This is a genomic window from Brucella sp. IR073 (assembly GCF_049065735.1).
Taxonomy (GTDB): Bacteria; Pseudomonadota; Alphaproteobacteria; order Rhizobiales; family Rhizobiaceae; genus Paramesorhizobium.
This window is the reverse complement of the sequence record NZ_JBAKHD010000009.1, coordinates 57,672-114,260: the sequence shown is the minus strand read 5'-3', so window position 1 is coordinate 114,260 and position 56,589 is coordinate 57,672. Positions and strand designations below refer to the sequence as shown.

The window sequence follows — 56,589 nt, the reverse complement described above, 5'->3', positions numbered from 1 at the left end:
GGAGACCGCTGCGCCAGGGCGCGCACGGGTGGAATAGGGCGCAATCGCGGTGGAGCCGCGCTGGTTGCGCAAATAGTCGACCAGGATTTTCCCGCGCCGCTTGGATTTGGTGATGGTCGAGACGTAGCGCTCGGGGCTATCAGCCGCCATGGAGTCGGCGAGCGCCTTGGTAAAGGCCTTCACCACCGTCCAGTTGGCCTTGGGGGCGAGCGGCGCCACCACATGCAGCCCCTTGCCGCCCGAGGTCTTGAGAAAAGGGTTGAGCCCCGCCTGAATGAGCCGGTCCCGCACGTCTGCGGCAGCCTCGATGACAGCCTTCCACGGCACCCCCTCTCCCGGATCGAGGTCCATCACGATCATATCGGGATGGTCCCAATCCTCGACCGTCGAGCCCCAGGGGTGGATTTCCAGCGCCGCGCCCTGCACGAGGCCGATCAGCCCGTCGAGATCATCGATACTGATGAGCGCCTCGCCCGCTTTATCCTTGGGGTCCTTCACAAGCACGATGTTCGGGTCGAGGCCTTTCCATGCGTGTTTCTGGAAGAAGGAATGGCCGTCGATTCCCTCCGGGCAGCGCAGGAGCGCAAGCGGTCGCCCGACGACGAAAGGCTCCATATGCGGCCAAACCTCCGTGTAGTAATCCGCAAGGCCCTGCTTGGTGACACCCTCGGCAGGCCAATAAATACGGTCGGGATGGGTAAGCCGGACCTTGGCTTCTCTCTCTCCTGAGCGCATTTCTGCTGCCGGCCTCGGCATGGTCCCGAATGTTTCGCGCACGACGCTCTCCGCTGGTTTATCCTCACGCAGGCCCCGGAAAGAGGCGTGGCGAATATTGCCGGCGCCGGTCCAGCTGCGAAATTCCACCTCCGCGACGTCAACGGGCTTGACGTAACGAACACCCCTTGCCTCTTCCGCCGTCAGCTTCTCCGCAAAAGGGCTCGAGGGAATGCGTATCCGCTCCAGCCGGCGATAGAGATCTTCGGCGACTGAGGCGGTGAACCCTGTCCCCACCCGCCCGACATGGATGAGCTTGCCGTCCTCGTAATAACCCATCACCAGCGAGCCGATGGCCTTGCGCGAGGTGGTGGACGGGACATAGCCGCCGATGACGAATTCCTGCCGGTGGATGCATTTTGCCTTGGTCCAGTCCCGGCCGCGCCCTGACCGATAGGGCGCGTCCCGCCGCTTGGAGACGATGCCCTCCAGCCCCAGCTGGCAAGCGGACTTGAGCACGACATCGCCCTCTTCTGTAAAATGGGAGCTGTAGCGCACCTTGCCCCCCGGTCCAGCCAACGCTTCCAGCACTTGCTTGCGCTTGATGAGCGGCAGCGACCGCAGGTCATAGCCGTCGAGATAGAGGAGATCGAAGACATAGAAGACGAAACGGTCCGTGCGCCCCTCGCTCAGATCCGCCTGCAGCGCGGAGAAATCGGAAGCGCCGGTGTTCGTCTCCACCACCAGTTCGCCATCGATCAGCGCCGTGCCCACCGGCAGGTCGCCCAGCGCCTCGATGACCTCCTTGCCGAATTTCTTCGTCCAATCGAGACCGCCGCGGGTGATGAGCTTGACCCGCCCCGCTTCGATGCGGGCCTGCAGCCGGTATCCGTCGAACTTGATCTCGTGGATCCACCCTTCGCCCAAAGGCGGCTTAGGGACGAGCGTGGCAAGCGCCGGCTCGATGAATTTAGGCAGCGGCGCTTTCGTCGCGCCCTTGATCGTCGCGGGGTCAGGAAGCTGCTTCTCCGGCTCGTCGCGCTCGATCTTCCCCGTTTTCGACGACCAGCCCGGCGCCTCGCCCGCCACGTCCTCGACCACCCGGCCTGTTTTCACCGATTCCGGGCGCTCTTCCAGAATGTCAGGCGCGCTTTCGGGCCGCGCCGCCTCATCCTCGCCCTTGATCAGCAGCCAGTTGGTGCGTTTTTCGCCGCGCCGATGCGCCATGCGGATCAAATGCCAGCGCCCATGCAGCTTTTCGCCGTGGAGCTCGAATTCGAGATGCCCCTTGGCAAGGCCCTTCTCCGGATCACCAATGGGCGTCCACGTCCCGTGATCCCAAACGATGACCGTTCCGCCGCCATATTCACCCTTGGGGATGGTGCCTTCGAAATCGCCATATTCGAGCGGATGGTCTTCCACCTCGACCGCCAGCCGCTTCTCGCCGGGCACAAGGCTGGGCCCGCGCGTCACCGCCCAGCTTTTGAGAACACCGTCCAATTCCAGCCGCAGATCATAATGCAAGCGGCGCGCAGCGTGCTTCTGGATGACATAGGCGTTCCCCGCCGTCTCCGCCTCCTGCCCCTTGGGTTCCGGCGTCACACCGAAATTGCGCTTCGCCCGATAGGTTGCAAGACCGGCCATGGCTTATCCTGCCTTGCGCCTGGCTGCAGCCGCAGGCTTTTCGGGCTTGGCGCGCCGGGTACGCTTTTTGGCGGCGGGAGGCGCCTTTTTCTTTTCGTCCATGCCGGCGCTTTCGCGCAAGGCCTGCATGAGATCGACCACCTTGGCGGCTGGCTTCGCCTTCTTCGCCTCGACCGGTCTGCCCTCCATCTTGGCTTTCACCAGCTCGGAAAGCGCCGCTTCGTAGCGGTCCTCATATTCGGCGGGATTGAACTTGCCCATCTTGGTCTTGATGATGTGCTTGGCGAGGTCGAGCATCTCGCCCTTGATCTTCATGTCAGGCACGTCATCGAAGGCATCCTTGGCCGAGCGCACCTCATAATCGAAATTGAGCGTCGTGGCGATCAGCCCGTCGCCTTCAGCCCGGATCAGCAGAGAGCGGACCCGGCGGAAGAGCACGGCCTCCGCCAACGCCGCGACATTTTGCTCGCGCATTCCCTCGCGGATCAGTACGAAGGCTTCGGCGGCGCGGTTGTCCGAAGGGGCGAGATAATAGGGCTTGTCGAAATAGAGATCGTCGATTTCCTTGCAGGGGATGAAATCGGAGACCGCAAGCGTCTTGTCGCTTTCGGGGACGGCGGAGGCGATTTCTTCCGGCTCCAGCATCAAATATTCGTCCTTGGCGATCTCATATCCCTTGGCCTGCTCTTCCCGCTCCACCGGCTTGCCGGTCTGGCTGTCGACGAATTGCCGTCTCAGCCGGTGATGCGTTTCGCGGTTGAGCATATGCAGGCTAATGCGCTCGGATTTAGAGGCAGCCGTGTAAAGCGCCACCGGGCACACGAGCTCCCCGACCTTGAGATATCCCTTCCAGTTCGCCCTCGGCATCGGCTGCATCTTGGTTCTACCCGGCAAATTTGCATCCAATTTCGTTAACGCGCCTCCATTTCGCTGGTTCCGCCTATGGCTGGCTCAGCAGCGGCGTTAACTATATTTAAAGTAAAGTAAACAAATTACTTGACCTATAAAAGTTTAATTAAACAGAGTTGCATCATAAATTTCTAACCTATAAGGTTACAAAGATTGCTTTCGGTCGCTGGCTAATATCGTTGCGCATATAGGCAAGAAGAGGGGGATAGCATATGGCTGACATGAAGAAATCGAAGAGGAAACGTGCTTGGCTTTCCAATCGGTTTTATGGAAAATTACGGCAATCGAAACTTCAGATGATCCGCGCACGGACCGCACGAATAAGACAACGCAAACGTTCCTACCGCGCCGTTCTCATAGGGCCCGTCCCGGCCACCATCTACCGCACTCCTCCAATCCTAAATCTTCCCGATCTTTCAAAAATACCGGCGCTTTCCGATTTGGGATGGGATTAAATCTACAGCATAGATGTAAATTTAAAGCTAACAACCTATACTCATCAGCATCAAGAAATAAAAGTACTGAGCTAAATTATGGAAGTTTTCAACTTTATCACCATAGACTTCATAGTGCATGGGTCGATAGTTGAAAGGAACCGGGATGGCTCAAGGTATCTTTCCCAAATGCATCCAATATATCTTTGCAGAGGAAGGAGGATTTTCCAATAATCCGGCTGATCCCGGCGGCGCCACCAATATGGGTATCACCCAGGCGACGCTTTCGGCGTGGGAAGGCCATCCGGCCACGCTGGAAGACGTGGAGGATTTGAACCGCCAGGAAGCCCAGCAGATCTACAAGACCGAATATTGGAACAGGATCAGCGCAGACAGCCTGCCTGCCGGGCTCGATTACGCGATGTTCGACTTCGCCGTCAATTCCGGGGTGCCGCGGGCGTCGATGACCCTGCAGGCAATTGTCGGCGCCGATCCCGACGGGTTGATTGGTATTCATACAATCCAGGCCGTCAACAACCAAAGCGTGGATTATCTCATCAACACGCTCTGCGACAGACGCCTGGCCTGGCTCCAAACGCTATCGACCTTCAGCGTGTTCGGGAATGGCTGGACGAACCGGGTCGGGCGCGTCAGGACGCGCGCCCTGGCGCTCGCCACCGGCAACAGTGGCGGCCCCGCCATTGTCCCGGGGGAACCCGCGCCGGGCAAGGCCTGGCAAAGCAGCGCCTCCATCGGCTCGATTGTGGCGAAGCCGGAAACTCTGGGCCTGATCGGCACCGTCGCCTCGGGCATCGCGGCAATCACCACCGGCCAATATTCATTTATAGGCGCCATGCTTCTTTCCGCGGGGGTCAGCCTCTGGCATTTCATCCAGCGTGTTCGTAGCGAGCCGTAACTTACTTTTTCCCTTATTGACGCGTGCCGTGATACAAGCGCTCGCCTCTTCATCATCTCCGCAAATAAAAAAGGCCGGACTTTTCAGCCCGGCCAATGCTGAAGGTTATGACCTCCAGAGGGGAACAGTCGACGTGAAGAGTGGGAGGAGCGACCCGTCGACTGAAGTAACATAAAGGATGATTCTCGAAATTATTCAAGATGTAATTTGACTATTACAATAAAATTATAGGATTTTAGCAATGAATACATTCTAATTGATTAATAAAAGACGTACAAACCACAACAAACAGAAATTTAGTTTTCAATGAATGCACGGTATAACTTGTACACTACGCGCGCTGATATGCCCGTTAAATTCGTCCGCGTGCCGGCATTCAAACTGATGTCATAAGGCGGGATTATCAGGCAGCCTCGTTTAAAAGCATTTGCGCCGGGAATTCCTGCGCGGCAGCGCAAAACGCGAGGATCGAATGTCCACGCTCCAGCAAATCGCCATTCGCGCCGGATGCTCGGTTGCGACTGCCTATCGGGTGCTCAACAGGGCCGGTCCGGCGAGTGAGGCGATGGTGCGTCGCGTGCGCCGGGCGGCGGCGGAGCTCGGTTATCGCCCGGTGGGCCGCGCTTCGGGCTTCGGGCGAAAGCGCCCTGTCATCGGTGTGCTGATCCCGAGCATCACCAATCCCGTCTTCGCGGCCTCCCTGTCGAGCATTGAGCAGCGTATGCTCGTGGCCGGGCATAGCGTGCTGATTGCCCAGTCGAACTACGACCCGGCACAGGAGGCCGATGCGGTCGCTTCGCTCATCCGCGAACGCCCGACCGGGTTGATCCTGACCGTCTGCGACCCGCACCGCAGCCCGGCGCTGGCGATGCAATTGCCGCCGGCGGTGCTTCTCAACAACCGCCCGACCGCGCAATTTGCGGCGGCGGTGACGACGGATAATTTTCTCGCGGGCCGGGAGCTCACCGAGTTCCTGCTGAAACACGGACATAGCCGCATTCTATTCGTCTCGGGGCAGTTCGGGGCTTCCGACCGCGCGCTCGCGCGCTATCACGGATATTGCCGCGCGATGGAGACGGCGGGGTTGGCTCCGCTCGAGGCGCATGAAATCCCATTTCTCAACAGCTACGAACATCTCGACCTGACGGTGCCGATGGCGCAACTCGAGCCCACCGCCATCATCGCCTCGAACGATCTTCTCGCTTGTGGCGTCATTGGGGCGCTGCGCCGCCTAGGTCTTTCCATTCCGCGGGATGTATCCGTTGCGGGCTTCGACGGCATTGCCATCGGCCGGCTGATGGACCCGCCACTCACCACGGTCGAGATGCCGGACGCGACCATGGGCGCAGCGGCGGCTTCGCTGCTTCTCGACATGGCCGAGAACGCCGCTCCCGCGCGGCACCTGACGGTGCCATATCGCCTGCGGGCCGGGGGGACGGTGCGTGATCTTAACGCGGGCTAGAAAAGCGTCGCCCGGTGACGGGCGGCGAGATCGTTTTGCTCTTTCGGAAAATTACTTGCGCGGCAGCAAATCCTGCACATCCGCCGCGGCATCATCCAGCGCTTCCTGCGGCGTGGCCGACTGGTCTACGATGCGCGACAGATTGTCGACAATGGTCTGCGTGACCTTGACGCCGTTCGAGCCCGGGAAGGCATACCAGGGAACCATCAGCGGCATCTGATTGAGACTCGCCTGGAACAGCGGGTTCTTCATGTAGAAATCGCCGAGATATTCCGGGGATTTGGCGGCAAGCTCGTTGTTCGGCACATAGCCGGTGCCGGGAACCACGACCGACGCGCCGTAGGGACCGGCGGCGAATTTGGCGAATTTCCACGCGGCTTCCTGCTTCACCGGGTCCTTGGTCAGGATGACCACCGCATTGCCGCCGGTCGGCAGGCGGCCCTTTTCCGGGTCGATCAGTGGGATTTTCGCGGTGCGCAGGTCGAATTTGTCGCCGACATTCTTGATCGTATTGATAAGCGCGCCGGTAGTCTGGAAGGAGAAACCGACCTTGCCCGCCGCGAAAGCCTGCTCGCCCGCCGGCTTGGTGAAGACGGGCATGCCGCCTTCCTTGACCATGCGGTCGAGGATTTCGACGGCCTTCTGGCCTTCGGGACCGTTGAAGGCGACCTTGCTCTCGTCCTCGTTCAGCATCCTGCCGCCCGCGCCGAAGAGAAGCGCGGAGAACATCCAGTCGTCGCCCTGCCAGCGGAAGTCGATGCCATCGACGCCATTGCCGAGCGCCTTGATCTTGCCGCCGAGCGCGATGACTTCATCCCAGGTCTTCGGCGGATTGTCGGGATCGCCGCCTGCCGCCTTCACCAGATCGGCATTGTAATACATGATCGGGTTGGAGGTGGCGAAGGCGAGGCCGATCTGCTTGCCCTTCACTTGAGCGAGCTTCAGGATCGTGTCCGAGAAGCCCTGTTCGGCCATATCGCCGTCTTTGGCAATGAGCGGCCCGAGATCGACGGCGACATTGCGCTCGTCGATCATGCGCAGGCGATTGAGGCCGATAAAGGTGATATCCGGCTGCGCGTCGGTGCCCGCCTGGCGCAGGATTGTCTGGATGCCCTCCTCATAGGTGGCCGAGGGGCTGGCGAACTGGATCTTGATGTCAGGGTTCTCTTCCATGAACTTCTTCGAGATCGTGTCCATCACGTCCTTGAAGAAGCCAGGCATGGGATAATGCACCGTCAGCGTCGTTTCGGCTTTCGCCGGGGCCGACACCGCCATGGCGAGGGCGGCGGCGGCGATAAATTGCGGGATATGCTTCATCGCTTGGGTTTCCTTGGGGTTGAAAGCCGGCGCTCAGCCCTTGAGGCCGGTCATGGTGATGCCCTCGACGAAGCGCTTCTGTGCCGCGAGGAACGCGACGACGAGGGGAAGGGTGATGATGAGGGTCGCGGCCATCAGCGCGCCGTAATCGTCGCCGGCTTCGGCGGCGCGGAAATACATGAGGCCCAAAGGCGGGGTGGCGTATTCCTGCTTGGAGATAACGACCAGCGGCCAGTAGAGATCGTTCCAGTGCGCGACCACCGAGAAGATGGCGAAGGCAGTGACGGGGGGCCATGCGTTCGGGACGATCACGCGGGCAAGGATGCCAAGCTCCGACATGCCGTCGAGGCGGGCGGCTTGGATGAGATCGTCAGGCATGGCGCGGAAGAATTGCAGGAACATGAAGATCGCGAACACCGAGATAGTGAAGGGTGCGACGAGCGAGGTGTAGCTGTTGAGGAGCGACAGGCTGTCGAAAGCCACATAGAGAGGCAGCGCGGTCGCATGGATCGGCACCAGCAAGCCGAGCATGACCAGCACCATCATCGCCCTGGCGGCGCGGAACTTCAGCTGCGCCATGGCATAGGCACAGGGGATCGCCACCAGCACCTGGATGAAGAAGATGAGCCCGCAGACGACGACGCCGTTCCACAGGAGCGTACCCATGGGTACGCGGCTCAGCGCCTTCGCAAAGTTCTCGATATAATGGAACTCCGCCGGGATCAGCGACAGGGCCGAGGTGAAGATATCGCTCTGCGCCTTGCCTGATGTCGAGATCATGAAGACATAAGGCGCAAGGAAGAGGATCGCGCCTGACAAGAGCAGCGTCAGGCGGACGGCCCTGCCTAGGGTGAAGGCGTTTGTCATGTGTAATGCACCCGGCGGTCGAGGACGCGATACTGGAGGAACATCAGCACCACGAGAATGGCGAGGAAGACCACGGTCATGGCCGAGGCATAGCCAACGCGCAGGTAGACGAAGCCTTCCTGATAGATGGTGAAAAGCAGCACTTCGGAGGCCTTGTTCGGCCCGCCATCGGTCAGTGTCTTGACGGTCTCGAAGACCTTGACGGCATTGGTGATGCTGATGGTGAGGACGAAAAGCGTGGTCGGCCCCAGCATCGGCCAGGTGACGAGGCGGAAACGGTCGAAGGCCGACCGCGCCCCATCCATTTCAGCGGCGGCATAGAGCTCGCGAGGGATCGCGGTGAGCCCGGCAAGGAACAGCACCATGTTGAAGCCGGCGGACTGCCAGATGCCGATGATCGACAGGCTGTAGAGAACGGTACCGGAACTGCCGAGCCAGTTCGGCCCGGCGATGCCGGCAAGCGCCAGCAGCGCATTGATCGGACCGATGGTCGGATGAAACAGATATTGCCAGACGGTCGCCATGGCGACGATCAGCGAGGCGACGGGTAGGAAATAGGCGGTGCGGAAGAAGCTCTTCCCCCATGTCTCGCTCTCGATCAGCAGCGCTATGCCGAGCCCCAGCACCATCGAGACGGGCGCGACGATGGCCGTATAGACCGCCGTGTTCCACAGCGATTTGCGGAAGGTGCGGTCGGTGAGGAGATCGGCATAATTCTCGAAGCCGACGAACCGGAACGTGCCGTAGCCTAGTTCGAAATCGGTGAAGCCCAGGAAAATGACGGCGGCGACCGGCGCGAGCACGAAAACGATGATGAGGATGATGGCCGGCAGCGCCAGCAGCCATGCGGTGCGGGCCTCGCGGCGGTCAGGGCGCGCGAGCGTACCCGCTGGTACGTCAAGGGATGCAACGCTAGCCATGAACGAGCTCCCGGTGCGGCTGGGCGCTGATGACGGATGTGCGCAAGCGGCGGCCATCCTCGGCGAAGACCATGGCGCGATGGGCGTCGAGCGCCAGCGCCACCGGCTGGCCCGTGGCGAGCCCCCGCGTCTCGGCCGGCGTCAGCTTCGCCACAACCGTCCCGCCAATGGCATCGAGGCGGCAATGAAGGATCACTTCGGAGCCCAGAAACTCCATGCGCTCAATATGGGCGGAAAGCCCGTGTCCGCGCGCCGCGAGCTGGACGAATTCCAGGCGGATGCCGATCGTGACGGGATCACCGTCGAGGCCGGCTTCTTCAAGCGCAAGCCGCAGATCGCCGAACGCGACGGTGCCGTTTTCCACCCGCGCGGGCAAGAGGTTGATACGCGGCTGGCCGATGAAGCGAGCGACCTCGACATGGGCGGGGTCGTCATAGATCGCCTGCGGCGTGGCGAGCTGCAGGAGATTGCCGCCGATCATGACCGCCACGCGGTCGGCCATCGACAGCGCCTCGGCCTGATCGTGGGTGACATAGACGGTCGGCACGCCCGCGCGGTTATGAAGCTCTACAATCTCGCCGCGCGCATGGACGCGCAAATTTGCGTCGAGATTGGAGAGCGGCTCGTCCATGAGGAAGACGCTGGGCTCGCGGACCATGGCGCGGGCAAGCGCGACGCGCTGGCGCTGGCCGCCCGACATCTGGCCCGGCTTGCGGTCGAGCAGATGGTCGATCTTGAGCGAAGCCGCCATATCCCGCACGTCGCGGGCAATCTTCGCGCGGATGGCGCGCTGCCCCGGCATGAGCGAGCCGATCAGCGGCAGGCGTTGCGACCGTGTGAGGCGGCGCATGGCGAGCGGCACGGCGATATTCTCCGCCGCCGTCAGATGCGGATAGAGCGCATAGGACTGGAACACCATGGCGATGTTGCGGTCGGCTGCGGCCACGGCGGACATGTCCTTACCGCTGATCCGAATTTCACCGCTGTCGGCGTGGTCGAGCCCGGCAAGGATGCGCAACAGCGTGCTCTTGCCGCAACCGGACGGGCCAACCAGCGCAATGAATTCGCCCGGCTCGACATCGAGGCTGACGCTTTTCAGAATAGCGTTTCCGCCGAAGGATTTGGCGATGTTTTTCAGCGAAAGCGCGCTCATTCCGCCGGCTCCCTCTTCTGCACCTTATGGGCCTCATGCGGGTAGACTTCGGCGACCACATCATCGAGCACATGCGCGGTCATGCCGGGCACGGCGACGATTTCGCTCGCCACATCTTCTCCGAAACTGTGAACGACCGCGCCGACCAGACGCTCTCCCGGCATTTCGCGCTCCATTCCGTCGAGAATGAAGGCCGCAGACGGTCCCCAGACGAGCGAGGTCTGGCCGAATATGCCTTTCCACGCCCAGTGGAGATGTCCGCTGGCAAAGAGCGCGACGTCATGGAGGGCAATGAGATCGTAGAGGCGGCGGCGCTGGGCGGGACGGATGCCCCAATAGCCGGTGTCGCCTTCATTCGGCTCGTCGACGAAAAGCGGCTTATGGGTGAAGAGCGCGACGCGGCGGCTATTACGCTCGCTGAGCTGCTTCTGCAGCCATTCGAACTGCGCGTCCTCCTCTGCGTCCCCGAAGCCCATCAGCAGACTGTTGAGGCCAATGAGCCGCCAGTCGCCCGCATCCTCGGCCCAATAATCCGGCCCGGCCAGCCGCCGCCAGCGCTCGAGCCGCACGGCATCGACGGGCTGGTGCGAGCCGGGGAGATGGCCGACATCATGATTGCCCGGGACGATCAGAACAGGCGCGGAGACCTGCCGCATCAGGTCAAGGGAAAAGGCGATATCGTCTTCCCGGTCCGCGCCATCGACGGTCAAATCGCCGGTATGGATGACGAGGTCCGGCCGCTCCGCCTCGATCCACTCAGCCAGCGGCTCCCAATTGCCATTGAAATGCGGCTTGTTCGGGCTGAAATGCGTATCGGTGATCTGGACGATCTTCATGGGCGCGCCTTCTGTGTCGGAAGTGCGCCAGCCTGCCTTGCGGCCCCGCCAGCGCCTCTTAGGCGACCTCTTTAGAAGGCGTGAATGTCAGTTTGCTGACGGATGTTTTCAGCTGTTTTTCAGTTTTGTCACGGAAGCTTCAAGGAAGCGTTTTCCGAAGGATGATGATGCTCGGTTGGGGATATTATGTTTTGACGGAATCGCGAGGCACACCCCCCCTCTGCCCTGCCGGGCATCTCCCCCTCAAGGGGGGAGATTACACCTTCATCGATGTCGGCACCAACCGCAAACGTTGCAGAACGAGGTTGGAGCGTCGTGTCAGCCAATCTCCCCCCTTGAGGGGGGAGATGCCCGGCAGGGCAGAGGGGGGTTACTGTCCCACCCATGCTTCCGTCAAAAAGCTCTAATAGCTCAAAGACCTTCCCGAGCGATGCGACGCGGACGACCCCCGAAGACGCGCCTTGCCGCCGTTTGCCAGCCGGAAAGCCGACTAACGGCGGCAAGGCCAACGTCATTGGCCGGCCATCAGGCGCCGGCCAGATCCTCTGCCAGGATATCGGCTGGGATGTTCTGGTAGGAAACCGGACGCAGGAAGCGGCGGATGGACATGGTGCCGACGCTGGTTGCGCCGAAATTGGTGCTTGCCGGATACGGGCCGCCATGGACCATCGAGTCGACCACTTCTACGCCCGTGGGAAAACCGTTGGCGAGAATGCGCCCGGCCTTGCGCTCTAGAACCGGAAGCAGTTTGCGGGCGTCATCCGCGTCTGCGGCATCCAGATGCAATGTCACGGTCAGCTGGCCTTCAAGCCCTTTGGCGAGATGAACCATCTCGTCCACCGACCGCACGCGGACCACGACGCCGAGGGGGCCGAACACCTCTTCACCCAGCGTGTGATCTTCCAGGAACGCATCGCCCGTCGTTTCATAAAGATTGGGCGAGGCTTCCCGGCCTGTGCTTTGGGTGGTGAGAACCGGCTTGACGGAATTACGGCTGTCGAAGCGGGCCTTGCCATCCTGATAGGCTTTCGCAATACCGTCGGTCAGCATGGTTTGCGGCGCGACCTTTTCCAGCGCATCGCGGGTGGAGTTCACGAAATTATCCGCGTCCGGCCCATCGATGACGACGGCAATGCCCGGATTGGTGCAGAATTGCCCAGCACCCAGGGTAAGCGAGCCGGCCCAGCCCTCGCCAAGCGAGCTTGCGCGCGCCTTGACAGCCTGCGGCAGCATGAACATCGGGTTGACCGAGCCCAGCTCACCGAAGAACGGAATCGGCTCCGGCCGCTGCGCACAGAGATTGAAGAGGGCGCGCCCTCCTGCAAGCGATCCGGTGAAGCCAACAGCCTTGATCAGCGGATGCGTGACGAGCGCCTCGCCCACCTTGCGGTCGCCGCCCTGAATGAGGCTGAACACGCCCTTGGGCATGCCGGTCTTTTCAATCGCCGCAAGGATGGCCTCGGCTACGATCTCGCCGGTTCCGGGATGGGCCGAGTGACCTTTCACCACAACCGGGCAGCCCGCAGCAAGCGCTGCCGCCGTGTCGCCGCCGGCGGTAGAGAAGGCCAGCGGAAAGTTGGACGCGCCGAATACCGCGACCGGGCCGACCGGACGCTGCATCAGGCGAATTTCCGGACGCGGCAGAGGCTTGCGGTCAGGCAGCGCCTGATCGACGCGGCGGTCGAGATATTCGCCCTTGCGGATATGCTCGGCGAAAAGACGCAGTTGGCCCGTCGTGCGGCCACGCTCGCCTTCCAGACGGCCTGCGGGCAGGCCGGTTTCCTGCGTGCCGATCTCGGTGATGGCAGCGGCACGCGCCTCGATTTCATCGGCAATCGCGTCAAGAAATGCCGCGCGCTGCTCGCGCGAGGTATAGCCATACGTCCAGAACGCATCCTCGGCGGCCTCGCAGGCGCGGGCGACCAGTTCCGGCGTGCCGACGGCGAATTCATGTGACGGACCCGTCGCAGGCGCCGACTCGAAGGTCTTCTCGCCCGCTGTCCACGTCCCGGCAATCAGATGGCGTCCGTGGGGCTTCCAGCTCATTTCAATTCCTCTCCGCAATGCCTATCGCATCGCTATCCATATTTTCACATTCTCCGGATGGGCCGCATCACGCCCGTTCGGAGGCCTCGCACCGTCTAATAAAGGAATATGGCGAGGAAATCAGCGGCCTGACAGCAATTTTATCCTGCTCAAGTGCCTGACAATGGTGAGGTGCCTTCAGCCGGCGGCGGAACTCCCGCCGCCGGTGCATCATTGCGGTCAATGCGGTTGGCTGTTTCGCACCGCCGCCACGTCCGAGGCCTTGACGGCGCTGGCATTATTGCCCCATGCGGAACGAACGAAGCTTGCCAGTTCCGCGACTTCTTCGTCGCTCAGGCGGTCCGCATAGCCCTGCATCACCAGCCGCATCGGGCGCTTCTGCGTCGAAGGTACCTCGGCGCCGTTGAGGATGATCGAGATCAGCGGCTTCACCTCCGAACCGGTCACCAGATCATTGTCGGCAAGCTCGGGGAAGATGCCCGGCGCGCCTTTGCCCGTCACGAAATGACAAGCGGCGCAATTGTCGATGTAAAGCCGGGCGCCCAGGGGCATAGAGGGGGAAGCCTCCGTCAGCATGGTCGCCGTCTTTTCACCGGCGGAATCTGCTTCAGCAGCGGGAAGCGCCGTCGAGGCCTTCGTGGCAAAGCCCTGCGGCGTCTCGACCTCGCCGCCATCGATGCTCTTCAAGAAGGCTGCAATTGCCAGATTATCCGCATCGGTCAGGTGTTGCAGCGAGTCCCTGACGACGAACCCCATCTCACCATTGGCGGTCGAGTGCGCGTTGCGCCCCGTCGCGAGATAGGCCGCCATTTCCTCCATGGACCATTTCTGCGAAGCGGAGTTCGGTCCGCGCAGCGAGGGCGCGTTCCAGCCATCGACAACGCCGCCTGTGAGGAAGTCCTTGTCGCCGGCTTTAAGCCCGCTCTGCATCATCAGCGGATTGCGCGGGCTGTGGCAGGCCGCGCAGTGGGCCGGTCCTTCCACGAGATACTGACCGCGGTCCTGCATTTCGGACTTACCCGCCGGGGTGAAGCCTGCTTCATGCCTCAAAGCCAGCCAATTCCACGCGCGAATGCCGAAACGCATGTTGAACGGGAAACCGAGCTTTGTTTCCTGAACGGCGTTCTTCACCGGCGGGACCTGGTGCATGAAATAATCATAGAGCGCCCGGACATCCTCCTCGGTGAGCTTGCGGTAGTTCTCATAGGGCATCGCGGGATAGAGATGGGCCCCATCGGCGCGAATGCCGTCATAGAGGGCGGCGCGGAACTGATCGAGCGTCCAGTTGCCGATACCGGTTTCCGGGTCGGGGGTGATGTTGGTGGTCCAGATCGTGCCCATGGGGCTGGCGATCGGGCGTCCGCCGGCAAAGGGCTTGCCGCCCTCCGCCGTATGGCAGGCCATGCAGTCGGAGGCATACATCACATATTCGCCCTGTCCGGGGGCGGGTTTCCAGTCGGCGGCCAGTTCCTTCGTCGGCTTGGTCAGTTGCACAGGCACGAACAGGAAGGCCAGGAGTGCAGCAATTCCAATGATGACGAGAACGCCGATGATGCGCAGAAAAGTTTTCATCGCCATTCTCCTCAGATCAGCGGCCGCGGGTTGGACAGATATTGTGTGCGGATCGCATGCGCGGTGGAATAGGCAAGTCCGCCGAGAAGGCCGGTCGGGTTATACTGCGTGTTCTGAACGAAATTGCCCGCGCCGGTCATGAACACATTGTGCTTGTCCCATGCCTGCGAATAGCGGTTGACCACGCCCTCACGCGGATTGTCCGACATGATGTGGCCGCCTGTCGTGTGCGTCGTCTGATAGGGCCGCACATCGAACTGCGCGCCTTCCTTCTTGAACGACGATTGCAGCAGGTCCGGGTTCATGGTCTTGGCTAGTTCTTCCGCCTTGCGCTTCATGAACTGCGTCATGCGGATATCGTTGGGATTCCAGTTGAACGTCATCCGCATGAGCGGGCGGCCATGCCGATCCTTGTAGGTCGGGTCGAGGTCGAGATGGTTGGTCCGGTAGGACATGACGGAACCGTGGGTTCCGATATTCATGACATGGCCGTACCACTCGGCGATTGCTTTCTTCCAGCCCGCACCCCAGCTCGGCGTATTCGAGGGCAGCGCCATGCTGCGGATCGGCTGCCCGTTGGTCTGGCCGGCACGCCAGTAAGCGCCGCCGATAAAGCCTTCCCGTCCGAAATCGATCTGGTTGACGCCGAAATCATCGATGCACATGCCGTTCGCGCCGGTGCCGATGAACGGATTGAACTCTTCGTTCTTGTAGAAGAGCGACACGCCGCCGGTGAGCTGGTAGGCATAATTGCGGCCCGTCACGCCCTCGCCCGTCACCGGGTCGTAGGGCTGGCCGATGCCCGAAAGCAGCGCCAGATGGACATTGTTGAGCTGGAACGACGCCAGGACGACGATATCGGCGGGCTGGAAGACCTCTTCCTGGCTATTTTCGTCGAAATAGGTCACGCCGGTGGCCGTCTTGCCATCAGGCGCCATCTCAACGCGCAGCACCTCGGCCCCCGTGCGGTAGGAGAAATTCGGCATGCGCTTGAGTGCATCGAGAATCGCGGTTTGCGGCGAGGATTTCGAATATTGATAGCATCCGAAACGCTCGCAGAAGCCGCAATGATTGCACGGCCCCATCTGCATGCCATATTCGTTGACATAGGCCGTCGAAGCGATACCGCCGGGCGACGGGAACGGATGATATCCCATGGCCTTGGCCGCGTCCGCGAACTTCCTGCCGTCCCAGGTCGTGGGCATCGGCGGCATCGGATATTCACGCGAGCGCCATCCCTCGAACGGATTGCCGCCCTCGATGATCTGGCCCTTGATATTGCCGGCCTTGCCGGAAATGCCGGCGACGCGCTCGAACCGGTCGAAGAACGGCTCCAGTTCGTCATAGGTGATCGGATAATCGCCCAGCAACATGTCGTCGGGAATGATCTGCTCACCCCAGCGCTCGCGCACATAGGAGCGCAGCCGCAATTCCTCTGGCTGCGGACGCCAGTTGAGGCCGTTCCAGTGCGTGCCTGCGCCGCCGACGCCATTGCCCGGCAGGAAGGAGCCGAAGCTGCGATAGGGCAGCGCGACCTCATCCTGGTTGCGGCGCACCGTGACCGTTTGCTGGCTGGCGCGCTGCATCATCTTCAGCCGCACGCCATATTTCAGCTCGTCGATCATGTTGGGATACTTGAAGTCGGGGACCGTGTTCTGGTCGGGCCCGCGTTCGAGCGCCACGATTTCCAGCCCTTCCTGGGCGAGTTCCATGGAGAGGATGGCACCCGTCCAGCCGAGGCCGACGACGACCACGTCTTTCTTCTTTTCCTGGCGTGCCATTATGCCCTCTCCCCCTTGATCGAAACGGGACCCAGCGGGTAGCGGATATTGTGCCGCTCGACCCATTCCTTGTAGTTGGCGCGCGCGCCGGGGAAGCCGATATGGGTCCACGACTGCATGCCGTGATTGCCGCCATACATGGGATCGGCGAAATAACCTTCCTTGGTGTTCTGCAGGAGGACGGTGAAGAAATCGCGCAGCTCAGGCTGCAGGCCAACCTGGCCTTTCTGAAGAGCCGTCAGCGCCGCATCCTGCTGTTCCGCATTCAGCGCCGCGAATGCCGCGCCATATGTCTGCTCGCACCAGGCATTGAAGGCCGGGATAGCCTGCCGGTAAAGCTGCGCGGGGTTGAGCGGCGTCTGCCAGCCCAGCATCGGGTCAGCTGATGGATCATGCGGCCCGACCATATACCAATCATCCGCCCGGCCATAATCGCCGGCAAGCTGGAGATCGATGAAAACGGGCACCCGGGTTTCGATGGCGCCGGGACCGTCGCCCTCTGATGGGATCAACCGCGCCGTGGCGGCGAGGATGAAGGCCCATTCAACATCGTTGAAATATTGGCGCTCATATTGCTCGAGTGGAACGGGAGGCGTCTTCGGTTCCGCTTTGGCGGAGATGGGGAGCCCTGAAAGCACCGCGCTTGCGGCGGAAGCTTTCAAAAAGCTGCGCCGGCTCGGATATCCGGGAAGGTCGGTCATTTGCATTTCCTGCCGATTGGGTGGGTGGACGGTTCGATACGCTTTCCGAAAAAGCCACAATGCGAATCGTCCCGGCCATCATTCAGACAAATTCCGGCTCCGGAACCCCGCCCCCTGCGACAATCCGTCCATAAGACTATTTACGAGGCTGGCCTGCCAGCCCACCACGCCATCAAAACAAGCATACCGAGTGTAGACGCAGCTAACTTATTGTTGTTATTAGATAATATACGCAAAATCCGCCATGCGAAATCGGCCCATAGGCGAGATTTATGGGCGCTGCGCCAAATCGCAGCCATGTTGAGACAAATCAATGCAACTGGGAGATACATTCAGATCACGGATTGTTGTTCGTCCCGTGAACGGGGACGGTCTCCCAGGCAGCGCACTCGCTTCGGCTCCGTCAGGAAGCCACGTCAGCCTATTAACCACTCAGTTGGCAGAGACTCCCGACCCGGATGATCCCTGCAGGCGGGGCAGGATGAGCCGGGCCTGCAGTCCACCCTCCGGGCCGTTCGCCAGCACGATATCGCCGCCAGCGCGTCGTGCAATACCGCGAGCGATCGTCAGCCCTAAGCCGAAGCCGCCCGTCTTCCGGTTGCGCGAGCCCTCCAGCCGGCTGAATGGCTCGAACACCTCGTCGAGCTTTTCCTTTGGTATTCCGGGCCCCCTGTCGGCGATGGTCAGCACGATCTCCTGTTCGGTCTGGAACAGGTCGATGGTAACAGCCTTTCCGTAAGTGACGGCATTATCGATGAGGTTGGTGATGCACCGGCGCAGGGCGACCGGTTGCCCATAACATATCAGCCCGCGCGCATGCACGGTGTCCGGGCCGAATGAAATCTGCGGATATTCATCCGCGATGGAATCAATCAGCGACCAGAAATCGATCTTCTCCTTTTCTTCTTCGACAATTTCATAATTCGCAAAGTCGATGACGGATTTGACGATAGCGTCGATATCATTGAGGTCGTTTGCTAGGGCCTGGCGCAATTTGGCGTTTCGCAGCATCTCGAGCCGCAGCCGCGCGCGCGTCAGCGGTGTCCTGAGATCGTGGGCAAGAGCAGCGGCCAGATGCTCCCGCTCGGCGATGTAGCCTTTCAGCCGCTCCTGCATCGCATTGACGGCCCGGGCGGCGGATCTGTACTCGGCCGGGCCGATCTCCGGCAGGGGAGGATTTTTGACATCCGCGCCGATACGCTCTACGGCCTTTTCGAGCACCTGATAGGGCGCCGTCAGGCGGCGCATGGCCCAGATCGACATGATGATGACGAGCGCCGCAACGGTGCCGTAAAGCGGCAGCGTCTGTGGCGTCAGGATGGGATCCACCGGAGAGATCGGCGTCGAAAAATTCACCCACTGGCCGTCCCTGAATTGAATCGAGGCCATCAGTCTTTCGCTTTGGCTGAAGTCGGCGGCCAGATCCGACAACTCTTGCTCGACCACCCCCGCGCCCTGATCGGCCGGGTCGGGCAGGAATGCCGCAGCCTCCGTTTCGGGCATGTCGCGGCGAATACGGACATCCACAACCCCGAAGCTTGACATCCTCGCAACAAGAACATCCTCCAGCTCCGCCATTGTGTCATCGGATGCAATCGCGGATTTGACGACGGGAATATCAGAAAGGGACACCGGGCGGGAAGGAGTGGAAATGTTCGCCGCCAGCTTCTGCCGGCTTTCGGCCGGTGCCGCATAAAGGAGCTTCACCAGGGTATCGGCCCGCTCGCTTAGCCGGAAAAGCTCAAGGAAATTGTTGTTGTCGGCACGATCGCGCGAGACGATGGAGAGCGTCGCCGTCTGTGTCGCCACCAGGCCGGCAATCAAGATGAGCAGCAACCAGCTCGGCAAGGTCCGCGGCAAAAAGCGTTTCATTGCGCGACGACGTCGGGAACGAACTGATAACCGCCGCCCCTGATCGTCAGGATCAATTTCGGGGCTCTGGGATTGTCCTCCATCTTGCGGCGCAACCGGCTCACCAGAATGTCGATGCTGCGGTCATAACCGTATACGGCGTTGCTGCCGACGAGTTCGAGAAGCTGATCACGGCTGAGGACGCGCTGAGCGCTCTTGACCAGCGTTTCCAGTAGGTTGAACTCGGCGGTGGTCAGTTCCACCCGCACATCGTCAGGGGAAACCAGCCGCCGCCGGGAGCAGTCCAGTGTCCATCCGGCGAAACGGTATATCTGCGGCGCGATCCGCATGGCGGAAGCGGAAACGTCGAGCCGGCGCAGGACGGCCCTGATGCGGGCCAAAAGCTCGGCCGGCTCGAAGGGCTTGGAAACATAATCGTCCGCCCCCATTTCCAGCCCCACCACCCGGTCCGTCGTCTCATTGATGGCGGTGAGCATGATGATGGGAACGCGGGAGCGCATGCGGATATCCCGGCAAATCTCGATGCCGCTTCTGCCCGGAAGCATGACGTCAAGGATCAGAAGGTCTACGGGCATTCTCGTCAGAACGGCTTCCATCTCTTCGCCATCGGATGCGACCGACACCCGCAACCCGCGCTTCCTCAGAAAATCGTGGAGAAGCGTGCGGATATCCTGGTCATCGTCGACTATCAAAATGTGAGCATCGGTCTTCAAGCTGGTTTCCCGGATGGCATGAATGCAGATTTATTAAATTGCTCCTGCCGGACTGGCTAGAAGCCGATCATGCGTTTTCTGCGGTCGCAACAATCCAGAAACAAAAATCTACGAACGGGAAAAGCGGACGATATGCCGGGGTTCGATAAGAACATCGTTGATTCCGGTTGACTCAGCACGTTTCGGTTCGAATGGCACTCATGCGAATGACCTCGATCACTTCGGCAATCGCACTGGCAGGCGCGGTATTCATTGCAATGCCGGCCGAAAGGCTAGCGGCGGGGCCTTTGCTCACGCGGGTGGAAAGGTGCAACAGGCTGCAGCAACAGGTTCAACATGCCTTGGCACGACATACCGGAACAGCAAGGGCATCTGAAGCAAGAGCGCTGCAGAAGAAGGCAATCAAGTTCTGCGCAGGCAAAAAGCAGGCGCAGGGAATAAGGGCCTTTGCCGAGGCGCTGAAGTTGCTCGGCGAGCAGCCGGTCGATCAATAGCCGACATCCCAACCAAAAGGAAATACGTCAATGAAAAAGTCTCTTTTCACCGCTCTCGGCCTGGCTCTGGCGCTCGCCGTTTCCGCTCCCTTGGTGGCGACCAGCAATGCGGAAGCCGCCGGCGTCGCGGCGACGACGACCGCGAAGAAGCCGGTCAAGGCCGCTGCGCATCACGCCAAGAAAGCCAAAAAGACCCCCCATCACAAGAAACACAAGAAGGTCGTGGCGACCGCCAAGAAGCACTAATCGCCTCGATATGTTCAAAACGCCGGTCGGCAAGCGACCGGCGTTTTTGCTGGCGTGACGGCACGCCTGCCGGTCGCCGGTCTTTTCCTCATTCCGCCAGGCGATAGGTTCCGCTTCGGACAGCCTCGATGACCGCCGCAAGCGCCTCTTCCCTCGTATGCGCGTCTACCGGCAGGGCATGGTGTTCAAGCGGCCCCAGGGATGAGAGTTGCTTATGGAGTTCCGAAATCGGGCCCGGATCAGTCAACGTGTCCCCGCCACGCTCCTGGCAGCGCCGGATAGCCACATCGAGGGGCGGGCGAAGAACCACATAGTGAACAGGCACGGAGATTTGCCTGAACGGAGCGAGGAACCACGGCCCGATAATTCCGTCCACGATCACAAAATAGCCGCCCTTGGCATAGCCTTCGGCGGCTTGGGCCAGCACGCCGATAACAACGCTATTCTGGCCATGCGCTTCCGGCAGATAGGGCTCGATCGCGCCATTCTTGATGAAATGCCAGAAATCGTCGGAATGGAGATGCACCTTTGACGATCCGGGCTCTCTGGCGAGGGCCTGCGCTGTGGTCGTCTTGCCGGAACCGGGAGGCCCGGTCAAAATGAGGATTTCGCCCGTGTGATCCATGCGTGTCCACCTAAGATCGAGCCGGTCAGTTTGTCAATCAACCGGGGTCGAGGACGGCACCTCAGCCCCGGCGAAACTTCGCCTGATGTAGCCGTCCTGTCGTCGCAGACAATTTACCGGCCTGAACATTGATGTCAGTTGGTTTGGCGGCCCTCTTCTCGATATTAATCCTCCCGCCCGCCATGGCGCCTGACGCGCCGGCGAAGTTTTATTTCCAGAGTTCGATTCATGGTTTCCCCATCCTCATCTTCGCGCTTGGCTTTCGATCGCGTACGGAGCCTGTCATGGGCGTCGGGGCTTTCGGCGTTGGTTTTCCTGCTCGTCGCGGGCGCCGCGCTGTGGGTGCGTCCGCCATTGGCCATCGATGAAACGCGCTATCTCACCGTCGCCTGGGAAGCCTATGTCAACGACCACCATCTGCTCCTTACGCTCAACGGCCTTCCCTATACCCATAAGACGCCGCTGCTCTTTGCCATGGTGGAGGAAATCTGGGACGTCACGGGCCCCAACCAGTTCCTGGCACGGCTGGTGCCGGTCATCTTCGGCGCTGCCGCCGTCCTGCTCTTGCGGGTGCTGGCGAGCCTTCTTGCCGGCGAGGACGGCGAGACCGCGCTTTCCGTCGGCCAGCCGCACTGGATTCTCGCGGGCCTGCCGATGTTCGCGATTTTCGGTCAGGCCTTCATGTTCGACACCATGCTGACCTGCGGCGCTGTTATCGCGACCATCGGCACGGTCACCGCAGCACATGGACGGATGCGCGCCGGATTGCTGCTGCTCATCCTCGGGGTCTCGCTCGGCTTTGCCAGCAAGGGGCCCGTCATTCTCCTGCACACCGTACCGGTTGCCCTGCTTGCGCCTTTCTGGGCGGCACATGAATTGCCGGTTTCGCGCAAGAAATGGACGCTGCTGGCGACCGCAGCCATTGCAGCCGGCGCGGCGATCAATGCCTTATGGATCGTGCCTTCCCTCGTCGAAATGAGCAAATCGACTGGCTGGCAGTTGGTCTGGACCCAGACGTTCGGGCGGGTGGAGGGCAAATTCGGCCATCCGCGTCCGATCTGGTTCTTCTTCGCGCTGCTGCCCGCCCTGCTGCTGCCCTGGACATTCAGCGGCGCCACCTGGTCACGCCGCGTATGGCAGCGGGCATTGAAGGCGGAAAGCGTCCGGCTCGGACTGGTGTGGTTCGTCTCCGCCCTCGTCCTGCATTCGCTCTCCGCAGGCAAGCAGGCTTATTACCTGCTGCCCTCGCTGCCGGGCGCTGCGCTGGCCCTCGCGGGCCTCGTCGAGAGCGCGGCGGCAGAGGGCAAGGATGCATTGAAGGCTCCCTTGGCGGCAGGCGCTATTCTCATGGGCGCGGGTGGCATCCTCTTCCTCGCCGGGGCGCTGTTCCCGGCAGAGGCTCGCGCTATACTGGGCGTCGATACGGCAACGGCAATCCTTCCGCCGCTTGGTCTGTTTCTATGCGGATTTCTCTGCTGGCGCCTCATGCGGACGCGCGATCCCCGGCGGCTTGCGGCGGGGTCCGCCATGGCGCTCGTCGCCTTGCTGTTCGCACAGATGAGTCTGTCCCCAGTCTGGCAGTTGAACGACCCATCGCGCATCGTCGCGGCGGTGCCGGACCTGCGCGAGCGTCCGGTGGCATGGGTTGGCGAATATAATGGCGAAATCGGCTTTGCCGCCGCCCGCACGGCACCCGTCGATATCCTTGATAGTGCCCGGCAGGCTCCCGCGTGGCTGAAGGCTCATCCTGAAGGCGTGGTGCTGGATGATGCCGTCGAGTCCAAGGCGGCAGTCTACGGGCTGCAGACACGCTTCCTGCGCTGGCGTGGCCGTTACCTGGCAATCATGACCCGGTAGGGCTGGCCCATCCTTCAGGGGGCTGGTACCATTCGCCGATTTTCGTTCCGGATAAGAAGGCTCAGCCGCCAGCCGGAACAAACCGTCGTGCAAGGGACCGCGCGGCCCAGTCGAGCGCATAACCGATGATGCCGATGACGATGACGGTCGCCATGAGCTGCGGATAGGCAAGGCGGTCGCGCGTATCGAGGATGAAATAACCGAGCCCCGCCTGAACGCCCAGCATCTCGCACGGCACCAGCACGATCCAGGTGATGCCAATGGCAAGGCGCAGGCCCGTCAGCACATGCCCGAGCACGCCCGGCACAATGACGCGGCAAAGCGTCTCCCAGCGGGTAGCCGCAAGGCTGCGCGCGAGCAGAAGCAGGTGAGGGTCGAGCTGGCGCACGCCCGCCACGGTATTGAGCAGGATCGGCCAGAGGGCGGCAAAGCCGAGCAGGAAATAGATCGGCGCGTCACCCACCCCGAACACCATCACCGCGATGGGCATCCAGGACAAAGGCGAGATCATGCGCAGGAACTGGAAGGCGGGCGTGGTTGCGGCTTCCGCCAGCTTCGAGACGCCCACCAGCAGGCCTACGGGAACGCCAACCACCAGCGCGATGCCGAGGCCGACGAGGATACGCCGCAGGCTGACGAAGATATGGTGCCAAAGATCCGGCCCGGCGGCGAGATCGAACAATGCCGGCAACGCAGATGCCGGCGAGAAGCGGCGCGCGAAACTGCGCTCCCCCGCCAGCACATCGGTGCCGAGCCACCACAGCGCAAGCAACAGGATGAGGCCGGAGAAGCCAAGCGTCACATGCAGCGCGCGGCGCCCTGACAGGGTCAAAGGCCGTTTCGTCTCCCCTTCCCCATGGCCAAGGCTGGCTGGGCTGCTCTTCTCTGCGATTGCGCTCACGCCTCGATAACCTCCAAGCGGGTGAAGGACCCGTCGAGCCCGAAAGCCTGCAACCCGCCGGCCTCCGTGACCGCCTTCCGGACGAAGCGGTCATCCACCAGATCCCGCGCCGCATATGCCGGATCGAGCGCATCGAGAAAGGCGCGGTCGCCTTCGACATGCGTTTCCTTGAGCAGCTTCACCAGCTCTTCCGTATAGGTCGGGAACGGATAGGGCTGGAAGTCGATGCGCCGGTCGCGCCATTCGGGATGCCGGATCGCGCCTGACGCGACATAGGCCTCAGCGGCGCCCTCGTCCGGCGCCAGCACGCGCTTCAGGATATCGATGCTGTGCGGCGTATATTTCTGCTCATGCGCGGATGAAAGAAGGTGAGCGGTCTCCGCACGGTTGCCGCGCGTCCACAGCTGCGCCTTGACCATCGCATTGACCACCTTCTGCGACCATTCGGGCCGCTCCGTGAGATCCTGCTCGTGCATGAACACGACGCAGCAGGCATGGTCCTTCCACACGTCGCCGGTAAAGCGCAGGATCTTGCCGATATCGTTCGCTTCCGCGGCAGCATTGAAGGGCTCGGCGACGATATAGCCGGCAATCTCGCCGGAAGCGAGGGCGGGCACCATATCCGAGGGCGCCATGATGACAAGGTTGACTTCGTCGGCCGCGACCGTCCCGGATGCGCGCGTCACCGCTTTCAATCCGTTCTCCCGCAGCAGCTTTTGCAGCACGACGTTGTGAATCGAATACCAGAAGGGGATGGCGACGGTCTTGCCGCCGAGTTCCGCGACCGAGTTGATGTCATGCGCCACGCTGACGCCGGACCCGCTAGTGTGGTTCCAGGCAACGATTTTGGCCGGCGTCTGGCTGCCGTAACGCGCCCAGACAGTGATCGGCGACAGGAGATGCACCACATTCACCTGACCGGCAAGGAAGGCTTCCACGATCTGCGACCAGCCGCGGAAAAGCACCGGCTTTTCGACCGCCAGTCCCTCGGCTTCGAAGAAGCCCTTGCCATGGGCGACCAATAGCGGCGTGGCGTCGGTGATCGGCAGATATCCGATCCGCACCGGCTCGTCCGCAGAGCGCGCCTGCACCTTGCGCGCATTGAGTAAGGGCAATGCGCCCGAAACGGTCAGAAGGGCCGACAGCTTGACGATGTCGCGGCGGGAAAACAGAAAATCTTCGGTTGGCATGAGAACTCCTGTCAGAGCATGATCCGGAATGATTGCCGGTTTCCGAGTAAGATCATGCCGAAAAAACGGTGGCTTAAAGCGGCGTTCCTGCTCTAGTGGCGGCGAACCGCACTGCGAAGCGTGCTGAGGATGCCGATGCGGATATGGCCGAGTTCGGAGACGAAATCGTCGCGTGGACGCGGCAAATCTATCGTCCACTCGCCGATCTGCGCGGCCGGCGCACCGCCGAGCAGCAAGATCCGGTCCGAGACCAGCAAGGCTTCATCGATGTCGTGGGTGACGAGCACCGCGGCGGTGCCATAATCGCCGACGACCTTTACCAGCAGCCGCTGCATTTCGGAGCGCGTCACTTCATCGAGCGCGCCGAAGGGCTCGTCCAGAAGCAGGACCTGCGGCTTGCGCGCCAGACAGCGCGCCAGTGCGGCGCGCTGCGCCATGCCGCCCGACAATGCTGCAGGACGCAGATGCCGCGCATGGTTCAGCCCGACCTCGGCAATCGCCGCATCGACGCGCGCCTTGCGCTCCTCACGGGCAAGCTTGGGTTGATGCTTGAAATCAAGCCCGAAGCCGACATTCTGCTCCAGATCGAGCCATGGCAGCAGGGCGGGGTGCTGGAAAGCCAGCGCCAGCCGGGGATCGACGCCGGAAATGAGCCGCCCCGCCGTTTCGACCTGCCCGGCGGTGGGCTTTTGAAGACCCGCCAGAACGCGCAGCAGGCTGGACTTGCCGACGCCGCTCGGCCCCAGAATGGTGACGACTTCACCGGGGGCAAGGTCGAGGCTGAAATCGGCAAGGACACACCGCTCCGCGCCGGGATAGCGCAGCGCGATCTGGCGGGCGCTCAGCGCCGGAATGGTGCCGGTCGCGCTCATGCCGCCTGCCGCTGCTGTTGAAGCGCCGTCTTGAGCTGAACGAGGCTCGGCGTAATGAGCGGGATGAATGCAGCCTCGCGCCAGCGTCGCGCGAAATCCCTGCCCGGCTCGGCGAGATAGGCGCGGCCGCCGGCTGCCTGCAGTTCCAGCGTCACCGCCTCGGCAACGATCTCGGCGAGCCTTATACGCAGCTCGAACAGAGATGGCGCGTCAGCCTCGAATTCGCGCGAGCGAAGCCCGCTGACAAGGCGCGCCTGCGCGCGTTCGAGACGGCGGCGCAGATCGGTGATCGGCTCGCCCAGCACGCCACGCCCCGAACCGGCCACGTTTGCAGCTTCCGCAAGGGAGCGGCGCGCAAGCCCGATGGACATGCCGCATTGCAGCCCGACAAAGGCCGGGCGCACCTGCGGCAGCCATTCCGCGGCGTTTTCAGCAAGGATCCGGTTGCGCCCGACCCGCACACCCGTAAGCGTGATGGCCGCCGTGTCGGACGAGCGCATGCCCATCAGGTCAAGGTCGGAGGAGCGGCTCAGCCCATCATCGTCATGGGCAAGCGAGACGATGAAGGCGGGCTTACCATCGGCCCTATCCACCGCGGCGGCGACGTGGAATCCCGCCGGGCGCAGGTTGGTGACCCATGGCAGCTTGCCATCGAGCACCAAGGCACCCCCCTCCGCCCGCGCCAGGATTTGCAGCGGCTCCAGCCCGGCAAGAAACTTCATCGCGTTGGACAAGCCCGTCGCCCCGGCAACCCGCCCTGCCAGAAGGGCCGGCAGATAAGCTTCCGCAAGCTCGCGGTTCGGGCTCTGCAGAAGGTATTCGATATAGGTGCGATGCCCCCACAACACGAAGGCAGCGGCAAGCGACTCCTCGGCCACCGCTGCGACCGCGAGCACGCCCTCGACGATATCGCCCCCGCTTCCTCCAGAAGAGACCGGCACGCCCGCCGCCGGGAAACCGGCAGCGGCAAGGTTCGGGAGAATGCTTTCGGCAGGCTCCGTGCCGCGGTCCAATCCGTCCGCGGCCTTTACGATCCACTCGGCGAATTCAGCGGGAAAAGCGGCGGACGCGCTCATTCCGCGGCGACCGGAACGCTTCCCGGCTCCCAGCGATAGGGTTCAAGCTGGGGGTTGAGCGGCGGCTGGCCGAGATTGTTGGCAAAATTGCACAGCGTAGCGAGGCTGACGCCCAGCACGACCTCGAGCGCCTGCTGATCATCGAATCCCGCCGCCTTGAACGCGGCCAGCGCCTCGTCGGATACGGCGCCGCGCGAGGCGATGACCGCCTCGGTGAAACGCGCGACCGCATCGAGCCGTGCGTCGGGCACCTCGGTCTTTCCACGCAGCGCGCTGACGATCTCTTCGCCGAGCCCTGCCTTCTTGTAGGATATGGCGGTGTGACCGGCGACGCAGAAGCCGCAGCCATGGGTGGCGGCAGCCGTGATCTGGACCGCTTCGCGCTCGGCCAGTGTCAGTGAGGCGCGGCCGTTGATGCCGCCCACGGTAAGGTAGGTTTCCAGCGCCACCGGCGCATTCGCCAGCACGCGAAGCAGGTTGGGCAGGTAACCATTGTTCTTTTCGGCGGCGATCAGCCGTTCCTTCGCCTCTTCAGGAGCATCTTCGATCGTACGCAGCGGTAGCCGGGACATCGCGTTTCCTCACCTATTTATTAGCAGAAGCTGCAAAATAGCACCTGCTAACGACGGTTTACGGCTACAGGATCATAAATTCCGTCCGTCCAAGGAAATTCTATTGTGCATACGGCGCGCAAACGGGAAGAAAATTCCGCGCCTGGCCCATCGATGCGCTGGCGGCCGCGCGACTGCATCATGTCGACCGCCGTGGTCGCAATGCCAGTCTGAAACTATTCCGTTTTGTTATGTCTTGGCCGATGATAAAGACGCTTCCTTCCCTCTTTTTCGGATTTCTATCATGACCGATACCTCCCCTTTCCCTGTGTTCGACGGCCATAATGACGTGCTTCTGCGGCTCCGGCAGGGCCGCCGCGCGCCGGTGGAAGCCTTCTTGGAAGGGGAAGCGGCTGGCCACATCGACCTCCCCCGCGCGCGAAAGGGCGGTCTCGCGGGCGGCCTTTGCGCCGTCTATGTCCCCTCGCCTTTGAACCAGAAGGACGTAAACGGAGACTTCCTGACGCCCGCTCAGCCAGATGCGCTCAACGAGACACTGGCGATGGCGCGCATCCTCTTCGAGATTGAGGCGCAGTCCGCAGGCGCGGTCAAAATCTGCCGTACGGCGGAAGATATCAGGAACTCGATTGAGAAAGGACAATTCGCCGCCGTCTTTCACATCGAGGGCGCAGAGGCGATTGCGGCTGATCTCGACGCGCTCTATGTTCTCCATCAGGCCGGGCTGCGGACGCTCGGTCCGGTCTGGAGCAGGCCGAACGTCTTTGCCTATGGCGTGCCTTTCCGCTTTCCCTCGACGCCCGACATCGGCGAAGGTCTCAGCAACGCAGGCAAGGATCTGATCCGCGCCTGCAATGAGCTCGGCATCATGATCGATCTGTCCCATATGAACGAGCAAGGCTTCTGGGATATCACCAAACTCTCGAAGGCCCCGCTCGTCGCATCCCACTCCAATGCCCATGCGCTCTGCCCGCATAGCCGCAACCTTACGGACCGGCAGCTCGACGCGATACGCGACACGGGCGGCCTCGTCGGCATCAATTTCGGCGTGCTTTTCCTGCGCGACGACGGCGTGAAAAACCCCGACACCAGCCTCGACTTGCTCGTCCGCCACATCGCCTATGTGGCGGAGCGGATCGGCGTCGACCATGTGGCGCTCGGGTCGGATTTCGACGGCACCACCATTCCGCAAACGCTCGAGGATGCAACCGGCCTGCCGAAGCTGATCGAGGCCCTTCGCACCCATGGCTTCAACGAGCAGGAGATCGCGAAAATAGCGCATGGAAATTGGATCAGTGTGTTGGAACGCAGTTGGACTGCTTGAAACGCAAACCCGAACCGCCCCATAAAAAGTGGCGGCGGGATGACCGCCGCCACTCGGCTACGAAGCAGAATGCGTCAGTAGCCGCGCGCCGCGCCCGATGCGGCACGGCTGTCGATGGCACCATAATAGCGATTGCCGCCATCGGTGTTGCCGGTTTTCTCGATGTCGGCGAGGCTTTTCCCACCGACCAGTATTCCGGCAGCCTTCCCCCATACCGGCCAGTCATCGTCGACGCGGACGTCATGCCCCATCTGGGTCAGCAACCGCTGCGTATCCGGTGACAGGGCGTAAGGCTCCATATAAACCCTGTCCGGCAGCCATTGGTGATGGATGCGCGGCGCGTCGATTGCTTCCTGAATGTTCATGCCGTGATCGATGACATTGATGATCGCTTCGAGCGTGATGGTGATGATCCGTGAGCCGCCCGGGCTGCCGATGACCATGAACGGCTTGCCATCCTTCGCCAAGATCGTAGGGCTCATCGATGAGAGCGGCGTTTTCTTCGGCGCTATGGCATTTGCCTCGCCCTGCACCAGGCCGTAAAGATTGGGGACGCCGGGCTTCGCGGTGAAATCGTCCATCTCATTGTTGAGAAGAATGCCGGTTCCGGGCGCAACGACCCCGGCGCCATAAGAGCCGTTGAGCGTATAGGTCACCGCGACAGCGTTTCCGTCGTCGTCGATGATTGAATAATGCGTTGTCTCCGTGCTTTCACCAAATCCCTTCGGCATCAAATCCTGCGAGACGCCCGCCTTGAACGGGCTGATCTTTTCGCGGATCTGCCGGGCATAATCCTCGTCGAGCAGCTTTCCGGTCGGATTCTGCACGAAATCCGGGTCGCCCAGCGCGGTGTTGCGGTCGACATAGGCATGGCGCATCGCCTCGACCATGAGATGAACCGTATCGGTCGAGCCATAGCCCAGATAGGAGATCGGATAGCCTTCGAGGATATTGAGAATCTCGCATATGATCACGCCGCCGGAGCTTGGCGGCGGCGAGGAAAAGATATCATAGCCGCGATAATTGCATTTCACCGGCTCCATTTCCCGCACCTGATATTGCTCGAAATCCTCCTTGGCGAGAATGCCTTTCTTCTCCTGGCTTGCCTTGACGATCGCATCCGCAATCGGCCCCTTGTAGAAGGCATCCGGCCCCTGGTCGGAGATGAGAGCAAGCGACTGGGCGAGATCGGCCTGCACCAATGTATCGCCTGCCGCATAGGGCTTGCCATCGGGCTTAAGGAAAATGGCGGCGGCAGCCGGATCCTTCGCCAGCGTCTCGGCACTTTCGGTGAGCGAAGCGACATCGCCATCGCTGAGGACAAAACCGTCCTTAGCGAGCTTGATCGCTGGTTCCATCAGTTCCTGCCGCGATTTGGTGCCGTAGCGGCTTCTGGCGGTTTCCAGCCCCAGCACCGAACCCGGCACGCCGACAGCCAGATAGCCGTCCGTGCTCAAGCCCTTAACCGGGTTGCCCTTGTCGTCGAGATACATTGTCCGTGTTGCGGCAAGCGGTGCGCGTTCGCGAAAATCGAGAAAGGTCGTCTTCCCATCCTTGAGACGAATGGTCATAAAGCCGCCGCCGCCAATATTTCCCGCCTCGGGATAGACGACGGCAAGAGCATAGCCGACGGCCACGGCGGCATCCACCGCATTGCCGCCATTCTTGAGAACCTCGACGCCGACATCCGATGCAAGGTGCTGCGCCGTAACCACCATCCCATGCCGGCCTTCGACCGGTTCGGGCGATGCGGCGAAGACCGCCACCGGCGTGGACAGGCCGACACCGAAGGCGACAAGAACGGCAGTCACTCGGCTGTACAGAGTATTCATGTTCGTTCCTCCCACTATCAAGACAATGGAGGTTCGAGCTTTGCGGGCCCCTCGTCAAGCCTACAAAAGTGGGGTGCCGCATGACGAACTGCCCGCTTTCACTTCACGAACACCGCAATGGCCTTTTCCCGGATGGTAAATTTCACCGGCGTTCGCGTCTTCAGTTCTCCATCCAGATTGACCGGCATGGGCTTGCGGGTACTTATGGTGAGCTCACGCGTGGAAAAGGCGCGAACATCGTCGGATTGGCCGTGAGTCCCACGGCGGAGGCTAGGAAGCAGGGCCAGCAGCTTCCACCAATGGTTTACCTCCAGGCTGAACACGTCGAGCATGCCGTCGAAAACGGTCGCGTCGGTGTGTACTTTCATGCCGCCACCATAAAAGCGTCCATTTCCGACCGAGACCTGAAAGGTTCGAAGCCCTTTGGTTTGTCCGTCATGTTCCAGAATGGCTGTAAACAGGCGCGAGTTGGCGAGCAGCCGTGCCGCGACGATGCCGTAGCCCAGCTTCCCCCACCGCTTCTTCGCCTCTTGCGTTAACGAGGCGGCAAGCTCCGCGCTGAAACCGACGCTGGCGACATTGAAAAACGGGTGACCATTGGCGTCGCCAAGATCGACCTTTGCTGTTTTCCCTTCGGCTATGATCTTCACCGCTGCCGTGAGCTGGAACGGAAGGCCGACCGTGCGCGCGAAATCATTGGCCGTGCCCAAAGGCAAGACGCCCAGCGGCAGCCCGGTGGCCAGCAATCCTTTTGCAGCGGCATTGAGGCTGCCATCACCGCCGCCAACGATGACCCGGTCAACCTGCGCCGCTCTGTTTATGATCGCATCGGCGGGCGTCTCGCCGCTATCGTGAGGCAGCTCGATGAATTCGACGCCCGCCTGGCGCAGCAATTCGCGCACTTTCGGCAGGCTTTCGCGCCCCTGGCGGGAATTTGGATTTACAAGAAGAAGTGCGATGCCCGTCATGCCTGGCTTCCTATAATGTCGCGCCTGTCCCGTCCATACGGCTGATCGGCCGGCAGCTTATACTTCGGCAATAAAAATATCATTTGAAAGCGGCGCAAGCAGGCGGCATGTGCTTTATCGCGGCCATGCCGGCCGCATAATATTCGATGATATTTTGAGGAACGGAAAGACAGCATGCATATTGAGGAGCAGCCGGGGGATGAGGACGGCAAGAAGGCGCGCAGGCAGGCCTATCTCGTCCGTTACCTCGCGGAAAATCATTATATATCGCTTGAGGAGATTGCCGCCCGCTTTTCTGTGACCACTCAGACGGCCCGCCGGGATATCATGGCGCTCGAGCGGCAGGGCAAGGTTCGCCGGTTGCATGGCGGGGCTGTCGCTTCCACACCGCTCGATCCGGTCGTCTATCGCGAGCGGCGCGTGGTCAATGCGGAGCGCAAGGAGGCGATCGGCAAGCGCGTGGCCGCACTTCTGCCCGACAACGCTTCGGTCTTCATCGACACGGGCACGACCTGCGAGGCGGTGGCGCGCGCGCTCACGGCGCGCAAGGGATTGCGTGTCGTCACATATAGCCTCCGCGTTGCGACCAGCTTGAGCGAAGCCACGGATTTTACCATCGCGGTTCCCGGCGGTTTCGTGCGGCAGGTGGATGCCGGCGTCTTCAGCCAGAATGCACCTGAATTCATCCGGGCCTTCAAGTTCGATTACGTCATCATCTCTGTCAGCGGTATCGATGAGGATGGCGATATCGGCGACGACGATTATGCAGAAGTGGCCGCCGTTCGCGCGGCGATGCAACAGGCGGGCCGGGTGATATTGGCCATCGATGGCAGCAAATTCGGACGCCGCGCGCTCGTGCGCCTGGGCTCGATCACCGAAGCGGATATGATCGTCACCGACGCGCTTCCTACCGGCAACCTTAAGAGGATACTGGACGAGAGCCGCACGGAACTGCATCTGGCTGGACCTGCGGCGGAAGGTGCCGGTTCCAAATAGCGTTCGATGGGTACGATCACGCAACGGCGGTTTCACCGGAAGATGCCAAGATAAACCGCCGGACCTGTCGGCAAGTTTGAGACCCTGTTTCATACCGCCATTCCTGCTGTGGAGCTATTGGCTTTCAAGGCAGCCATCAGCATGGGTCCGACGGAGAACTCCCCTGCCCTCGCCTTGCGTGTCAGGATGCGCAAATAGCCCCCGGGAGAGGCGATCTGGCTTGCGCGCTGCAGCATGCAGGCGATGGTCGCAGCCGTATTTTCTGTTCCGAGCGCCTGAACCGCCTCGTGATAAACCGGGGCCGAAATGCCGAGATAGTTTTTGACCTGCGCGGCAATGGCCGCCAGATCGCGCCAATTGCCGATGCCGTGAGGGGCGTAATCGGCAATGTCAGGGCACGCACGGAGGACCAGTTCGAGCGGATAGGCTTCCACGGGCTTCCTGATTTGTGTGTTTGCCTGATTTTCATTCAAATCCTTTTTTGAAATTAAACCTGATTCAATAAGGATTTTGGTATCTGAACTAGATTGCTGCCGCTCATTCTGGGACTCATTGCCGCCCACATTTTGAGCATTTACGTGTAATTCCAACAGCTTGGCGACGCTGACGCGCAAGTCTGCGAGTTCTGCGGCAATCTTCTCCAGTTCGATCCGCTCGGCGCGGCGCGGAATAGCTTCGACGATGGCTCTGAAACGCGCCCACAGCACGTCCCAGTCGCCGGGAATGCGCTCTCCTGCGGCGACCTCGATCAGCTTCTGGATGTCCCGGCGATGGAGCGTGATCTGCTCACGGGCGAGATGCAAGGCTTTCGCTTCGGCTCTTACCAGTTCCGCGTTCTGCTTGAACTCATCGGCGCGAACCAGCAAAGGCGCGAGAGAGAAACCGAAAGCCTCATCGATCTCCCCTCCCCTGCCCTTGCGGGCATATCGCTTGCCGTTTGGACTGTCGCGTCGAATGATCAGTCCGCAATCTACCAGCGCGGCCAGATGCCGGCGCAGTGTTGCGTCCGCCATGCCATGCGCGCGCAAGGCAAGCTGGGCGTTCGATGGGAAGACGACAAGCCCATGCTCCTGGGCGAGCTCGTTTTCCGGATAGAACGTCAGCAGCGCATTGAGCACGGCCAGCGAGCGGTCCGAAATGCCGATGAGAGCCTTGCCTTCGCAAAGCCAGCGATAAATCTGCCACTTGTCCACGGCCTTGCTGAGCCCCGTTTCCTGGGCATTGATCTGATTTGCCAACATGGCAAGCGTCATCGGCCGCCGCCCAAAGGGCGTCGTTATGTTGCCAATCTCCATTTTCCTTCACCTTCTTGGAGGCAAAAGAAATCCGCTCGCCCAAAAGACGCTAAAGACTCTTGACAGTGATTCGTGGAAATGAGATTCTCTGATCGCTACATCTGAGAAGGGCTTCCACGACTGCGTCGCTGGGGGCCTTTTTCTTTTGCGGGTTTAGTCTCCTGTTACCTGTCCTTTTCCGATTGCCGGAATTCTGCATAGAAGCGGTCGAGATTCGCCGCCAGATATTCACCGAACTTGCCTGCATCCCGCGCCTTCAGCGCCAGATTGAAGCTCTTTCCGGTATTGCGGATATCGCCCGTCACGCGGTTGTCTGCAGCCGACCAGGCACGCGTCGGGCGCGGCTGAATGGTCTTCTTGACGGGCTTTTTGCTCGCGCCGTTCAGATGATTGAACATCAGGTCGAAGCGCTGGTCCTGCTCCGTTTCCGCAAATTCCGGGCTTGTGGCGAGCGCCAGCGCCGCCTCGGTGTTTTTCGGACGCTCGATCAGCTTGCGCAGCTCAAGCCAGCGGTCACGGCCGACACCCTTTGCCGGGCCGATCGCCTCGATGACCTCAGCCGGGATCGCCTTTGGAATGGTCAGCATCTTGCTCAGCGTCTGGTAATCGACCGATAGCGCCGACTGAATGGTTTCGCGCCCATAGCCGAGCCGCTCCAGCCTTTCGGCGAAAAGGACGCGCTCGATAAAGGTCAGATTGGCACGGGCTGCGTTCTCCTGTCCCTGCGCGATAATATGATCGATATCGGCAAGCGCCTTGACCACGGCGCGAACCGGACGTCCCAGCTCCCGGGCGACACGCAGCCGCCGGTGGCCGAACACGATCATGTAGCGGCCACTCTGTTCAGGATGCGGACGAATGAGGACGGGCGTATCCTGCCCCCTCTCCCTGATAGCGGCGAGCAATTCCTGATAGGCTTCATCATCCGCTTTCATACGGTCGGTGACGAAAGAGCCGTCGATGAGACTGGGATCGATTTCGACAATCGTCTCACCCTCGGTGAGCTTGGAGGCCTGCCGGGCCAGTTCGTCGATCGAGGAGGATATCGATTTAGCGGCGCCGAATTTGAGGAAACCGGATTCCGGAACGCTATCCTCAGCGGAATCGGACGTCTCCGCCTGCATCAGATTGCCAAAAATGTTTTTCCTAGCCATTTGCCCATCTTCGTTCGTATCTAGCCATCTGTTTTTCCACAAAAAATTACGCTTTTAGACGGCGGTCTACCTATTTTCGACCCCACGCCTCGTGGATCAGCTCGCGAATCTCCGAATTAACGGCCTCCAGCGATTCCATCGCGCGCTCATAGGTCGAGCGGGTCATCGCGGACTTATCGACTTCATAGAGCGTCTGCTTGGTGAGGCCAGCATCCGAAATCGCGGTCGATTTCAGCATAGGGTTTTTCAGCATCTGCTTCGCCAGCATGGACTGCATGAAGCCGACCATCTGCGCCTGCGGCACGTCCATCGGCTCGTATCGCGTGATGAGATAGCGGAACCAGTCGAGATCGACAGGAGCGCCCGCACGGCGGATGGTTTTGAGGATATCGCCGAGCATCAGCAGGAATTGTGACATGGACATGAGGTCCAGCATCTGGGGATGCACGGTGATCAGCACCGACGTCGCAGCGGCGAGCGCCGTCAGCGTCAGATAGCCAAGCTGTGGCGGGCAATCGACGACGACGATATCATAGCGCTCATCGACCTCACGCAGAGCGGTCTCGATCCGGTTCCAGAAGGTCTTGCCTTCCGTAGAGGTACGATCCTGCATGGCCAACGGGGTGTCGTATTCATATTCCTGCAGCTCAAGCGACGCGGGAATGATGTCGAGCCCTGGAAAGTTTGTGGGCCGGATCACCTCGGCGATGGGCTTTCGCTCCGAGTCATAACGGATCGCTTCATAGAGCGAGGGATATTTGTCGAGTTCCGGCTGGATGCCGTGCAGGGCGGAAAGCGAAGCCTGCGGATCGAGGTCGATGGCTAGGACGCGGTGGCCCGTGAGGGCGAGATGCTGCGCGAGGTGCGCGGCTGTGGTGGTCTTGCCCGAACCGCCCTTGAAGTTGACGACGGCGACGACCTGCAGCTTCTCGCCATTGCGGCGGTGCGGGACATATTTCTTGACATCCGCGCGGCCATTGCGGTCGAGATAGTGGCGCAGCTCCATGATCTGCTCGGCCGTATAGGTGCGCCGGCCGCCTGTATGAACGGTGGGCTCGACGCCCTTTCCTTCCAGATGCAGCTTCTTTAGATTGCTGGTCGACACGCCCAGGAAATAAGCCGCCTCGGCGAGCGAAAACTCCCGCAGGGATTTCGAGGCATTGGGTGGAAATGTCTCCAGACGCAGTTGATTGAGGCGCTTGGAGATCTCGCGCCCTTGGGACAGAATGACGTCGTCGAACGGCGCTGATGGCTGCGGAGCGGAGAAATTCATGTCGCGGAGACCTCAAGTAACGGCATTCGAGCGATTTTCGCTCAAGTACCGTCATTATGTCCGATTCTTGTAGGGCCGCAAGAAGTTTTAGGTTAATAAAGGGTTAACGCCGCCGAAGATGGGGTGGAAACGCGCCACCGGCGCGGAGAATCAGCCAACCAATTGATATTAAAGAGATAATTTTCAAAATAGACGGCGGTCTAATTTTATGCCCGAATTTTTGCCGAGGGAACGGGCGTTCGGGTGAATGGTCCGGGAATCTCGCCCCGGACCATCCGTGTCCCGCAACAGGCGGCTGTTAGTGCGCTTGCTTTTCCGGACGCTTGCCGTGATGCTCGCCCTTGTGGAAACGTTTGGCCGCGCGCAATTCCTTGCGGTCGAGCTTGCCGTCATCGTTGCGGTCGAGCGCCGCGAACTCTTTCGCCCGCTGCTTCTCGATTTCTTCGAGCGTCACCTTGCCGTCGCCATTCATGTCGAGGCGGCGCTGCATTCGGTCGGTGGCGCCCGCGGCTATGCGCTTTGTCGCGAGCGCTTCGAGCTCTTCGCGGGAGAGAGCACCATCGCCATTCGTGTCCGATGCCTTGAGGTCGTCCATCCTGGAGAACTTCGCGAGATCGATGGGCTCCTTGTCCATAGGCTTGCGAGCGTAGTCGGACAATTCGATCTTCGCATCGGCTGCATCGGTCTCATTGTTATCCTGGGCGAGGGCGGGCGAAACGAAGACGATTGAAGTGGCGAGAATGATATATGCCGGGAGGGATTTCATGGCTGGGGGACTCCTTTTACTTTCAACACGCCGCCAGATGGCGCGTGGAAATAGTCGTCCCCGGAATGTGAACTCATCATGAACGGCGGTATTAAAGATTTGTAATGAATTTTACGGATGGGCAGGGGCGCAATGGTGCCCTTACGAAAGACGGCCGTCGAAATACGCCAACTATAAAACCCTATATGTTCTTATTTATAACTGAGATAGTTGAATATTATCTATCATTTAAAATGAATTTCACAGAAACTTATCTATAATCTGTTGTATTTCTTTCCATTTGCGCAGTAACTTCCATCAGCCACCTTTCAGGTCGGGGAAGCCATGATGAAAATTTCCAATTCCAGCATAAGCCGGCGGCAGTTCCTTGGGAGCACCGCCGTCACCGTTCTCTTCGTCTCGACGCCAGATGCCGTCGCCCGTTCCATTTCGGGGCGCTTGCCCTGGAGTCCGTTTGCCGCAAGCCCACCGGCGCCGGTAAAGCCGGGACCATGGCTTTTCTTCACCCATGACGAAGCGGTCACGGTGGAGGCCATCGTTGATCGTCTCATTCCCGCTGATGATTTGAGCGTCGGCGGCAAGGACGCAGGCTGTGCTGTGTTTATCGATCGCCAGCTTGCCGGCTTTTTCGGACGCTCGGAGCGGGATTATATGAAGGGCCCCTTCGTCAAGGGAACACCCCAGCAAGGCCCGCAGTCGCCCGTTCTGCCGACGGAGCGTTATCGCGCCGGCCTCGCCCTTCTCAACGAATATTGCCGTAACAGCTTTTCAGGCAAATCCTTTGCCGAGCTTGCGCCATCGGAGCAGGATCAGGTGCTCCAGGGGCTGGAGCAGGGAACGATCGATCTGGGTGGGGCGGACGCCAAAACCTTTTTCGAGCTCATCCTGCAAAACACCATGGAGGGGTTCTTCGCTGACCCGATCTACGGCGGCAACAAGGATATGGCGAGCTGGAAGATGATCGGCTTTCCCGGCGCACGCTATGATTATCGCGACTTCGTAAACCGGCATAATGAGCGCTATCCGCTCCCTCCGGTCAGCATAATGGGGCGTTCCGACTGGGCGGTGAAAGGGTAGGCGCATGGCGACAAAGCTTCCGCGCAAGGACGTCGTCATCATCGGCTTGGGCTGGACCGGCTCGATCCTCGCCAATGAGCTGACCGATGAAGGACTCGACGTGGTTGCCATCGAGCGCGGGCCGTGGCGCGATACCGCCACTGATTTCAATGTCGGCTATATGCAGGATGAGCTGCGCTTCGCCATCCGCAAGGATCTGTTTCTGAGGCCGGTGCAGAGCACGCTGACTTTCCGTAACAATGTTGCCCAAGAGGCGCTGCCTATCAGGGAGTTCGGCTCTTTCCTGCCGGGCAATGGCGTCGGTGGCGCCGGTGTGCATTGGAATGGCCAGACATGGCGCTTCCTGCCTAGCGATTTCCGCTGCCGCAGCCATCTTGTCGAGCGCTATGGGGCGAAAATTGTCCCACAAGAGCTGACGATTCAGGATTGGGGCGTCACCTATGAGGAGCTGGAGCCTTTTTACGACAAGTTCGAATATCTTGCCGGCATTTCCGGCAAGGCCGGCAATATCAAGGGGAAGCTACTGGAAGGCGGCAATCCCTTCGAGGGACCGCGGTCGCGTGAATATCCGCTGCCGCCGCTCGACATGAGCTACGCGCAGGTGCTCTTCGCAGAAGGGGCCCGCGCCGCAGGCTTTCACCCTTTTCCGCAGCCGGCGGCGAATGCCTCGCGCAGCTATACCAATCCGCTGGGCGTGGTGATGGGCCAATGCACCTATTGCGGTTTCTGCGAGCGCTTCGGCTGCGCCAATTATTCGAAGGCGAGCCCGCAGACGACGGTGCTGCCGGTGTTGATGCGAAAGCCGAATTTCGAGGCGCGGACGGAATGCGAAGTGGTCCGTATCAATCTCGACCGCTCCGGTAAACGCGCTACGGGCGTAACCTATGTCGATGCGCAGGGACAGGAATGGGAGCAGCCGGGCGATCTGGTGCTGGTCTGCGCCTTCATCCTGTTCAATGTCCACCTCTTGCTCGTCTCAGGAATAGGCAAGCCCTACGATCCCACGACAGGCACCGGAACGGTCGGGCGCAACTATGCGTACCAGACGGATGCTTCGGTCGAAATGTTCTTCGACAACAAGAACTTCAATCCATTCATATCGAGCGGCGCTCTTGCCCAAGTGGTCGATGACCTCAATGGCGACAATTTCGACCATTCCGATCTCGATTTCGTCGGCGGGGCCGGAATCCTTTGCAACATGACCAATGGCCGCCCGATCACGACGCGCCCGACCCCGCCGGGAACGCCGCGCTGGGGCTCCGTTTGGAAGAAGGCCACCGCCGATAATTACCTTTCGAATATGAGCCTGACCATGCAGGGATCGAGCTATGCGACGCGCGGCAATTATCTCGATCTTGATCCGACCTATAAGGATCGTCTTGGGCGGCCACTGCTGCGCATGACGTTCGACTTTCCGGACAATGATATTCGAATGGTCAATTACGTGGCGCGCAGGACGTTGGAAATTGCCAAACTAATGCAGCCGCGCCAGATCGTGCCGCACTTCAAGGAAAAGCCTTACTCGGTCGTACCTTACCAGAGCACGCATAATACCGGCGGCGCCATCATGGGCAGCGATCCCAGGACGAGCGTCGTCAACAAATATCTGCAAAGCTGGGACGTGTCGAATGTCTTCGTCATCGGCGCGTCGGCCTTTCCGCAGAATGCGGGCTATAATCCGACCGGGACAGTCGGCGCGCTGGCGTTCAAGGCCGCGGACGCCATCCGCACCCGATACCTTAAATCCGAAGGCCCGCTGGTGCCAGCATGAAAAGAGCTCTGAGCATCGCATTCATGGTCATCTCACTTGCCATCGCGGCGGGCTTGAGCGCAGCGCGTGGGCAGGGGGCGGTGGACAGCCAATCCTTCGAGCAGATCGACCGTGGGCGTTATCTCACCACGCTGGGCGATTGCATTTCATGCCACACGGCAGAGGGCGGCAAGCCTTATGCAGGGGGCCTCGCACTCGATACGCCGTTCGGCAAGCTTCTCTCGCCGAATATCACTCCGGACCGGGCGACGGGCATAGGCGCATGGTCCGATGACCAATTCGTGCAAGCGCTACAGCAAGGCATCGCGCCGCGCGGCCACCTTTATCCGGCTATGCCCTATCCCGCCTATACCAAGGTAAGCCGCGATGATCTCCTCGCCATCCGCGCCTTTCTCAACACGCTTCAGCCGGTGAACAACCCAGTGGAACCGAACCAGCTGCCATTTCCCTTCAATATCAGGGAGAACATGGCGGCGTGGAATGCGCTCAATTTTACGCCGGGTGAATTCCAGCCCGATCCGGATAAATCGGCGCAGTGGAATCGCGGCGCCTATTTGGTCCAGGGGCTCGGGCATTGCGGCACTTGCCATACACCGAAGTCGATGCTCGGTGCGGACGAGAACGGCAATTTCCTGAAAGGCTCGACTCTGGAAAGCTGGTTTGCGCCTGATATCACCAACACCATGCGACAGGGTCTTGCCGGCTGGACACGCGCCGATATCGTCCAATATTTGAAAACCGGCGTGAACCGCCACACGATCGCATCGGGTCCGATGGCGGAAGTCATCGCTAATTCCACATCCAAAATGACCGATCCGGATGTGATGGCGATTGCCACTTATCTGAAGGATCTCCCATCGGACACAGGAAGCGCCCCCGTGCCGCTTCCGGCGGACGATAGCCGCGTGGTGGCGGGGCGGGCGATCTACAAGGATACATGCAGTGCTTGTCATCAGGATTCGGGGCAGGGGGCCACGCATCTCTTCCCAAGCCTAGCAGGTAGCGCTGTTGTCCAGTCTGCAAATCCAACGACGCTCATCCGCGTCGTGCTCGCAGGGTCGCAAGGGGCGGCTACCAACGCCGCGCCCACGGGCCCCGCCATGCCTTCCTTCGCCTGGCGGCTCAATGATAACGAGGTCGCTTCGCTTCTTACCTATGTCCGCAACAACTGGGGCAATGCCGCCGCACCGGTCGAAGCCACCGATGTGCGGAAGCTGCGCGAGAGCTTGGTGAACACGGACTGAAACAGGATCCAAAAGCTGTCGACAGGCGCGGCGGTTTTTCTATAGAAATATAAATTAAAGCGCCGTTAGCCATTTGCCGAATCAGTGCCGGAGGGCTGGGGAAAGCACCGGGAGAGAGCCGTTCATCCCACATCGCTTCAGCTCCGTGATTCTAGCAAGCGATATGAGATTAGATATTTCCCGCCGCCGCAAAGCAAAAATTAACCATATTTGCCCATCTTTTCTCATCACTTCGGTCAAGATGGAGGCAGTTCGGAAATCCCGCAACGGCGGTTCGCCGGTGAGTGTTTCGCGGGGTGGATGGGCTTGTGTGTGCGTTTGGTGCGTAAAGTCGTTCGTTCTCAGTCCTTGCGTCGCCTGACGCGCCCGCTTTTGATCGCTTCCGGCGGCACCGCTCTTGCGGGCGCCACACTCTGGTCGGTAACCGTCATGATGGCGGTGAGCAATCCGGTCACCATCGGCTCGGGTCATTTCCTGCCCAAGCTGCAGCTTTCCTCGGTGAACAACTCAAGGGCCCAGCCGCTCGACGGGGAGGCGAGAAGCGCCCTGGCGAAGAGACTGCTCGCCGAGGCGGAAACGGCTGTTGCCATGATGAGCTCCGTCGTTAGTGACGACAAAAGCGTCCGCGCGGTAAAACACGCTGATCCCATGCTTCTTGCCGCCGCGCCCGCCGTAGAGCGGTTCGGGCCGCGTGCCGCCGGCACTGCCAGCGCACAGCCAACAATGACGGCCTACGCCGCGCCGATTCAGAGCGGAGCGGCCCGCGCAGCCCTGGCAGCCATGCTGCCGCCGGTGAAGGACGGCCTCACGATGAACGAGGCGGACGAGACCGAAACCGCCGAAGCTCCTGATGACGCTGATCTCCCCGATGATGTGCCGTTGCCGCAATTCCGCCCGTCGAATGGCGACAGCCGCAAGCCCGCTTCGGAACGCGCGAGGGCGATTGCAAGGCAGGCTGACCCTCGTGTGGGCAGGGAGGACGACCGCGAGACGCAGAAGCCGCAACTTATGGCCTATGCGCGCCCGGATAATCCTCAGAAGGGCGGCATCGGGCAGGCGTTCCGCGACATGTTCGGCAGCAGGCCCAAGGCGGGCAATGGCATCGCCGTCTATGATATCAGCGCGGCGAAGGTGTACATGCCTGACGGAAGCGTGCTCGAGGCGCATTCCGGTATCGGAGAAATGGCGGATAATCCCCGCTACGCGCATGTGAAGATGAAGGGACCGACCCCGCCGCATACCTATAATCTGAGGATGCGCGAAAGTCGCTTCCATGGCGTCGAGGCGATCCGGATGCTCCCGGTCGACGGGAAGAACAAATATGGCCGCGATGGCTTCCTCACCCACAGCTATCTCCTGCGCGGAGGGCGGGCGGAGTCGCATGGTTGCGTCGCCTTTAGAGATTACGACCGCTTTCTCAAGGCGTTCAAGCAAGGCAAGGTCAAGCAGATGATCGTCGTGCCGGGCAATGGAGCGGCGACCGTCCGCATGGTCTCCAGTCGGGGCCGGGGCGCCTAAAAATACCGCGATTATCGCTTCTTTTACGGGGGCTGCAGCATTTTAACATGCAGGCTCCGCGTTAGCCGGAATTCTAAGAAAGCTGGATCGATGATACGAATTTCGCTTGCCGCCGCCCTTTTCGCTCTGTCCGCCTTGCCCGTTTTGGCGCAGGATTCAAACATCGATTGCAGCAATGCGATTACCCAGGCAGACATGGACCGGTGCGCCTCCCGCCAATATTGGGCGGCTGATATCGAACTCAACCAGGTCTACAAGCAGGTGATGGCGGCCATGCAGCCGAAAGACCAGGACGCGCTGCGTCAGGCGCAACGCGCCTGGATTCGCAACCGTGACCAGCAATGCGCGGCAAACAGCAAGCCGGCGGAGGGTGGCTCGATGCAGCCGCTTCTGATCATTAATTGCGTCACGCAATGGACGATCACCCGCACTGCCGAACTGAAACAGATGATGCCGCCATCCGGAAAATAATCCATGCCTTCCCGCACCATCATGATCGTGGGTAATGGCAGCGTGCCGCACGGCGGTGCTGCCTTTATCGATGCGGCTGACATTGTGATCCGCTTCAACGATTGCCGCTCGGTGGGTGCCGGTGGCGGCAAAACCGATATCGTCGCCGTGTGCAATACAGGCCGCCCGGCGCGCGCCATGCTTCATGGCGATGGCTGGAAGACCAATCCGGCGGTACTCCGCGCAGGGGAGATATGGAGCGTGCGGTCCGGCGAAAAATTCGCAAAGATGCGGGACGAACTGGTCAAAACCCATCCCGATCTTAACGATTTCTGCGACGACTATACGGATGCGTTCGCGGCTTTTGCCGCCACGACGGGCGCTTCGCACCGCGTTATACCAGCCGCCGTCCATGAGCAGCTCGACCGGGAGCTCATCCGCTTTTCGCCCGCGCCCTATGTCGTGCCGTCGAGCGGCATGGTGGCGATTGCGGATGTTCTCTCCGGTTTTGCGAAGCCGGGCGATGAGATCGTGCTTACCGGCTTCGACCATATTGGCTGGGAATGGCACCCCTTCGCCGCTGAAAAGCAATTGGTCGAGAGCTGGAGCGCCGAGGGGCGCTTGCGCCGCCTCTAATCCTCACGGGCGGATATTGCTCAAGCTGCGCAGCGGATAACGCAGGGATACATCGAAAGGATTGAGCCCTGCCGCGAGGTTGGCTGCTTCCGTTCTGAGAATCCGCACCACGCCGGGCAGGCGCTCGGGTCCAAGCCGTTCCGCGAGCGTGCCGACGCTGAGCGCAGCGACGGGACGGCCCTGCGCGTCGATGACTGGTACGCCGACGCCCGCCATGCCGGGAATGAGGCCGGTGTTGAGATTGGCCCAGCCCTGCTCCAGTGCGGTAGCCAGCGCCGCGCGCAAGCCCGCTTCGTCGAGAAAGCCGCGATCGATTAGACGGGGGATGTTGAAGCGGATGACCTCTTCCCGCTCCGGCTCGGGCAGATGGGCGAGGATGGCAAGGCTGCCTTGACCGAGACCCAAGGGCACCTTGCCGCCGATATCGCCGGTGAAGGAGCGGATCGGGAAGGGGCCTTCCACGCGGTCGATGCAAACGGCGTCATAGCCATTGCGTACAAGCAGAAAGATCGTGTCGCTCAAGGTCGTGGCGAGGCGCAGAAGAACAGGTCTCGCCAGATCGCGGATGCCGCCTACTTGACCCGCCCGCGCGGCAAGCACGAAGAAATCGAGCGACGGGCGGTAACGCTTCCCGCCCTCGACCTGCTCGACAAAGCCTTCCGCCATCAGATCCTGCAGCGCGCGATGCGCCGTCGATTGGCTGCATCCTGCGGCATGGGCGATATCCTTGAGCCGCGTACCCGAGGGATCGCCATTGGCGACGACCCGCAGCAGCCCAAGCGCGCGGCGCAGGCTGGAGGTCTCTTTCCCCTGCGGCAGCGTCGTTTCCGTGTCCATGAGATGAAATCCCCAAATCCTCGTAGGTGTGCAAAATTCCATATAACGGAATTAAATCAAGAAAAATTCTGTGGAATGGAATTTTAATTTGACTTGGGTCAAAACCTGCCGCCTCCTTTAAACCGTTTCAAACTGTGCGGTTGGTGGGTGCATGGCTTTTCTGGCGCTTGAGCGGATCAACAAGTCCTACGGTGAACTGGCTGCCGTCAGCGACGTCAATTTGAGCGTGGGCAAGGGCGAGTTCATCTCGCTGCTTGGTCCCTCGGGATGCGGCAAGACGACGACGCTGCAGATGATTGCGGGACTGGTCGAGCCGACCAGCGGGCGCATCCTGCTCGACGGCCGCGACATCACCCATGAGAAGCCGAACCGCCGCGGGCTCGGCATCGTCTTTCAGAGCTACGCGCTTTTCCCGCATATGACGGTGGCGCAAAATGTCGCCTTCGGCCTGGAGATGCGTAAAGTTCCCCGCGCCGAACGAGACAGGCGTGTCGGAGAAATCCTCGACCTCGTGCATCTCGGCGGCATGGCGGAGCGCTATCCGCGCCAGCTTTCGGGCGGACAGCGCCAGCGCGTCGCCATTGCGAGGGCGCTGGTGATCGAGCCGCCAGTGCTGCTGCTCGACGAGCCCCTTTCCAATCTCGACGCCAAGCTGCGCGAGGAGATGCAGTTCGAACTGCGCCGCATCCAGCGCAGCGTCGGCACGACGACCATCATGGTCACGCACGATCAGGCGGAGGCGCTTTCCATCAGCGACCGCGTGGTGGTGATGGAGGCGGGGCGCATGACGCAGGTCGACGCGCCCTACCGCCTCTATGAAAAGCCGGCGACGGCTTTCATCTCCTCCTTCGTCGGGCGGATGAACCGGCTCGAAGGCATCTGGTGGCCGGACGGCGCAGGCGGCAAGGTGGAAGTGGCGGGCGCGATGCTGGCGGGCGAGACGGAAGCCGATATTCCTGCCGGAGCGGCGGTTGCTGCATCGATCCGTCCGGAGAAGCTCTTTCTCAACAAGGGCGAGGGGCGTCTTAACGGTCACATCGCCAGCCGCTATTTCCTCGGCGGCCATTGGCTGTTCAATGTCGAGACACCGGCGGGGCTTCTCTCCGTCTCGGCGCCCAACAGCGGCGAGGAACCGGCAGGGGAGGGCGACCGCGTCGGCCTCGACTGGACGCCGTCAAGTCTGCGCGTCGAAGCCTTGAAAGGCGCAGGCTCATGAACCGTCCGTCCGCCACCCCCTGGCTGCTCGTCGCGCCCGGCGCGGTGCTGTTTGCCGGGCTCGTCATCGTGCCACTCGTCCTGACGCTGATCCTTTCGTTCCTGACCTACAGCTATGAAACCGGCATCGGCACGGGCTATACGCTCGCCCATTACGGGCAGGTGTTGTCGGACGGCTACTACCTCGCCATCTTCTGGCGCACGCTGCGCCTTGCTTTCATCACCACGCTCATCTGTGCTCTCATCGGCGCGCCGGAAGCCTATATCCTCTCGCGGATGCGCAAGCCCTGGCGGTCGATCTTCCTTCTGATCATCCTGGGGCCGCTGCTCGTCTCGGTGGTCGTGCGCACCTTCGGCTGGAGCATGCTGCTCGGCTCCACCGGTCTCATCAACACGGCCCTCGAAGCGGCAGGCCTTGGCCCGGTGAAATTGCTCTATACCGAGACGGCCATCGTCATCGCGCTTGTCCATATCATGCTGCCCTTCATGGTCATCCCGGTGTGGACATCCCTGCAGAAGCTCGACCCTCAGGTGGAAGCGGCCGCCTGGAGCCTCGGCGCTTCGCGTTTTACCGCCTTGCGGCGGGTGGTGATGCCACAGGTCTCGATGGGCCTTCTTTCCGGCAGTCTCATTGTGTTCGGTCTTTCGGCCAGCGCCTTCGCCATACCCGGCCTTCTGGGCGGGCGGCGGCTAAAGATGGCGGCGACGCTGGTCTATGACGAATACATGCAGGAGCTGAACTGGCCGATGGGCGCCACCATCGCCATCATCGTGCTCGTCGCCAATCTCGTGATCATGCTTGCCTATAACCGCGCCGTCGAAGCACGGGCGCGCAAGGCTCTGGGGTGAACGCCATGCAGAAAAACGGCCCCTTTGCGCTCCTTTTCCATGCCCTCGTCATCGCCTTCGTGCTCGCGCCGCTCGTCGTCGTCTGCCTCGTCGCCTTCACGCCCGAGAATACGCTGACGATACCGACGACCGTGTTTTCGCTGCGCTGGTTCCGCGCAATCATGGACTATCCTGACTTCATCACCGCCTTCGGCAATTCGGTGCGGCTTGCGACGCTTGCCGCGACGATCTCGGTTTTAATCGCCGTCCCGGCGGGCCTCGCCATCGACCGCTACCGCTTTACAGGCCGGGATGCCTTGAATGCGCTTTTCCTCTCGCCGCTGCTCATTCCGCATTTGGTGCTTGGCGTCGCCTTCCTGCGCTTCTTCGCCCTTATGGGCGTCACAGGAAGCTTCGCCTGGCTGGTACTGTGCCATGTCATCATCGTGACGCCCTATGTGTTGCGGCTGGTGCTTGCCGCGCTTTCCGGCATGGACCGGAGCGCAGAGCAGGCGGCGATGACGCTCGGCGCGTCGCGCTGGACTGTCTTCCGCCGCATCACCCTGCCGATGATCCTCCCTGGCGTGACCGGCGGCTGGCTCCTCGCCTTCATCAACAGTTTCGACGAGCTGACCATGTCGATCTTCGTGACTTCGCCCTCGACGGTCACCCTGCCGGTGAAGATGTATATGTATGCGACCGATTCCATCGACCCGATGATGGCTGCCGTTTCGGCCCTGATGATCGCACTCACTGCCGTTGCCATGCTGGTGCTCGACCGCCTCTTCGGGCTGGACCGGGTGTTGGTGGGGGAGAAGTGACATGCTTTTCCACCGCATCGCCCGAAAAAACCATCCGGCTATCCCCTTTACGCTCAATGGAAATCCTTGCGAGGGCAGGGAAGGGGATACGATTCTGACCGCCATCCTCAATACCGGGGATGCGGTGCGGGTCAGCGAATTCTCGGGCAGCCCCCGCGCCGGTTTCTGCCAGATGGGCGCGTGCCAGGATTGCTGGGTGACCTTCTCGGACGGCTCGCGGGCACGAGCCTGCACAACGCCGCTCGTCGCCGGGATGGAGATTGTCACGGGAGCCGCCGCATGAACGACCGTCCGCAACCCCTCATCGTCGGGGCGGGACCGGCGGGCGTGCGCGCCGCCGAAGCGCTCGTGGCAGCCGGCCTGCGCCCCCTCGTCGTCGATGAAGCGCCTGCCTGCGGCGGTCAGATCTACCGCCAGCGGCTCGTGGATGATGGCCGCAGCACCCGCTCGCTCTACGGCTCGGAAGCGCACAAGGCCGAACGGCTGCACCGGGATTTCGCGGCGTTGCAAGGCCATATCGACTATCGGCCGCAGGCACTCGTCTGGAATCTCGGCAACAACAAGGCGCATGTGGCGATCGGCGGGATAAACCGGGAAGTCGCCTATGACGGCCTCATCCTTGCGACAGGAGCGAGCGACCGGGTGCTTCCCGTGCCGGGCTGGACGCTGCCCGGCGTATTCACCCTCGGCGGGGCGCAGATCGCCCTGAAAGCCCAAGGCGCCGCCATCGGCAGCCGGGTGGTTTTCGCCGGATCGGGGCCGCTCCTTTATCTCGTCGCCTGGCAATATATGAAAGCGGGCATCGAGGTCGCCGCCGTACTCGACGGTACGCCGCTGATGGCGAAGCGCCATCTGTTGCGCGGACTGGCGCTCGAGCCGTCCGTCATCCTGCGTGGCTTGCGTTTTGCCGCCGAATTGCGTCTGCGCGGCGTTGCCATCCACTACGGCATTACCGGCCTCGCCATCGAAGGCGTAACGCGCGTTACGGGTGTACGCTGGCGGCAAGGGGCACGCGAGCAGAGCCTTGCCTGTGACGGCATCGGCTATGCGCTGGGCCTGCGCTCGGAAACGCAGCTGGCCGATCTCGCGGGATGCAGATTTACCTTCAATGAGCGCGACCGCGCGATGCTGCCCGAGCGCGATATCAGCGGGCGCAGCAGTGTCGCTGGAGTCTACCTTGCCGGAGATGGCGCAGGTATCGCTGGAGCCGACGCGGCGGAATTCGCGGGGACACGCACCGCGCTGGCTTTGCTTGAGGATCGCGGCCTGCCGTACTCTCGGGTACGGGCCGCGGAACTGGAGAAAAAACTCACCCGCATCAGCCGTTTCCGCGATGTGCTGGAGGCGGCGTTTCCCTATCCCGCCCATTGGGCGACGGATGTTGCCGACGAAACGCTGGTCTGCCGCTGTGAGGAAGTAACCGCCGGTACGCTGCGCCAATCCGCGCGTGACTTCTCCGTGGGTGAAATCAATCGCCTGAAGGCGGTGAGCCGCATCGGCATGGGCCGCTGCCAGGGCCGCTTTTGCGGCACGGCGGCGGCGGAACTCCTCGCCGCAGCGACAGGACGACCCATCGATGCCGTCGGGCGTTTGCGCTCACAGCCGCCGGTGAAGCCCCTGCCGATGTGGCTCAGACCAGAAACGCGGGAGGCGGCGGAATGAGCCGGCGTTTCGATGTGGATGTGGCAGTGATCGGCGGCGGCCTTGTCGGTTCCTCGGCAGCGCTCGCCTTGCGCTTCATGGGGATGAGCGTCGCGCTCATCGACAGCCGCTATTGCGGCGCGCAGGCAAGCGGCGTCAATTATGGCGGCGTGCGCCGTCAGGGACGTCCGCCCGAGCAATTGCCGCTGGCGCAGCGCGCCCACGCCATCTGGCCGCGCCTGAAAGAGCGGATCGGCATCGACGGCGAATATATGCCCTCCGGCCACTTGAAGCTTGCCGCCAGCGAGGCAGACATGGCTTCGCTCGAAGCCTATGCGGCAAGAGTGGCGGATTACGGTCTCGATCTCACGCTGATCGGCCATAATGAGCTGCTGCGGCGCTTCTCGTTCTTGGGTGAAGATGTGGTTGGGGCTTCCTTCTGCCCCGGCGATGGCCATGCCAATCCACGCCTGGTTTCATCAGGCTTTGCCGCCGCGGCGAGGCGGGCCGGAGTGCATGTGCTCGAGAACTGTCCGGTAACCGGCGTTACCCGCAATGGCGGGGGCTTTGCGCTGGAAGCGGGGGAGGGGACTGATATCACCGCCCGCACCGTCATCAACAGCGCAGGCGCGTGGGCCGACCATTTCGCAGCGCTGTTCGGCGAGCCGGTGCCGCTTGCCCGCATCTACCCTTCCATGGTGGTGACGGAGCCGCTCGCGCCGGTTTTGACCGTCAATATCGGCATGGAAGGCGGCGGGGTCTATGCCCGGCAGGTCGAGCGGGGCAATTGTATCGTCGGGGGCGAACGCGGCCTGGCGCTTGCGGATGCGGATTTTTCCCGCCCTCGCGGCGATGGCGCGCTGACCATGATGAGCCGCGCCGCAAATCTCTTTCCCGGTCTCAAACAGGCTTTAATCATCAGGGCATGGAGCGGTACGGAAGCACAGATGCCCGATAAAAACCCGGTTATCGGGCCAAGCCGCACGACGCCGGGCCTCATCCACGCCTTCGGCTTTTCCGGCGCGGGATTTCAGATCGCGCCTGCTGTCGGCGAGGTGCTGGCCGAACTTGTCCGCGATGGCAGCACGACGACGCCGATCGAGGTTTTTTCCATCACCCGCTTCGCCGCAGAGGCAGGGGCATCCAACCACACCAAACACGGCTCGGGTGTGAAACGGCAAGCAGAGCCGCAACAAAGGGGAGTATCAAAATGATCAGCAAACGAACCATATCCGCAATGGGAGCCGCCGCGCTGGCGCTCGCTCTATCCGGAACCGCGCAGGCCGAGACGAAGACGCTTTATGTCGGCATGAATGGCGGCAATTTCGAGCGCACCTATCTCCAGTCCGTCTTTCCGGATTTCGAGAAAGCCAACAACGTAAAGATTGTCGTCGTGCCCGGCACGTCCTCCGATATTCTCGCCAAGGCGACCGCGGCCAAGGACAAGCCGCAGATGCATCTCATGTTCCTCGACGACGGCGTCATGGCGCGCGCCATCGGCGCCGGCCTCTGCGAAAAGCTGAAGCCGAGCCCCGAGCTGGAGCAAATCCCCGCCATCGCCCGCATGAAGGACGACATGGCGGCAGGCATCGACCTCGGCATGACCGGGCTTGCCTATAACAAGAAGATGTTCGAAGAGAATGGCTGGCCGGCGCCGACATCGTGGATGGATCTGGCCGATCCGAAATTTAAGGATAAGGTCGTATTCCAGTCCGCAGCGGCGTCCTCCTTCGGGCTTCATGCCTTCCTGATGTTCAACCGCATAGAGGGCGGCAATGACGAGAATGTCGAGCCGGGCTTCGAGAAATTCCCTGAGACCATCGGTAAGAACGTCCTCGAATATATCCCGAACTCGGCCAAGATTTCCGAGATGGTCCAGACCGGCGACGCCGCGATCTTCCCGCTGACGCCGACCGCCGTCTCGACCCTGCAGGATAAGGGCATTCCGGTGGAATACGCCCAGCCGAAGGAAGGCTCGGTGCTGCTGATGGTGGCCGAATGCGTCATCGCCAACAATTCGGAACCGGAGCTTTCACAGAAGCTCGCCGCCTATCTGCTTTCAGCTGATGCCCAGTCCAAGGCGCTCGCCGCCGGCAACATCGTGCCTTCGAACCCCAACGCCAAGGCGTCCACGCCGGAAGCGGAAAAGAAGCTCGAAGCCTTCCATGGCTATATGAAGACAGCAGTGACGCTGGACTACGACAAGATCAATGCCAAGCGGCCGGAATGGAACAGCCGCTGGAACAAGGAAATCGAGAGATAAGATCCTATCAGTACATAACCCGGCGGCTGTCCACCGGGTTATGTTTATCTGGTGATATACTAATTAAAATTGAATATAACTCTGAAGATATATAGGGAAGTATTAGGGCAAATATCAATAGAATTTAGAAAATAACGATTTAATAACCATGACTTACATATTCACTTCGAGAATTATTCTTGCCTGTGTTATACGCGAATCATTGGGTTCAAGACTTTGGCTCCTCCCTGAACTCAATACTGAACATGGCGCCTCCTCCCTGCCATGTTCATAGATATGGCCCGCTGCTTCCTCCTCCCGCAGCGGGCCTTTTTATTTGTCCGCGCGGCAGAGGTTCATTTCGATAGGAAGATGACATAGGCACAAAAAACAACACCCGCCGCGGGAGGAGGTGCGGCGGGTGTGTTAGGATAAGGCTGGCTTGGGAGGAGGAGGTGCCAGCCTTAAATCGCGCGGGTTTGGGAGGAGGTAAACCCTTGCGAAGCTCTATGTTGAGGACACCATAGAGCGGTAAACGCCAAATGAGAATGCACAATAGTGCATGGCAGCAATGTATCTAGTGCATTGCAGCATCTCAAATCAGCGCGCTTTCCTTCGGTTCCAGATCCGGAATGACGCTTTGGATATGGTTGATCTGCTCCACGCACCGTTCCCTTGGCAGGCGGCTGGCGACCGCCCATGCGAAGATGGCGAGCGAGAAGATCGTGAGCGCGACGATATCCCAGCCGAAGGGTATGCGCCCGGTTCCGCCAAACGTGCCGAAATAGGAGAACAGGGCTATTCCAACGAGGTATGGGAGGAGCCAGCGCGCCTCGCGGATATCGAGCGGCCCCGGGTCAAGCCAGCGAGCATGGATGACAAAAAGGACCAGCCCGAGAAGAAGCACCACGCCCAACTGCCAGATCGTATCCCATCCGCTCCAGTAAATGATCAGCGTCGACACTACGAACGCCACCGCGGCAATCAGCTTCACCGCTGGAAGGCGCAGGGGACGCCGCTGGTCGGGCAGAAGGGAACGCAGGGCAACCACGGCGATCGGCCCGACGATGAAGGAAAGGACGACCGAGCAGCTATTGAGCTGCACAATTTCCTGAAAGGGAAAGGCCATGAGGAATGCAGCGCCAATGACGAAATTCAAGAGAAGCGCCGACAGCGGGACGTCGCGCTTGGAAAGGCTTGCGAGGAATTTCGGGAAGAAACCGTTTCTTGCAAGAGCATAAGCCAGGCGCGCATTGGAGCCGGTCGAGACGAGGCCGTTGCCGAACGGGCCGACGATGGCGCCGGCATAGAGGATCGCGACCAGCCACATGAGCCCAAGAGAAGTGGCAATTGCCGCCAGCGGTCCGAGTCGGGCATTCATCGAAGCGCCATCCCAGCCATTGGCCAGCATCTCCTTCGGCAGTCCGCCGATAAAAGCCAATTGCAGCCCGGCATAAACCAGAAAACAGACGATCACCGAGAGGATGAGTGCCAGCGGGATGATGCGGCCGGGATTGCGCACTTCGCCGGCCATGTCGATGGCATGGCGAAAGCCGATATAGGAAAAGATGATGCCGCCGGTCGAAACGGCGGCAAAGATGCCATGCAGGCCGAAGGGTGAGAAGCCGCCCGCCGCGGTGAAATTCGTCGTGTCGAAACGTGACAGTAGAAGCGCGACGATGATGACCACGGGAATGGCGATCTTTATCCAGGTCAAAGTGGAATTGATCCGGATGAAAAATTGCACGCCTATGGCGTTGATAACAGTGAAAAGAGCAAGAAGCGCAACGGCCAGCGCCATAGTCGGCCCGTCGGAAAGGTTTCCGCTCATCCAGCTCACATGCGGCGCCAGATAGCGGAGCATCGCCGCCACTTCGATGGGCGCCGTGGTGTTGTAACCGATCCAGGCGCTCCATCCCATCGCCATCGCCACGACATTGCCATGGCTGAACTGAGGGACGCGGGCGATGCCGCCCGGCACCGGCAGCATGGCGGAAATCTCCGCGAAGGTAAGCGCGATCAGAAGAATGGCCACACCGCCAATGGCCCAGGCGATGATCGACGCAGGGCCGGCCTGCTGGCTTGTGAGGAGGGGGGCGAACAGCCAGCCTGAACCCAGCACGGCGCCCACCGCGACGAATGTCAGGCCGACCAGCCCGATTTCACGTTTCATATGACGAGTTTGTTTCACGAGTGTTCCAGACAATTTGTTTTTGTTGCTCGATATATCAGTATCGGGAAGTCAAGATTCCCGACTTGCGCTGTTTGCGCAACAAAACTTCCGGTGCATCCCCTTTTTGTGATTAAATTTCTCCGTTTCGTGAATACGGAATTCGCCGATTATTCGACATAATCATAGCGTTATATGTTTCATTGCTCGCTAATGCATAGTATATATTTTATATAGTTTGTACACTTTAACTTAGACTTCATAATATTGGCTCGGTTATCTTCCAAATGAGTGCGAGGATATCCACCTAGGGTCGACATTGTTGGAATGTAATCGTTCTAGAAACCGATCGTGGAAGCTCATGGTCCTGCGCAACATTCAGCGGATTTTACTGTCTGGTTCCTTGGCCATCGCCGGTGGAGCTGCCAGCCTGCCCGAAACGAGGCCATCTCCGGACGCGCCCGTTGCCGTCACGCATGCCCTGAGCACGGGTGGCTGGCTGGAAGCGTTGACGAAACTCGATTACGGCATCGCCGATTTCCGGCGCGGGATCGCAGACGGCAGCGTTTCGACGCTCTACGCGCGGCTGGTGAACGACCGGCAATCGCTGCAAACCTTGCAGACGCTGGTCAAGGACAAGGATATGGTGAAAGCCGCTTCAGATAATGTGTCCCGAACCATGTCGGCGATCCGGGCCTTCTATGCGGACTATATCCGGCAGCCCTGGCTGGGCGACGAGAGTGCCTACCGCTCGCCCGATGTGATCGTGATCCTGGGCGCCAACCAGCCGAGGCTGGATCAAAGGCTCGTCCATGCCCTGCCGATCATCCAGCGTTTCAAAGATGTTCCCGTCATTCTGTCCGGCGGCGGGCGCACCATCGCTTCAGAGGCGCAGACCATGCACGACTTTCTTGTCGGGCATGGCGTCGCCGGGGACCGGATGATCATGGAGCAGGATTCGCTCGATACGATCGGCAATGCGGTCTTCAGCGGCCTCGCCATGCGGAAGAAGGGGATGGAGGGCGGCAACGTGCTGCTCGTCACCTCCGATTTTCATGCGCCGCGCGCGCTTTTTCTGTTTCGCTCCGTCCTAGGTCCCCGGTTTCGCGTGGCAGTTTCTTCTGCTCCCTCGCCGGGTACGGATGTTGCGATGCGCATCGAGAGCGAATTGCAGCAGGAGGCGCTTGCCATTCAGGATGTGCTGCACTGGCCTTCCATTGCTGAAGAGCCGCCGATGCCGGTGGAAGGCGTATGCGGTGTTTTTTACCAGCTTCTGCTGCGGCACAAACTCTACGAGTCACGCTGGGACCTGGCGCGCCGCCATGCCGACGAGTGCAAGCTTCCGGAACAGGCCTTCACACCGGATGAATAAGGTCGGCGATCCCCACCCAGATCATCTGGATACCGATGCACAGAATGATAAAGGCGGCGAGGCGCAGGAGGACATTGGTTCCGTTCTCGCCCAGAACGCGCTTCAGAACATCGGCATTGGCGTAGGCAAGGTAAACCGTGGCGCATATCGCCAACAGCCCGGCGCATATGGACAGATCTTGAATGACGGCGCGGTCGAAATTGTGCAACATGTTGGAGCGCTGCGTGCCCAAGGCAATGGCGACGGCGATCGAGCCGGGGCCGAAGGTCATCGGCATGGTGATGGGATAGAAGGTCTTGGCGAGCGCGCCCTGGTCGGTCTTGCTGCTCTCTATTTCGCCGTCCGTTGAACCATCCCCGCTGTCGAGCAACCGCCAGCCCATGATGGAGATGACGATCCCGCCGGCGATGCGCACCGCCGGGAGACTGAGTCCGAAAAACTCCAGAATATGAGAGCCCGCCAGCACCGACACGCCCAGCAGCACGAAGCCGCTCACCGCGACGCGCCAGGCAATTTGATGGCGCACCTGCGAAGAACATCTGGCCGTCATGTCAAGGAAGATGAGCGCCGTTCCGAGCGGATTGACGATCGGAAACAGCGCTGCATAGGTGAGGAAGAAAGCGTGAATGGCGTCGTTCAAAGGAATCTCCACACGTCTGGATATATATATTCGTTATAAAAATGAAATTGTTATGTATCGTCTCCGACGCGTGCGGTATATTCTTTGAATGGCATTGTAGAATTTATTTTATATTTAAATTTTATGTTAAATATTACATGGGTTCCGGCCTTATTTTTGCCTCAACCTGGTTCGTTACATTAGATTACATTCCGTGATTATGGCGGGGAAATGGCCATCACATCGGTTGGCTTGCCCGGCAGGAGATGAATACCATGACCGAACCTCTGCCCAGACCTGACCCTTTCATGGCTCCCATCCTTCACCGCATGAGGGCGAAGCCAGAGATCAATATGGAAGATATCTCGCTTCGGGAAGCGCGCGACGGCTTTGCCGAGATGAATGCGCAGTGGAATGCGCCGCCAATTCCTGTCCGGACGGTTCAGAACCTCACCGTTCCGGGTGCCGTCGGCTCTCTCGACGCGCGCCTTTATTGCAATGTCGAAGACCGCCCGGTGCCTATTATCGTCTATGTGCATGGCGGTGGTTGGGTGGTAGGGTCTATCGACACGCATGACGATCTCCTCCGCCGGCTGGCGATTGCGAGCGGTGCGGCGGTGCTTGGCTTCGATTATCGCCTTGCGCCGGAACATCCGTTTCCCGCTCCGCTCGATGACGTGCGCGCGGTTGTCCGGTTCGTTGCCGAAGGGGGCCTCGGCAACGGCTTTGACGCGCAGCGCATCGCGCTTGCGGGAGAGTCGGCGGGAGCCAATCTTGCGCTCGCTGCCCTCCTCGACCAGCGGGACAATGGCAAGCGCACCGTCAAGACCGCGGCCCTCTATTTTGGCTGCTA

At 60.8% G+C, this 56,589-nt stretch carries 50 protein-coding genes (2 of these 50 running past the window's edge); 22 read left to right on the top strand and 28 right to left on the bottom strand.

Annotated elements, in window-relative coordinates:
- Both ligD and ACOWVG_RS17155 read right to left on the bottom strand, forming a co-directional pair.
- A protein-coding gene (gene ligD, locus ACOWVG_RS17160) for a DNA ligase D (RefSeq protein ID WP_420963549.1) crosses the window boundary here: on the bottom strand, positions 1–2,358 show its 5' portion. It extends 165 nt beyond the left edge of the window; only the first 2,358 of its 2,523 coding nucleotides appear in the window; its start codon is at positions 2,356–2,358; its stop codon lies beyond the left edge, outside the window.
- A gap of 3 nt (positions 2,359–2,361) precedes the next feature.
- Positions 2,362–3,225, bottom strand: coding sequence for a Ku protein (locus ACOWVG_RS17155; RefSeq protein WP_420963580.1), 864 nt, complete (start codon positions 3,223–3,225; stop codon positions 2,362–2,364).
- A 642-nt stretch (positions 3,226–3,867) separates the two neighbouring features.
- Here ACOWVG_RS17155 and ACOWVG_RS17150 point away from each other — a divergent pair.
- Both ACOWVG_RS17150 and ACOWVG_RS17145 read left to right on the top strand, forming a co-directional pair.
- Positions 3,868–4,617, top strand: a complete 750-nt coding sequence (locus tag ACOWVG_RS17150; RefSeq protein WP_420963548.1) for a glycoside hydrolase family 108 protein — start codon at positions 3,868–3,870, stop codon at positions 4,615–4,617.
- Positions 4,618–5,089: 472 nt separating this feature from the next.
- A complete protein-coding gene (locus ACOWVG_RS17145) occupies positions 5,090–6,079 on the top strand; it encodes a substrate-binding domain-containing protein (RefSeq protein ID WP_420963547.1) in 990 nt (329 codons plus the stop codon).
- Between the two features lie 51 nt (positions 6,080–6,130).
- Here ACOWVG_RS17145 and ACOWVG_RS17140 read toward each other — a convergent pair whose 3' ends face one another.
- From ACOWVG_RS17140 to ACOWVG_RS17090, 11 genes are all read right to left on the bottom strand, one after another.
- A complete protein-coding gene (locus ACOWVG_RS17140; protein ID WP_420963546.1) occupies positions 6,131–7,396 on the bottom strand; it encodes an ABC transporter substrate-binding protein in 1,266 nt (421 codons plus the stop codon).
- Positions 7,397–7,429: 33 nt separating this feature from the next.
- Positions 7,430–8,263, bottom strand: coding sequence for a carbohydrate ABC transporter permease (locus ACOWVG_RS17135; RefSeq protein ID WP_420963545.1), 834 nt, complete (start codon positions 8,261–8,263; stop codon positions 7,430–7,432).
- Entirely contained in the window at positions 8,260–9,183 is a 924-nt protein-coding gene (locus ACOWVG_RS17130) for a carbohydrate ABC transporter permease (RefSeq protein ID WP_420963544.1), read from the bottom strand. The genes ACOWVG_RS17135 and ACOWVG_RS17130 overlap by 4 nt, the downstream gene beginning before the upstream one ends.
- A complete protein-coding gene (locus ACOWVG_RS17125) occupies positions 9,176–10,336 on the bottom strand; it encodes an ABC transporter ATP-binding protein (protein ID WP_420963543.1) in 1,161 nt (386 codons plus the stop codon). The genes ACOWVG_RS17130 and ACOWVG_RS17125 overlap by 8 nt, the downstream gene beginning before the upstream one ends.
- A complete protein-coding gene (locus ACOWVG_RS17120) occupies positions 10,333–11,172 on the bottom strand; it encodes a metallophosphoesterase family protein (RefSeq protein WP_420963542.1) in 840 nt (279 codons plus the stop codon). Before ACOWVG_RS17120 ends, ACOWVG_RS17125 begins: the two co-directional genes overlap by 4 nt.
- A gap of 525 nt (positions 11,173–11,697) precedes the next feature.
- On the bottom strand, positions 11,698–13,218 hold the full coding sequence (locus tag ACOWVG_RS17115; RefSeq protein WP_420963541.1) for an aldehyde dehydrogenase (NADP(+)): 1,521 nt from the start codon (positions 13,216–13,218) through the stop codon (positions 11,698–11,700).
- 219 nt (positions 13,219–13,437) lie between these two features.
- A complete protein-coding gene (locus ACOWVG_RS17110) occupies positions 13,438–14,790 on the bottom strand; it encodes a cytochrome c (RefSeq protein WP_420963540.1) in 1,353 nt (450 codons plus the stop codon).
- Positions 14,791–14,801: 11 nt separating this feature from the next.
- Positions 14,802–16,571 carry a GMC family oxidoreductase gene (locus tag ACOWVG_RS17105; RefSeq protein WP_420963539.1) on the bottom strand — a complete coding sequence of 590 codons (1,770 nt, stop codon included), beginning with the start codon at positions 16,569–16,571 and terminating at the stop codon, positions 14,802–14,804.
- Positions 16,571–17,272 (bottom strand): gluconate 2-dehydrogenase subunit 3 family protein, encoded by a 702-nt coding sequence (locus ACOWVG_RS17100; RefSeq protein WP_420963538.1) that lies wholly within the window; start codon positions 17,270–17,272, stop codon positions 16,571–16,573. The genes ACOWVG_RS17105 and ACOWVG_RS17100 overlap by 1 nt, the downstream gene beginning before the upstream one ends.
- A gap of 432 nt (positions 17,273–17,704) precedes the next feature.
- Positions 17,705–19,144 carry an ATP-binding protein gene (locus ACOWVG_RS17095; RefSeq protein WP_420963537.1) on the bottom strand — a complete coding sequence of 480 codons (1,440 nt, stop codon included), beginning with the start codon at positions 19,142–19,144 and terminating at the stop codon, positions 17,705–17,707.
- Positions 19,141–19,857: a response regulator gene (locus ACOWVG_RS17090; protein WP_420963536.1), complete on the bottom strand. Its 717-nt coding sequence runs from the start codon at positions 19,855–19,857 to the stop codon at positions 19,141–19,143. Before ACOWVG_RS17090 ends, ACOWVG_RS17095 begins: the two co-directional genes overlap by 4 nt.
- Before the next feature lie 206 nt (positions 19,858–20,063).
- On the opposite strand from ACOWVG_RS17090, the gene ACOWVG_RS17085 reads away from it, so the two are divergent.
- Both ACOWVG_RS17085 and ACOWVG_RS17080 read left to right on the top strand, forming a co-directional pair.
- Entirely contained in the window at positions 20,064–20,351 is a 288-nt protein-coding gene (locus ACOWVG_RS17085) for a hypothetical protein (protein ID WP_420963535.1), read from the top strand.
- A gap of 30 nt (positions 20,352–20,381) precedes the next feature.
- Positions 20,382–20,597 (top strand): hypothetical protein, encoded by a 216-nt coding sequence (locus ACOWVG_RS17080; RefSeq protein ID WP_420963534.1) that lies wholly within the window; start codon positions 20,382–20,384, stop codon positions 20,595–20,597.
- Positions 20,598–20,685: 88 nt separating this feature from the next.
- Here ACOWVG_RS17080 and ACOWVG_RS17075 read toward each other — a convergent pair whose 3' ends face one another.
- On the bottom strand, positions 20,686–21,222 hold the full coding sequence (locus ACOWVG_RS17075) for an ATP-binding protein (protein WP_420963533.1): 537 nt from the start codon (positions 21,220–21,222) through the stop codon (positions 20,686–20,688).
- 306 nt (positions 21,223–21,528) lie between these two features.
- Between ACOWVG_RS17075 and ACOWVG_RS17070 the strand changes: the two genes are divergently transcribed.
- Positions 21,529–23,079, top strand: a complete 1,551-nt coding sequence (locus tag ACOWVG_RS17070) for an ArnT family glycosyltransferase (protein WP_420963532.1) — start codon at positions 21,529–21,531, stop codon at positions 23,077–23,079.
- 61 nt (positions 23,080–23,140) lie between these two features.
- Here the strand turns inward: ACOWVG_RS17070 and ACOWVG_RS17065 are convergent, their stop codons facing one another.
- The 5 genes from ACOWVG_RS17065 to ACOWVG_RS17045 all read right to left on the bottom strand — a co-directional run bounded on the left by ACOWVG_RS17065 (position 23,141) and on the right by ACOWVG_RS17045 (position 27,690).
- Positions 23,141–23,980 carry an ABC transporter permease gene (locus ACOWVG_RS17065; protein WP_420963531.1) on the bottom strand — a complete coding sequence of 280 codons (840 nt, stop codon included), beginning with the start codon at positions 23,978–23,980 and terminating at the stop codon, positions 23,141–23,143.
- The gene (locus ACOWVG_RS17060) at positions 23,977–25,170 is read right to left on the bottom strand and encodes an ABC transporter substrate-binding protein (protein WP_420963530.1); all 1,194 of its coding nucleotides are present in this window, start codon (positions 25,168–25,170) and stop codon (positions 23,977–23,979) included. The genes ACOWVG_RS17065 and ACOWVG_RS17060 overlap by 4 nt, the downstream gene beginning before the upstream one ends.
- A gap of 92 nt (positions 25,171–25,262) precedes the next feature.
- On the bottom strand, positions 25,263–26,042 hold the full coding sequence (locus ACOWVG_RS17055; protein WP_420963529.1) for an ABC transporter ATP-binding protein: 780 nt from the start codon (positions 26,040–26,042) through the stop codon (positions 25,263–25,265).
- Positions 26,039–27,118, bottom strand: a complete 1,080-nt coding sequence (locus ACOWVG_RS17050; protein WP_420963528.1) for an acyl-CoA dehydrogenase family protein — start codon at positions 27,116–27,118, stop codon at positions 26,039–26,041. The genes ACOWVG_RS17055 and ACOWVG_RS17050 overlap by 4 nt, the downstream gene beginning before the upstream one ends.
- A complete protein-coding gene (locus ACOWVG_RS17045) occupies positions 27,115–27,690 on the bottom strand; it encodes a carboxymuconolactone decarboxylase family protein (protein WP_420963527.1) in 576 nt (191 codons plus the stop codon). Before ACOWVG_RS17045 ends, ACOWVG_RS17050 begins: the two co-directional genes overlap by 4 nt.
- 283 nt (positions 27,691–27,973) lie before the next feature.
- On the opposite strand from ACOWVG_RS17045, the gene ACOWVG_RS17040 reads away from it, so the two are divergent.
- Complete coding sequence (locus ACOWVG_RS17040) at positions 27,974–29,011, top strand: dipeptidase (protein ID WP_420963526.1); 1,038 nt, start codon at positions 27,974–27,976, stop codon at positions 29,009–29,011.
- A 74-nt stretch (positions 29,012–29,085) separates the two neighbouring features.
- On the opposite strand, the gene ggt is transcribed toward ACOWVG_RS17040, so the two are convergent.
- Positions 29,086–30,843: a gamma-glutamyltransferase gene (gene ggt / locus ACOWVG_RS17035; protein WP_420963525.1), complete on the bottom strand. Its 1,758-nt coding sequence runs from the start codon at positions 30,841–30,843 to the stop codon at positions 29,086–29,088.
- 98 nt (positions 30,844–30,941) lie between these two features.
- Positions 30,942–31,811 carry a lipid kinase gene (locus ACOWVG_RS17030; protein ID WP_420963524.1) on the bottom strand — a complete coding sequence of 290 codons (870 nt, stop codon included), beginning with the start codon at positions 31,809–31,811 and terminating at the stop codon, positions 30,942–30,944.
- A gap of 174 nt (positions 31,812–31,985) precedes the next feature.
- On the opposite strand from ACOWVG_RS17030, the gene ACOWVG_RS17025 reads away from it, so the two are divergent.
- A complete protein-coding gene (locus ACOWVG_RS17025) occupies positions 31,986–32,807 on the top strand; it encodes a DeoR/GlpR family DNA-binding transcription regulator (protein ID WP_420963523.1) in 822 nt (273 codons plus the stop codon).
- An 89-nt stretch (positions 32,808–32,896) separates the two neighbouring features.
- On the opposite strand, the gene repC is transcribed toward ACOWVG_RS17025, so the two are convergent.
- From repC to ACOWVG_RS17005, 4 genes are all read right to left on the bottom strand, one after another.
- Positions 32,897–34,102 carry a plasmid replication protein RepC gene (gene repC / locus ACOWVG_RS17020; protein WP_420963522.1) on the bottom strand — a complete coding sequence of 402 codons (1,206 nt, stop codon included), beginning with the start codon at positions 34,100–34,102 and terminating at the stop codon, positions 32,897–32,899.
- Positions 34,103–34,266: 164 nt separating this feature from the next.
- The gene (gene repB / locus ACOWVG_RS17015; protein ID WP_420963521.1) at positions 34,267–35,256 is read right to left on the bottom strand and encodes a plasmid partitioning protein RepB; all 990 of its coding nucleotides are present in this window, start codon (positions 35,254–35,256) and stop codon (positions 34,267–34,269) included.
- A gap of 70 nt (positions 35,257–35,326) precedes the next feature.
- Positions 35,327–36,529 (bottom strand): plasmid partitioning protein RepA, encoded by a 1,203-nt coding sequence (gene repA / locus ACOWVG_RS17010; RefSeq protein WP_420963520.1) that lies wholly within the window; start codon positions 36,527–36,529, stop codon positions 35,327–35,329.
- Between the two features lie 298 nt (positions 36,530–36,827).
- On the bottom strand, positions 36,828–37,295 hold the full coding sequence (locus ACOWVG_RS17005; RefSeq protein ID WP_420963519.1) for an EF-hand domain-containing protein: 468 nt from the start codon (positions 37,293–37,295) through the stop codon (positions 36,828–36,830).
- Positions 37,296–37,622: 327 nt separating this feature from the next.
- Between ACOWVG_RS17005 and ACOWVG_RS17000 the strand changes: the two genes are divergently transcribed.
- The 6 genes from ACOWVG_RS17000 to ACOWVG_RS16975 all read left to right on the top strand — a co-directional run bounded on the left by ACOWVG_RS17000 (position 37,623) and on the right by ACOWVG_RS16975 (position 43,991).
- Entirely contained in the window at positions 37,623–38,372 is a 750-nt protein-coding gene (locus ACOWVG_RS17000) for a gluconate 2-dehydrogenase subunit 3 family protein (RefSeq protein WP_420963518.1), read from the top strand.
- 4 nt (positions 38,373–38,376) lie between these two features.
- Positions 38,377–40,143 (top strand): GMC family oxidoreductase, encoded by a 1,767-nt coding sequence (locus tag ACOWVG_RS16995; protein ID WP_420963517.1) that lies wholly within the window; start codon positions 38,377–38,379, stop codon positions 40,141–40,143.
- The gene (locus tag ACOWVG_RS16990) at positions 40,140–41,387 is read left to right on the top strand and encodes a cytochrome c (protein WP_420963516.1); all 1,248 of its coding nucleotides are present in this window, start codon (positions 40,140–40,142) and stop codon (positions 41,385–41,387) included. Before ACOWVG_RS16995 ends, ACOWVG_RS16990 begins: the two co-directional genes overlap by 4 nt.
- A 321-nt stretch (positions 41,388–41,708) precedes the next feature.
- Positions 41,709–42,905: a DUF2778 domain-containing protein gene (locus ACOWVG_RS16985; RefSeq protein WP_420963515.1), complete on the top strand. Its 1,197-nt coding sequence runs from the start codon at positions 41,709–41,711 to the stop codon at positions 42,903–42,905.
- Between the two features lie 90 nt (positions 42,906–42,995).
- On the top strand, positions 42,996–43,376 hold the full coding sequence (locus tag ACOWVG_RS16980; protein ID WP_420963514.1) for a lysozyme inhibitor LprI family protein: 381 nt from the start codon (positions 42,996–42,998) through the stop codon (positions 43,374–43,376).
- A 3-nt stretch (positions 43,377–43,379) separates the two neighbouring features.
- Positions 43,380–43,991: a Urease operon accessory protein gene (locus ACOWVG_RS16975; protein WP_420963513.1), complete on the top strand. Its 612-nt coding sequence runs from the start codon at positions 43,380–43,382 to the stop codon at positions 43,989–43,991.
- A gap of 3 nt (positions 43,992–43,994) precedes the next feature.
- On the opposite strand, the gene ACOWVG_RS16970 is transcribed toward ACOWVG_RS16975, so the two are convergent.
- Positions 43,995–44,828 carry an IclR family transcriptional regulator gene (locus ACOWVG_RS16970; protein ID WP_420963512.1) on the bottom strand — a complete coding sequence of 278 codons (834 nt, stop codon included), beginning with the start codon at positions 44,826–44,828 and terminating at the stop codon, positions 43,995–43,997.
- A gap of 151 nt (positions 44,829–44,979) precedes the next feature.
- On the opposite strand from ACOWVG_RS16970, the gene ACOWVG_RS16965 reads away from it, so the two are divergent.
- Genes ACOWVG_RS16965 through ACOWVG_RS16935 form a run of 7 tightly spaced genes read left to right on the top strand, consistent with a single transcriptional unit; the run spans position 44,980 to position 51,596 of the window.
- Positions 44,980–46,044, top strand: a complete 1,065-nt coding sequence (locus tag ACOWVG_RS16965; protein WP_420963511.1) for an ABC transporter ATP-binding protein — start codon at positions 44,980–44,982, stop codon at positions 46,042–46,044.
- Entirely contained in the window at positions 46,041–46,892 is an 852-nt protein-coding gene (locus ACOWVG_RS16960) for an ABC transporter permease (protein WP_420963510.1), read from the top strand. Before ACOWVG_RS16965 ends, ACOWVG_RS16960 begins: the two co-directional genes overlap by 4 nt.
- Before the next feature lie 5 nt (positions 46,893–46,897).
- Positions 46,898–47,692, top strand: a complete 795-nt coding sequence (locus tag ACOWVG_RS16955) for an ABC transporter permease (protein WP_420963509.1) — start codon at positions 46,898–46,900, stop codon at positions 47,690–47,692.
- A gap of 1 nt (position 47,693) precedes the next feature.
- Positions 47,694–47,975 (top strand): (2Fe-2S)-binding protein, encoded by a 282-nt coding sequence (locus ACOWVG_RS16950; RefSeq protein ID WP_420963508.1) that lies wholly within the window; start codon positions 47,694–47,696, stop codon positions 47,973–47,975.
- Complete coding sequence (locus ACOWVG_RS16945; RefSeq protein WP_420963507.1) at positions 47,972–49,354, top strand: FAD-dependent oxidoreductase; 1,383 nt, start codon at positions 47,972–47,974, stop codon at positions 49,352–49,354. The genes ACOWVG_RS16950 and ACOWVG_RS16945 overlap by 4 nt, the downstream gene beginning before the upstream one ends.
- Complete coding sequence (locus ACOWVG_RS16940; RefSeq protein WP_420963506.1) at positions 49,351–50,547, top strand: NAD(P)/FAD-dependent oxidoreductase; 1,197 nt, start codon at positions 49,351–49,353, stop codon at positions 50,545–50,547. Before ACOWVG_RS16945 ends, ACOWVG_RS16940 begins: the two co-directional genes overlap by 4 nt.
- Positions 50,544–51,596 (top strand): ABC transporter substrate-binding protein, encoded by a 1,053-nt coding sequence (locus tag ACOWVG_RS16935; protein WP_420963505.1) that lies wholly within the window; start codon positions 50,544–50,546, stop codon positions 51,594–51,596. The genes ACOWVG_RS16940 and ACOWVG_RS16935 overlap by 4 nt, the downstream gene beginning before the upstream one ends.
- Before the next feature lie 574 nt (positions 51,597–52,170).
- Here the strand turns inward: ACOWVG_RS16935 and ACOWVG_RS16930 are convergent.
- On the bottom strand, positions 52,171–53,748 hold the full coding sequence (locus ACOWVG_RS16930; RefSeq protein ID WP_420963504.1) for an APC family permease: 1,578 nt from the start codon (positions 53,746–53,748) through the stop codon (positions 52,171–52,173).
- Positions 53,749–54,106: 358 nt separating this feature from the next.
- Between ACOWVG_RS16930 and ACOWVG_RS16925 the strand changes: the two genes are divergently transcribed.
- Positions 54,107–55,117, top strand: a complete 1,011-nt coding sequence (locus tag ACOWVG_RS16925; RefSeq protein WP_420963503.1) for a YdcF family protein — start codon at positions 54,107–54,109, stop codon at positions 55,115–55,117.
- Here the strand turns inward: ACOWVG_RS16925 and ACOWVG_RS16920 are convergent.
- Positions 55,101–55,757: a MarC family protein gene (locus tag ACOWVG_RS16920; RefSeq protein WP_420963502.1), complete on the bottom strand. Its 657-nt coding sequence runs from the start codon at positions 55,755–55,757 to the stop codon at positions 55,101–55,103. The two genes, ACOWVG_RS16925 and ACOWVG_RS16920, sit on opposite strands and share 17 nt — an antisense overlap.
- 254 nt (positions 55,758–56,011) lie before the next feature.
- Here ACOWVG_RS16920 and ACOWVG_RS16915 point away from each other — a divergent pair, with 254 nt between their 5' ends.
- Positions 56,012–56,589, top strand: the 5' portion of a protein-coding gene (locus ACOWVG_RS16915) for an alpha/beta hydrolase (RefSeq protein ID WP_420963501.1). 370 nt of this gene lie beyond the right edge of the window; 578 of the gene's 948 nt are visible here — the first part of the coding sequence; the start codon lies at positions 56,012–56,014; the stop codon falls past the right edge of the window.

Excerpts from the sequence above, each read along its gene's own strand:
- ACOWVG_RS17155 (WP_420963580.1), bottom strand. The coding sequence starts at position 3,225 with ATGCCGAGGGCGAACTGGAAGGGATATCTCAAGGTCGGGGAGCTCGTG.
- ACOWVG_RS17150 (WP_420963548.1), top strand. The coding sequence starts at position 3,868 with ATGGCTCAAGGTATCTTTCCCAAATGCATCCAATATATCTTTGCAGAG.
- ACOWVG_RS17145 (WP_420963547.1), top strand. The coding sequence starts at position 5,090 with ATGTCCACGCTCCAGCAAATCGCCATTCGCGCCGGATGCTCGGTTGCG.
- ACOWVG_RS17140 (WP_420963546.1), bottom strand. The coding sequence starts at position 7,396 with ATGAAGCATATCCCGCAATTTATCGCCGCCGCCGCCCTCGCCATGGCG.
- ACOWVG_RS17135 (WP_420963545.1), bottom strand. The coding sequence starts at position 8,263 with ATGACAAACGCCTTCACCCTAGGCAGGGCCGTCCGCCTGACGCTGCTC.
- ACOWVG_RS17130 (WP_420963544.1), bottom strand. The coding sequence starts at position 9,183 with ATGGCTAGCGTTGCATCCCTTGACGTACCAGCGGGTACGCTCGCGCGC.
- ACOWVG_RS17125 (WP_420963543.1), bottom strand. The coding sequence starts at position 10,336 with ATGAGCGCGCTTTCGCTGAAAAACATCGCCAAATCCTTCGGCGGAAAC.
- ACOWVG_RS17120 (WP_420963542.1), bottom strand. The coding sequence starts at position 11,172 with ATGAAGATCGTCCAGATCACCGATACGCATTTCAGCCCGAACAAGCCG.
- ACOWVG_RS17115 (WP_420963541.1), bottom strand. The coding sequence starts at position 13,218 with ATGAGCTGGAAGCCCCACGGACGCCATCTGATTGCCGGGACGTGGACA.
- ACOWVG_RS17110 (WP_420963540.1), bottom strand. The coding sequence starts at position 14,790 with ATGAAAACTTTTCTGCGCATCATCGGCGTTCTCGTCATCATTGGAATT.
- ACOWVG_RS17105 (WP_420963539.1), bottom strand. The coding sequence starts at position 16,571 with ATGGCACGCCAGGAAAAGAAGAAAGACGTGGTCGTCGTCGGCCTCGGC.
- ACOWVG_RS17100 (WP_420963538.1), bottom strand. The coding sequence starts at position 17,272 with ATGACCGACCTTCCCGGATATCCGAGCCGGCGCAGCTTTTTGAAAGCT.
- ACOWVG_RS17095 (WP_420963537.1), bottom strand. The coding sequence starts at position 19,144 with ATGAAACGCTTTTTGCCGCGGACCTTGCCGAGCTGGTTGCTGCTCATC.
- ACOWVG_RS17085 (WP_420963535.1), top strand. The coding sequence starts at position 20,064 with ATGACCTCGATCACTTCGGCAATCGCACTGGCAGGCGCGGTATTCATT.
- ACOWVG_RS17080 (WP_420963534.1), top strand. The coding sequence starts at position 20,382 with ATGAAAAAGTCTCTTTTCACCGCTCTCGGCCTGGCTCTGGCGCTCGCC.
- ACOWVG_RS17075 (WP_420963533.1), bottom strand. The coding sequence starts at position 21,222 with ATGGATCACACGGGCGAAATCCTCATTTTGACCGGGCCTCCCGGTTCC.
- ACOWVG_RS17060 (WP_420963530.1), bottom strand. The coding sequence starts at position 25,170 with ATGCCAACCGAAGATTTTCTGTTTTCCCGCCGCGACATCGTCAAGCTG.
- ACOWVG_RS17055 (WP_420963529.1), bottom strand. The coding sequence starts at position 26,042 with ATGAGCGCGACCGGCACCATTCCGGCGCTGAGCGCCCGCCAGATCGCG.
- ACOWVG_RS17050 (WP_420963528.1), bottom strand. The coding sequence starts at position 27,118 with ATGAGCGCGTCCGCCGCTTTTCCCGCTGAATTCGCCGAGTGGATCGTA.
- ACOWVG_RS17045 (WP_420963527.1), bottom strand. The coding sequence starts at position 27,690 with ATGTCCCGGCTACCGCTGCGTACGATCGAAGATGCTCCTGAAGAGGCG.
- ACOWVG_RS17040 (WP_420963526.1), top strand. The coding sequence starts at position 27,974 with ATGACCGATACCTCCCCTTTCCCTGTGTTCGACGGCCATAATGACGTG.
- ggt (WP_420963525.1), bottom strand. The coding sequence starts at position 30,843 with ATGAATACTCTGTACAGCCGAGTGACTGCCGTTCTTGTCGCCTTCGGT.
- ACOWVG_RS17030 (WP_420963524.1), bottom strand. The coding sequence starts at position 31,811 with ATGACGGGCATCGCACTTCTTCTTGTAAATCCAAATTCCCGCCAGGGG.
- ACOWVG_RS17025 (WP_420963523.1), top strand. The coding sequence starts at position 31,986 with ATGCATATTGAGGAGCAGCCGGGGGATGAGGACGGCAAGAAGGCGCGC.
- repC (WP_420963522.1), bottom strand. The coding sequence starts at position 34,102 with ATGGAGATTGGCAACATAACGACGCCCTTTGGGCGGCGGCCGATGACG.
- repB (WP_420963521.1), bottom strand. The coding sequence starts at position 35,256 with ATGGCTAGGAAAAACATTTTTGGCAATCTGATGCAGGCGGAGACGTCC.
- repA (WP_420963520.1), bottom strand. The coding sequence starts at position 36,529 with ATGAATTTCTCCGCTCCGCAGCCATCAGCGCCGTTCGACGACGTCATT.
- ACOWVG_RS17005 (WP_420963519.1), bottom strand. The coding sequence starts at position 37,295 with ATGAAATCCCTCCCGGCATATATCATTCTCGCCACTTCAATCGTCTTC.
- ACOWVG_RS17000 (WP_420963518.1), top strand. The coding sequence starts at position 37,623 with ATGAAAATTTCCAATTCCAGCATAAGCCGGCGGCAGTTCCTTGGGAGC.
- ACOWVG_RS16995 (WP_420963517.1), top strand. The coding sequence starts at position 38,377 with ATGGCGACAAAGCTTCCGCGCAAGGACGTCGTCATCATCGGCTTGGGC.
- ACOWVG_RS16990 (WP_420963516.1), top strand. The coding sequence starts at position 40,140 with ATGAAAAGAGCTCTGAGCATCGCATTCATGGTCATCTCACTTGCCATC.
- ACOWVG_RS16980 (WP_420963514.1), top strand. The coding sequence starts at position 42,996 with ATGATACGAATTTCGCTTGCCGCCGCCCTTTTCGCTCTGTCCGCCTTG.
- ACOWVG_RS16975 (WP_420963513.1), top strand. The coding sequence starts at position 43,380 with ATGCCTTCCCGCACCATCATGATCGTGGGTAATGGCAGCGTGCCGCAC.
- ACOWVG_RS16970 (WP_420963512.1), bottom strand. The coding sequence starts at position 44,828 with ATGGACACGGAAACGACGCTGCCGCAGGGGAAAGAGACCTCCAGCCTG.
- ACOWVG_RS16965 (WP_420963511.1), top strand. The coding sequence starts at position 44,980 with ATGGCTTTTCTGGCGCTTGAGCGGATCAACAAGTCCTACGGTGAACTG.
- ACOWVG_RS16960 (WP_420963510.1), top strand. The coding sequence starts at position 46,041 with ATGAACCGTCCGTCCGCCACCCCCTGGCTGCTCGTCGCGCCCGGCGCG.
- ACOWVG_RS16955 (WP_420963509.1), top strand. The coding sequence starts at position 46,898 with ATGCAGAAAAACGGCCCCTTTGCGCTCCTTTTCCATGCCCTCGTCATC.
- ACOWVG_RS16950 (WP_420963508.1), top strand. The coding sequence starts at position 47,694 with ATGCTTTTCCACCGCATCGCCCGAAAAAACCATCCGGCTATCCCCTTT.
- ACOWVG_RS16945 (WP_420963507.1), top strand. The coding sequence starts at position 47,972 with ATGAACGACCGTCCGCAACCCCTCATCGTCGGGGCGGGACCGGCGGGC.
- ACOWVG_RS16940 (WP_420963506.1), top strand. The coding sequence starts at position 49,351 with ATGAGCCGGCGTTTCGATGTGGATGTGGCAGTGATCGGCGGCGGCCTT.
- ACOWVG_RS16935 (WP_420963505.1), top strand. The coding sequence starts at position 50,544 with ATGATCAGCAAACGAACCATATCCGCAATGGGAGCCGCCGCGCTGGCG.
- ACOWVG_RS16930 (WP_420963504.1), bottom strand. The coding sequence starts at position 53,748 with ATGAAACGTGAAATCGGGCTGGTCGGCCTGACATTCGTCGCGGTGGGC.
- ACOWVG_RS16925 (WP_420963503.1), top strand. The coding sequence starts at position 54,107 with ATGGTCCTGCGCAACATTCAGCGGATTTTACTGTCTGGTTCCTTGGCC.